Source organism: Pseudoalteromonas sp. 2CM28B, assembly GCF_023161935.1.
This window is the reverse complement of the sequence record NZ_JALNTH010000028.1, coordinates 57,672-99,502: the sequence shown is the minus strand read 5'-3', so window position 1 is coordinate 99,502 and position 41,831 is coordinate 57,672. Positions and strand designations below refer to the sequence as shown.

The following is a 41,831-nucleotide window of genomic DNA, read 5'->3' as shown; positions in this document are numbered from 1 at the left end:
CCCGAACCCCGAACCCCGAACCCCGAACCCCGAACCCCGAACCCCGAACCCCGAACCCCGAACCCCGAACCCCGAAAATTAAAATTAGCTGGTCTGACCATTTGTTTTTCATCTTATTAACCTTTCTTTATCCTCTGCATTCTGTGTATTATTTGAATTTTGTTTAAATTACCTTACGCTGGCCTTACGGCTTTAAAACTGCTGTAAATTGACAGTAATTACGGTTTTTGATAACGTATGGCAAAATTTGGTATGACCAATTTACCTTTTGGTTAGGTCATTCAGTTAAAAGCCTTATTTAATGGGCTGTTAGCATTTATACAACGCGGACGTTGATTGATGTCTTTAAAAATTAAAGCGGCAAAATTATCTGATGTTATTTTACAACAACTTGAGAACATGATTCTTGAGGGGTCGTTAGCACCAGGAGAAAAGTTACCACCGGAGCGTGAACTCGCTAAGCAATTTGAAGTGTCGCGTCCGTCGTTGCGTGAAGCCATTCAAAAGCTTGAGGCAAAAGGGCTCGTAACCCGTCGTCAAGGTGGTGGAACGTATGTAAAAAATCAATTGGAAGAGAGGCTGACTGATCCGTTGTTTGATTTGATCAGTAAACACCCCGAATCGCAATTTGATTTATTAGAATTTCGTCATGCGCTAGAGGGAATTGCGGCTTATTACGCAGCACTTCGCGGAACAAGCAACGATTTTGCAAAAGTAAAACAGAGCTTTGATCAGATTGCATTAGCTAAAGATGAATTAAAGCAAAAAGCCAAAGCGATTAATGACTTTCATTTTTGCATTGCTGAGGCATCTCATAACGTAGTGTTACTGCATTTAGTAAGAGGGATGCAAAGCTTACTTGAGCAGAATGTTTTACAAAACTTAACGGTGTTACTTAAAAAGTCAGATATAAGCAGCCAATTAGCCGAGCACAGGCGTTTATTAATGGATGCAGTGATTGACGGTAATCCTGAACAAGCTCGTTTAGCGAGTAATGCGCATTTAGCCTATATTGAAGAAGCATTGCTTGAAGCGGGTAAAGAGCATTCGCGAATTGAACGTAGTTTAAGACGCACCAAACAAAATTAAGCAAGTACATTCACTGTTAACTTGATTTAACAGTGAAGTATTCAATACATAAAATTAGTATTTTAAACATAAGGAAACCTCCATATGTCTGAAGTCAATAAAATTGACGTAGACGCGCTAGAAACACAAGAGTGGTTACAAGCTCTTGAATCGGTTGTGCGCGAAGAAGGTGTTGAACGAGCTCAGTTTTTACTTGAGCAAGTGTTAGAGCAAGCCCGTTTAGACGGTGTTGATATGCCAACAGGCATTAACACAAACTACGTTAATACGATTCCGGTTGATCAAGAACCTGCCTACCCTGGTGATGTAAATCTTGAGCGCCGTATTCGTTCAATTATTCGCTGGAACGCGATTATGATTGTATTGCGTGCATCGAAAAAAGATCTCGACTTAGGCGGCCATATGGCGTCTTACCAATCGTCTGCTGCATTTTACGAAGTGTGTTTTAACCATTTCTTTAAAGCGCCAAATGATGTTGATGGCGGCGATTTAGTTTATTACCAAGGTCATATTTCTCCGGGTATTTATGCGCGTGCATTTGTTGAAGGGCGTTTAAGTGCTGAACAGCTTGATAATTTCCGTCAGGAAGTAGATGGTAAAGGCCTACCTTCTTACCCTCATCCTAAATTAATGCCTGAGTTTTGGCAGTTCCCAACGGTATCTATGGGCTTAGGTCCAATTTCTTCAATTTACCAAGCACGATTCTTAAAATACTTAGATGGCCGTGGCTTAAAAGACACTAAAAACCAACGTGTATATGCGTTTTTAGGTGACGGTGAAATGGATGAGCCAGAATCACGTGGTGCTATTTCTTTTGCTGCCCGTGAAAAGCTAGACAACTTATGTTACTTAGTTAACTGTAATCTACAGCGCTTAGATGGCCCTGTAATGGGTAATGGTAAAATCATTCAAGAGCTAGAAGGGCTATTTAAAGGCGCTGGCTGGAATGTTATTAAACTTGTTTGGGGCAGCGGTTGGGATATTCTGCTTGCTAAAGACACCACAGGTAAATTACTACAGTTAATGAACGAAACTGTTGATGGTGATTACCAAACATATAAAGCAAAAGATGGCGCTTACGTACGTGAGCACTTCTTTGGTCGTTACCCTGAAACTGCAGCACTTGTTGCTGATATGACCGATGAAGAAATTTTCGCCCTTAAGCGCGGTGGTCATGAGCCTTCAAAGCTGTTTGCCGCCTTCAAAAAAGCAGAAGAAACGAAAGGTCGTCCAACCGTGATCCTTGCTAAAACTGTAAAAGGTTACGGCATGGGTGAAGCGGCTGAAGGTAAAAACATTGCGCACCAAGTTAAGAAAATGGATATGTCGCATGTGGCTCACTTACGCTCTCGTTTAGGCTTAGATGATTTAGTATCAGAAGAGCAATTAAAAGAGCTACCCTACTTAGAGCTTGAAAAAGATTCTCCAGAGTACAAGTATCTACATGCGCGTCGTGAGGCATTACAAGGTTACACGCCAACACGTATTGCTAAGTTCTCTGAAAAGTTACAGTTACCAGAAGTTGATGCGTTCAAGCCGTTACTTGAAGAGCAAAAGCGTGATATTTCAACCACTATGGGCTTTGTACGTGCACTTAATATTTTATTAAAAGATAAAGGTATTGGTAAAAATATTGTGCCAATTATTGCCGATGAAGCACGTACTTTTGGTATGGAAGGTTTATTCCGTCAAATCGGTATTTACAACCCACATGGCCAAAATTACACCCCTCAAGACCGTGATATTGTTTCTTACTACAAAGAAGCAACCTCAGGCCAAGTACTACAAGAAGGTATTAACGAGCTAGGTGCAATGTCGTCATGGGTTGCTGCTGCAACATCATACAGCACCAACGACTTACCGATGATCCCATTCTACATTTACTACTCTATGTTTGGTTTCCAACGTGTTGGTGACATGGCATGGATGGCTGGGGATCAACAAGCACGTGGTTTCTTATTAGGTGCTACAGCGGGTCGTACAACGCTAAATGGCGAAGGCTTACAACATGAAGATGGCCACAGCCACATTCTTGCAAACACAGTACCTAACTGTATTTCTTACGATCCTACTTATGCATTTGAAGTAGCGGTTATTGTGCAAGACGGTATTCGTCGTATGTACGGTGAAGATCAAGAAAATATTTACTACTACCTAACGCTAATGAACGAAAACTACCATCAGCCAGCAATGCCTGAAGGTGCTGAAGAAGGTATTCGTAAAGGTATTTACAAGCTTGAAAGCTACGAAGGTAAAAAAGCCAACGTACAGCTATTAAGCTCAGGTACTATCATGACTGAAGTGCGTAAAGCGGCGGCCATTTTAAGCGAAGATTACGGTATTGCGTCTGATGTTTACTCAGTAACATCATTCAATGAACTTACCCGTGATGGACAAGATGTTGAGCGTTTCAACATGCTTAACCCAGAAAGCGAGCAAAAAACGCCGTACATTACTAGCGTATTAAACGATTCAGTCACTGTTGCTGCAACGGATTACATGAAAAACTACGCAGAACAAGCGCGTTCATTTATCCCAAGCAATAACTACAAAGTATTGGGTACAGATGGTTACGGTCGTTCAGACAGCCGTGAAAACCTACGTCGTCACTTTGAAGTTAACGCAAGCTACGTGGTAGTTGCGACATTATCTGAACTTGCTAAACGTGGTGAAGTTGAAAAGTCAGTGGTTGTTGAAGCAATTAAAAAATTCAACATCGACACTAACAAACTTAATCCACTGTACGCATAAGAGGTTTGCAATGAGTATTGAAATTAAAGTACCCGATATCGGTGGCGATGAAGTAGAAGTAACCGAAATACTAGTGAGTGTTGGCGATAAAGTTGAAGTTGACCAATCACTATTAAGTGTTGAAGGCGATAAAGCTGCGATGGAAGTACCTGCTGCGCAAGCAGGTACAGTAAAAGAAATTAAAGTAAGCGAAGGCGACACGGTAACAACCGGTTCGTTAATTATGATTTTTGAAGGCGAAGAAACTGGTTCACAAAGTGAGCCCGAAGCGCCGGCTAAAGCTGAAGCTGCTGCACCTGCAGAAGCTTCAGGTTCTGACACTCAAGAAGTGACTGTGCCAGATATTGGTGACGACGAAGTTGAAGTAACTGAAATTATGGTTGCGGTTGGCGATAGCGTAGAAGAAGAGCAATCTATCTTAAACGTTGAAGGCGACAAAGCGGCAATGGAAGTACCAGCACCCTTTGCCGGTATAGTAAAAGAAATTAAAGTAAATACTGGTGACAAAGTGAAAACGGGTTCATTAGTATTTGTTTTTGAAGTGGCGGGTGGTGATAATCAAAGCGCTCCAGCAGCTGACTCAAAAGCACAAGAGAAGTCTGCTGAACAGGTATCGGCATCAAGCACTAAAGAAGTTAGCGTACCGGATATTGGTGACGACGAAGTTGAAGTAACCGAAGTTATGGTTGCGGTTGGCGATAGCGTAGAAGAAGAGCAATCTATCTTAAACGTTGAAGGCGACAAAGCTGCCATGGAAGTACCAGCACCGTTTGCAGGTACTGTAAAAGAAATTAAAGTAGCGACTGGCGATAAAGTTAAAACGGGCTCATTGATTTTTGTATTTGAAGTAGCAGGTAGCACGCCAAGTGACGCGCCTGCAAAACAAGACGAGGCAAAGGCTGAATCTAAGCCAGCAGCTCAAGCAGAGTCAAAACCAACTGCTGCGCCTGAAAAAGCAAGTGCTGAGAGCTTTGAAAACAACAGCGCTTATGCTCATGCATCGCCAGTTGTTCGTCGTTTAGCACGTGAGTTTGGTATTAACCTTGCCAACGTTAAAGGCACGGGCCGTAAAAACCGTGTTGTTAAAGAAGACGTACAAAACTATGTTAAGCAACTGGTTAAGCAAGTTGAGTCTGGTCAAGTGCCTGCAGCTAAAGGCAATGCCGGTGGCGGTGAGCTTGGATTAATTGCGTGGCCAAAAGTTGATTTTGCTAAGTTTGGTGAAATTGAAGAGAAAAAACTCTCTCGTATCCAAAAGCTGTCAGGTAAAAACTTACACCGTAATTGGGTACAAATTCCACATGTTACCCAGTTTGATGAAGCGGATATCACGAGCCTTGAGCAGTTCCGTAAAGAGCAAAACGCGCTTAATGAGAAGAAAAAGCTAGGTGTTAAAATTACGCCACTCGTATTTGTAATGAAAGCAGCAGCTAAAGCGCTTGCTGAGTTCCCGACATTCAACTCATCGCTTTCAGAGGATGGCGAAAGCTTAATCCTTAAAAAGTACATCAACATTGGTGTAGCGGTTGATACGCCAAATGGCTTAGTTGTGCCAGTATTTAAAGATGTTGATAAAAAAGGCATTATTGAACTCTCTCGCGAACTTATGGATATTTCTAAAAAGGCGCGTGATGGCAAGTTAAGTTCATCAGATATGCAAGGTGGTTGTTTTACTATTTCAAGCCTAGGTGGTATTGGTGGTACGGCATTTACGCCGATTGTGAATGCACCTGAGGTGGCTATTTTAGGTGTGTCTAAATCTGAAATGAAGCCTAAGTGGAATGGTAAAGAGTTTGAGCCTAAGCTAATGGTTCCACTTTCAATGTCTTACGACCATAGAGTAATTGACGGTGCACTTGCTGCACGCTTTACTGTTACTCTTGCAAGTTACATGAGTGATATACGCCAGTTAGTGATGTGATCACTACAGAGTGAGTAAAATCAAATCCCAGCCAGTTGTTTTTAGCTGGGATTTTTATCATTTGCAATGATACAATATTTGCACAAATGCCCTTTTCTGCCTTGCAGAAACATGGCAGTTAAATTTTGGGGCTGTGTCCCGTTCAAACAATAAAGGTAATAGCATGAGCAACGAATTAAAAACTCAAGTTGTTGTACTAGGCGGTGGTCCTGGTGGTTACTCTGCGGCTTTTCGCGCTGCTGACTTGGGCTTAGAAGTTACATTAGTAGAATCTCGCGAGACATTAGGCGGTGTATGTCTTAATGTTGGTTGTATTCCTTCTAAAGCACTTTTACACGTAGCTAAAGTGATTGATGATGCTGCAGAAATGTCATCTCACGGCGTTACTTTTGGCGCACCAAAAATTGACTTAGATGAAGTTCGTTCTTGGAAAGACTCTGTTGTTAGCCAGCTTACAGGTGGCTTAGACGGCATGGCTAAAATGCGTAAAGTAAAAGTTGTATCAGGTTACGGTAAATTTACTGGTAGCAATACTTTAGACGTTGAAGGCGCTGACGGTAAAACAACCATTACCTTTGATAACGCAATTATTGCTGCGGGTTCTAAACCTGTAAACTTACCTTTCATCCCAGAAGATGATCGTGTTATTGATTCAACGGGCGCGCTAGAGCTTAAAGATGTTCCTGAAAAACTACTTGTTTTAGGTGGTGGTATTATTGGTCTAGAAATGGGTACGGTTTACCGTGCACTAGGTTCTGCAATTGACGTTGTAGAATTTGCAGACCAGCTTGTTCCTGCTGCTGATAAAGACATCATTAAAATTTACCAAAAGCATGTTAAAGACAAGTTTAACGTGATGCTTTCAACTAAAGTAACTGGCGTTGAAGCAAAAGACGACGGATTATATGTTACTTTTGAAGGCAAAAATGCACCAGCAGAGCCAGTTCGTTACGACAAAGTACTTGTTGCTGTAGGTCGTACACCAAACGGTAACATGTTAGACGCTGATAAAGCGGGTGTGAATGTTGATGAGCGTGGTTTTATTAACGTTGATAAGCAATTACGTACTAACGTAGAACATATTTTTGCAATTGGTGACTTAGTGGGTCAGCCTATGCTTGCGCATAAAGCGGTTCATGAAGGTCATGTTGCTGCTGAAGTTATCTCTGGTCAAAAACATTACTTTGATCCTAAGTGTATTCCTTCAATTGCTTACACTGACCCTGAAATTGCATGGGCGGGTGTAACTGAAAAAGAAGCGAAAGAGCAAGGTTTAAGCATTGAAACAGCAGTATTCCCTTGGGCTGCATCGGGTCGTGCAATTGCCTCTTCACGTACTGAAGGTTCTACTAAGCTTATTTTTGATAAAGAAAGCGGCCGTATCATCGGTGGTGCTATGATTGGTATTAACGCAGGCGAAATGCTGGGCGAAATCGGTCTAGGTATTGAAATGGGTGCAGATGGTGAAGACCTAGCGCTAACAATTCATGCTCACCCAACATTGAACGAATCAATCGGCCTTGCTGCTGAAATTTTTGAAGGTTCAATCACTGATTTACCAAACAAAAAAGCAGTTAAAAAGAAGAAGTAATTTCTTCTAGTTAATCGTGATAAAAAACCCAAGCCTCGGCTTGGGTTTTTTGTTTTTATAGCCTCAGCGTTTAGCAAAAGATTGTTCTATCTAGCGCAGCGTCTCTATGGTGCAAAAACAAAGACTAAAGCATGTCGAGCTGCGAGTGCCGGGCAACAGGCAACGGGCTTAAAGCCTCAAAATTAAACCTGCGCGAGATAAATTCACGCCTGCAACATAAAAGTTATGCTTGCAAAAAGCTCGGTGTTTTATTTTACTAGCGCCCGCAGCCCGCAGCCCGCAGCCCGCAGCCCGCAGCCCGCAGCCCGCAGATATCTATTTCCTTTTATTTTAGCTACAATGCGCAGCCATCAATTTATAGGTAATAAACCACAGTGACTCAAGGTTTCAAAAATTCAGTTTTAGCATTACGTGCCCAGCAAATAAGTGAATCTCGACGCGAGTTTAATGCCCGGGGCGGTAAGATGGACCGCTGTGAGCAATGCTTAATTGCCAAGCATTACTGTATTTGTGAGGGCGCTGAGTATGCAAGTTGCGACGCTGCGGTTTGTTTACTGATGTATCATAATGAAAGTTTTAAACCGTCTAATACAGGGCGTTTAATTGCTGAAATAGTCCCTGACAATTATGCGTTTCGCTGGGATAGAACCTCCCCAGATCCTGCTTTATTAGCATTATTGAATAATGATAAATATCAGCCTTTTGTGATTTTTCCGGCAGAAGATGTTGAAACAGATAGAGTAGTAACGCAAGTAGAGCCTGTTGCAGGTAAAACGCCTTTATTTATATTCTTAGATGGTACATGGCGTGAAGCTAAAAAAATGATTCGTAAGAGTCCTTATTTAGATAACTTACCAGTGCTTTCTATTACCGCACAAAAGCTCTCAGATTACCGATTACGTGTAGCACCCCATGCTCACCAGTTAGGTACGGCAGAAGTGGCTATTATGGTATTGACATTGGCTGGTGAGGTTGATGCAAGTACTAAATTAGAACAGCATTTTATTAAGTTTCGCGACGCCTATTTACTCGGTAAGCGCAATAAAGGCAGGCCCGAATAAAAGGCAGGGCACGAACATTCAAAAAACTGAGTTTAATGCTTGTTCATAGTTTGAATGTATATAATCTTGGCTGACCGCTGATTTTTAGGCAAAAGAAAAGCGCGAACCATCTCTAGTCGCGCTTGCGGAATCTTCTAACTTTGTTGCATCCTGCAATTGAACCTAATCAACTCCAATTTTTACGTTCCGTGTTATTACAATATTACTTTCTAGTTCTATGTAACATAGGCTATCCGAGCCTGTCTCCCTAAATCCTTGAAACATCCTGTACGGTAAAATCTATTACCTATCCTTATTGCACATCCGAGTGCATTCCTTTTGCTACCATTCCGTTGTGTTGCCTTAATGGCCTGTCCGTCTTATTCCCTATCCTTTAGCAACAACTTTTCCGTGTTGTTATCCATTACGCATCATCCGGATGCTATCCCTTATGCAACAATCCATTGCGATACTCATCCTGAGCCTGTCCTTAAATCCCTGTTATCCTAAAAACCAAACCTTGGAATTCGAGTAGTTAGTCCGTTTCCATTTACTCGGTCAGCGTCGTTGCTTATTTATGGGTTAATTATAGAGAGTGATTTGCAGTAAATGTAGGATAAAACCGCTTATGGTTTGGGTTCTTACAAATGAAATATTTTTAAATTATATAAAATACAATGACTTGTTATGTTTTTGTGGTGTTATACAGAGTGTTTTTACTCATTAGCTGTCATAAGCGTAAGAGATGTCTTACAGGGGTTTTCTTTTTTGGGTGTATTTATCACGAAGTGATTATATAAAGTGTGCACTTTTTAGTACATCGCGGTAAAATTAATGATAATAATTATTAGTTAGGTAAGACAATATGAAAAAAACACTCGTGTTTGTTGTTGGATTAATTGCCTCAGCACCGGCTGTTGCAACTGATGTTGTGAATATTTACTCATTTCGACAACCTTTTTTAATTAAACCTATTTTAGACGATTTTACACAGCAAACGGGCATTAAAACCAATGTGGTGTTTGCTAAAAAAGGCTTAATAGAACGTGTTAAGCGTGAAGGTAAACACAGCAAAGCCGATTTAGTTTTAACCTCAAACTTTAGTGCTTTAATTCAATTAGAAGAGCTAAATCTTACGCAAACCATAGAAAGCGAGCTGGTTAATAATAATGTCCCAGCGGCATTTCGTGATGGCGATGGTCAGTGGGTAGCGCTCACTAAGCGCGTGCGTAATGTTTACTCTTCAAAAGAGCGTTTAGGCGCATTGCCTAACCTTACCTACGAAGCGCTTGCTGAGCCGCAATACAAAGGACAAATTTGTACTCGCTCTGGCAAACACCCATATAACTTAGGCCTTGTAGCTTCTATGATTGCTCATCATGGTGAAGCACAGACGAAAACATGGCTTGAGGGTGTAAAAGCTAATTTAGCGCGTAAACCTCAAGGTAACGATCGAGCGCAAGTTAAAGCGGTTAAAGAAGGTTTATGTAATTTAGCCTTAGGTAATAGTTATTACTTGGGCAAAATGCTGCAAGACGAAGCACAAAAACCATGGGCTGAAGCCGTTCATATTAACTTTCCAAATCAAACTGACCGAGGCTCACATATAAATGTATCGGGTGCAGTTATTACTAAGTATGCTAAAAACCCTGAAAATGCCTTGAAACTCATAGAGTATATGACCGACAATAAGGCGCAAAATATGTATGCCTCGCTCAATATGGAGTATCCGGTCAAGCCAGGTGTAAAACTTTCTAGTTTGGTTGCATCATGGGGAAGCTTTAAGGAAGACAGCTTACCGCTTGATGAAATTAGCAAATATCGTCCGTTAGCCCTTAAGCTAATTGATGAGGTGAAGTTCGATCTTTAATGACTTATAAATTTCAGCTGTCGAAATGGCAGCTTATTGCGTGGTCGACGGGGTTATTGCTGTCGACTCCGTTGTTTTTCCTACTATTAGAATCTTTACAAGGCGACTCAGAGGTATTTACCCACCTGTGGAATACCGTACTGTGGGACTATATAAGTAATACCGTATTACTGGTTTTAGGTGTAGGGCTGCTTAGTTGCGCCATTGCATTACCACTGGGTTGGCTCACCGCTTATTGTCGTTTTCCTGGCAAACAACAGTTTGAATGGGCATTGATGCTGCCTCTTGCCATGCCTACTTATATTATTGCTTATGTGTACACTGATTTACTCGACTATGCGGGGCCGGTACAAATAACTCTAAGAGAGTGGTTTGGTTGGCAGTCGCCAAGTGACTACTGGTTTTTTGATATACGCACCTTACCAGGGGCTATTGTTATGATTGCGCTGGTACTCTACCCGTATTTATATTTAATTTTTAAAACTGCACTGCGAGAACAATCTTTTAAGTTAGTCCAAGCCAGTCAGTTAATGGGGCTAAATGCATGGAAAAGCTTTTTTAAAGTCAGCCTTGTATTATCCCGTGGTGCCATTGTAGCGGCCCTTGCTTTGATCAGCATGGAAACCATGGCTGATTTTGCCACCGTAAGCTATTTTGCTGTCAGTACATTAACCACCGCCGTATACGATACCTGGTTTGGCTATTATTCATTAACTGCAGCAGCAAAAATTTCAGGGATGATGTTACTACTGCTGTTCTTAGCATTGATCACCGAGCGTTTTAGCCGTCGTAACCAAGCGGTGTTTGAGCGTCAATCGAGCGTGAACAGTGAAGCGCTTTATATCCTCAAAGGCAAGTCTGCGTGGCTAGCAACTGGGTTTTGTAGCTTTATTTTAATTATTTCGTTTATTATTCCGATGGTTGTATTGCTCAAATATGCAGTGATGTATTTTGATCAAGCGTGGAATAGTGAGTTTTTTAGCTATGCATGGCAAAGTTTAAAAGTGGCGGCTGTAGTCAGTGTGGTGACTATTATACTGAGTGTTTTAGTGGTGTTTTATCAGCGCATTGCAAAACAAAAAAATCCATTAATACCCGGGCGTTTGGCTAGTACGGGCTATGCGTTACCCGGCACAGTATTAGCGATAGCGGTATTGTTGCCACTCACCCTATTAGAAAATACTATTAACCGCACTTTAGCTCCTTATGATTTAGATATTGGCTTATTACTTACTGGTAGCTTACTCACTATTATTTTTGCTTATATAGTGCGGTTTTACGCCGTTGCACACGGAGCTATTGAGTCGAGCTTTTCACGCATTAGTCCCTCCCTTGATATGGCAAGCCAGTCAATGGGAAAAAGCCAAGGGCGCACATTATGCTTAGTGCACTTACCTTTATTACGCCGAGGCTTATTAACCGCCGGTTTATTGGTCTTTATCGAGTGTATGAAAGAGCTACCCGCAGCTTTGTTGTTAAGGCCTTTTGATTTTGAAAGCTTAGCAACTCATGTGTTTCAGTATGTAAGCGATGAACAATTAGAGCTGGCCTCTATATCGGCTTTGTTTATTGTGGTGGTGGGGTTTATTCCGTTATATTTTATTAACCGTTCAATGGAGCAGCGTAGCTAAATGAGTAGTTTGATTTTACAAGGCGTGAGCTATGCATATAACGGGACTAAGGTGATAGATAATTTAGATTTAACCTTAGGTAAAGACGAAATAGTGTGTTTACTCGGAGCCAGTGGCTGCGGTAAAACCACCACACTAAAAGCCATTGCAGGATTAATTGAAGCCAAACAAGGGCAAGTATTTATTGATGGTAAGCTAGTCAGTGATGCTAATACGTTTGTTTCACCTGAGCATCGTAATATTGGCATGATGTTTCAAGACTATGCGTTATTTCCGCATTTAACGGTGGCTAATAATATTGCGTTTGGGCTAAGCGGCATGAGCAAAGCAGATAAACACGCACGCGTGGATGAAATGTTAAAGCTTGTGCACCTAGTAGGCTGCGCCGATAGATTCCCTCATCAACTCTCTGGTGGGCAACAGCAGCGAGTAGCGATTGCACGCGCATTAGCATATAAACCTAGCTTACTGTTACTTGACGAGCCATTTTCTAATATTGATACCCAAGTACGATTTGAGTTAATTGCCGACATTAGACGCATTATTAAGGCGCAGCAAGTATCGGCTGTGTTTGTTACTCACTCAAAAGAAGAGGCGTTTGCTTTTTCAGATACGCTTGCGGTTATGCACCAAGGTAAAATTGCGCAGCAAGGTACGCCAGAACAGCTTTTTGCTAAACCACGTTCAAAGGAGGTTGCAGAGTTTCTGGGTCAGGGCATATACTTAAGCGCCACCGCATTAACCGCCACTGAATATGAAACGCAGTTTGGGGTGGTTGAATCAATACAGCCACAGCAGCATGGCGTGGCCGATAAGGGCGTTATTTATGTGCGTCCGCATCAACTTGAACTTGTTAGTAATAACGATACGCAACAGCAATGTGAGCGGGTTAGTATATTAAGTAGTCGCTTTATTGGCTCTGCTTATGTATACACTGTGGTTATTGATGAGCAAGAAATAGAAGTTGCAGCTCAGTATGGCCAGTCATTTGAAATTAATGAACAGGTTATAATAAAAATAAAACCGCACACGGTGAATTTTTTTGAATCGTAATTAATCGCTGTGTTTTGCTCTAAAAAGTAAGGAATAACAATGGCGCAAGCGCAATCAGGGATTTGTGCTGAAGCAAACTTACACGGTTTGCACTTATTTTTTAATGTACTTGATGGTCACGACGAACTACTTCGCGCTAAGCTTAAAAAAGTGAGCGATATTGAAGATGAGTTTAGTGATCAGTTCTCTGAATCTATGCTTTCTTGTATGGTCGCCATTGGCGCGCAATATTGGCCACACATTCTGCCTGATTATATGCCAAGTGAGCTGCGAGGCTTTCCTAATATTACCCATAGCGATTTTGTGATGAGTGCAAGGCCATGCGATTTATTTGTGCAAATCCGCTCAGACAGAGAAGATGTAAACCACCTGTTTGCATTGCAAATATTAAAACTTTTCAACCCTGATGTTGAGCTGGTGGAGCAAATTCGAAATTTTCGTTTTTTAGATGGCCGTGATTTTAATGGTTTTATTTATGCGGGCGATACTCCGCATGGTCGTCAAAAACGGGTAACGGCCCTCGTTAATAAGCCCGATAGCTTTGAAGATCAAGGCAGCTATATTCATGTTCAGCGCTATAAGCATGACTTAACGTTATGGCAGCACTTGTCGTTGCAAGAACAAGAACAAATAATGGGGCGTACTCGTCTCGACAATACCCTAATAAGCCCCGCACTTGAAAGCAGCCATGCAACCCGAAGTGAATTAAAAGATGAACAGGGGCAAGCATTATTACTAAATCAAAGTATGCCTTATGGCGACGTGTATGAGCAGGGAATGTTAATGATTATGTGCTCGGCTAAAGGGGATGCATTCGAGAAAGTGCTCAACAGCCGTTTAGGGCAGGGGGAGCATTACGATCATTGGCTTGATTTTACTCAAGCAGATATGGGCTCTGCGTTTTTTGCACCCTCAGTGCGATTTTTAAAGCAGTTATAAAACAAGCCAGTAACGGCTACGTATTAGCATAGCCGTAACAATGATAACCAAACGTGTTTAAACCGTATCAAACAAAATACGCACACGCTCTAATGTGAGGTCTATTTCTGATACTTTCGCTGGCGCAATAAAAATAGTGTCATCGCCGGCAATTGTTCCTAATACGCCATCTGCTTTACCTAATGAGTCAAGTAAACGGGCAATTAGCTGCGCAGCGCCTGGGCTGGTGCGAATAATAATCATCATTTCGTTATGCATAATGTCAATAACTAACTGGCGTAACGGGCTTTTAGCGGTTGGTACACCCATTTCGGCAGGTAAACAGTACACCATTTCTTGTTTTGCATTGCGGGTACGTACCGCGCCAAACTTACTTAACATCCGCGACACTTTACTTTGGCTAATATTATCAAAGCCTTGTTCTTTTAATGCGTCGACTATTTCGCCTTGTGAGCCAAAATTTTCTTCTTTCAAAAGTGCTTTAAAGGCTTTTACCAATGCTTCTTGTTTGTCTTGTGGTTGCATAGTGTCTAGTTAGTTATGTTGTCGATACTGCAAATTCTACACAAAAATGCATATTTATGCAGCAGTTGTTTAGGTTTTGCTGCGTTTAAACAGCAAAGTTTACAACTATGGTCGAAAATATAGTTAAAATAGGCAGGATAAATTTGTTTTTAGTCGCTAATTTCTTTATCTTATGAACCACAAATATTTCCTTCCTCAAATCACGGAGAATTCCAATGAAAGTTGCTGTATTAGGTGCTGCAGGTGGTATCGGTCAAGCGTTGTCTTTATTATTAAAAACAGGCTTACCAGCTGGTTCAGAATTATCACTATATGATGTTGCGCCAGTAGTTCCTGGTGTTGCTGTTGACCTTTCTCATATCCCAACAGATGTAAAAGTTGAAGGTTTTGGTGCAGATGCACTAGATAAAGCATTAACAGGTTGTGATATTGTTTTAATCCCAGCGGGTATGCCGCGTAAGCCAGGTATGGATCGTGCAGATTTATTTAATGTTAACGCAGGTATCATTAAAACATTAGCAGAAGGCATTGTTGCTAACTGTCCTAAAGCGCTTGTAGGTATTATCACTAATCCAGTTAACGGCACTGTACCGATTGTTGCTGAAGTATTCAAAAAAGCAGGTACTTACGATGCTAAGCGTGTATTTGGTATTACAACACTCGATGTGATCCGTTCTGAAGCGTTTATTGCTGAACTTAAAGGCGTAGACGTAGCAAGTGTTAAAGTACCAGTGATTGGTGGCCACTCAGGCACAACCATTCTACCGTTACTTTCTCAAGTTGAAGGTGTTACTTTCACTGATGAAGAAGTGGCTACACTAACTCCTCGTATCCAAAATGCAGGTACTGAAGTAGTTAATGCTAAAGCGGGCGGTGGTTCTGCAACATTATCTATGGGTGCTGCAGCAGCACGTTTTTGTATGTCTCTAGTTAAAGGCCTACAAGGTGAAGACGTTGTAGATTATGCATACGTTGCTGTTGAAAATGGCGATGCAGAGTACTTTGCACACCCAGTACGTTTAGGCAAAAATGGCGTAGAAGAAATTCTTTCTTACGGCACTTTAAGCGCATTTGAAGAGCAAGCTAAAAATGACATGCTTGAAACGCTGAAAAAAGATATCAAAGAAGGTGTTGATTTTATGGCGTAATAGCCAAAATTAACCAATAAAAAAGCCTGCGTTTGCAGGCTTTTTTATTGCTCGGAATTATCTACACAGTATTACTTAGTGGTCGCGGTCAACCGCTATTCTAGCTAAGCTAATTAGTGCTTGCTTGTAACTCGACTCCGCTAAGCAATCTAAACAGGCAATTGCTTTATTAGCTTCTTGCTCGGCTTTTTCCATGGTGAACTCAAGGGCATTGGTATGTTTGAGCGCAGCCAGTATCTCGTCAAGGTGCTCCATACCATTACAGTGCTCAATAGCGTCTCTTATTAACTGTGTTTGATGCTCACTACCGTGTTGCATTGCATATATAAGAGGTAACGTCGGCTTACCTTCAGCTAAATCATCGCCAATGTTTTTACCAAGTTGGTCGGCATCAGCGTTGTAATCTAAAACATCATCCACTAACTGAAAAGCAGTACCTAAATGCATACCATACAAATTAAGTGCCTCTAGTACAGTATCGTCTTGGTCAGTAATAATGGCCGCAAGGCCCGTCGCTGCTTCAAATAGCTTGGCGGTTTTAGAATAAATAACCTGCATATAACTGGCTTCAGTGGTATCAGGGTCGTTGCAGTTCATTAATTGCAGCACTTCACCTTCAGCAATAATGTTGGTTGCATCAGCCAGTACTTGCATTATTTGCATTTTACCAAGACCCACCATTAGCTGAAACGAGCGGGTGTAAATAAAATCACCCACCAGTACGCTAGCAGCATTACCAAACTCAGCATTTGCTGTAGGTGTGCCACGGCGCAAATTAGATTCATCTACAACATCATCATGTAAAAGCGTTGCGGTATGAATAAATTCAATGATAGTTGCTAGCGTAATGTGATCTTTGCCTTGGTAACCTAGCGCTTTAGCCGCCAAAATAGCCAACATAGGGCGAACACGTTTGCCACCGCTGTTAACAATATACAAACCAAGTTGATTAACTAACGCCACATCTGAGCGCATTTGCGCATGTATTAGTTGATTGACGTCATTCATATCGCTTTCGATTAACGCCTGGATAGCTTTTATATCCATTGATCTCCGAGCCAATTTTAATGTGTGAACGGCGCAGATTGTACAACAAAAAATGCATTAGCTCGATATTTTGTGATGATTCCTTAAAAAAACACCCTTAATTAGGTTAAATAACCTATTAACCTTGTGAATAATTGATTAAACACCCTGGTTTAATTTTGAATCACCCTTGGTGGTTAATTGAACTACATAGGCTCGCTTTGCTATTGCTAATTTATTTTCTGTAACCGTTAAAAAGCGCTTGGCAAAGGGGGATTTTAATATAAAATAGGGGAAATATTGAATTGCTCTCAATGCAGCTACTTTTTATTCATTTAATTACAAAAAGAGGCTTGCTAGTTTTTACGCATTAGCGTAAACTTCGCGCCCTATTGAAGAATATTTTAGTTGCGTCGATTTGAGGGCGCACAGACGGAGTTAATTATGTACGCGGTTTTCCAAAGTGGTGGTAAACAGCACCGTGTGACTGAAGGTCAAACAATTCGTCTAGAGAAATTAGACGTTGAAACTGGTGCAGCAGTTGAATTTGATTCAGTACTTTTAGTTGCTGATGGTGAGAAGATCGAGATTGGTGTACCGTTCGTAAACGGTGGTAAAGTAACAGCTGAGGTTGTTTCACACGGTCGCGGTGAGAAGATTAAGGTTGTTAAATTTAGACGCCGTAAGCATTCTCGTAAGCAAATGGGCCATCGTCAATGGTTCACAGAAGTTAAAATCACTGGCATTAGCGCTTAATTAGAGGTACTTAGAAATGGCACATAAAAAAGCAGCTGGTAGTACTCGTAATGGTCGCGATTCAGAAAGCAAACGCCTAGGTGTTAAGCGTTTTGGTGGCGAATCAGTTCTAGCGGGTAGCATCATTGTTCGTCAGCGTGGAACTCGTTTCCACCCAGGCGCAAACGTAGGTATCGGTAAAGACCACACTATCTTCGCAAAAGCAGATGGTAAAGTTCAGTTTGAACAAAAAGGTCCTTTAAACCGTAAATACGTAACTATCGTAGCTGAGTAATCAGTAAGGTAGTTAAAAAACCCCGCCTTTGCGGGGTTTTTTGTTTTAAGCATGTTTAAATATATACCCAAGTGTTTTTATGCTCAGTGTGCTCTATAGGCCACTTAGGTATATAATAGAGTTATTAACAAGCCAATCCCTAAAGTGAGTAATCATGAAGTTTGTAGATGAAGTAGAAATTCGCGCAGAAGCTGGTGACGGTGGCAGCGGCATCGTGTCTTTTCGTCGTGAGAAATATGTTCCAGATGGTGGACCTGATGGCGGTGACGGTGGAGACGGTGGTAGTGTTTATCTACAAGCTGATGAAAACTTAAATACCCTTATTGACTATCAATTTGAGCGTTTTCACAGAGCAGAACGCGGTACAAACGGTCAAAGCCGTAATTGTACGGGTAAGAAAGGTGAAGATCTGATCGTTAAAGTGCCTGTTGGTACACGTATTATTGATGTTGATACACAGGAATCATTAGGGGATTTAACCCAAGATGGTCAACGAATTGTGGTTGCAAAAGGCGGTTTCCATGGCTTGGGGAATGCGCGTTTTAAATCAAGTACTAATCGTGCTCCACGTCAAAAAACACTTGGCACACCGGGTGAAGTACGTAACCTTAAGTTAGAGCTAATGCTACTGGCTGATGTCGGCTTACTTGGGTTACCAAATGCAGGTAAATCAACCTTTATCCGCAGTGTGTCAGCTGCAAAACCTAAAGTAGCTGATTATCCATTTACTACGCTGATTCCTAACTTAGGGGTTGTTCGTCCTGAAGCAAACAAATCATTTGTAATTGCTGATATTCCAGGTTTGATTGAAGGCGCGTCAGAGGGAGCGGGATTAGGTATTCGCTTCTTAAAGCATTTAGAGCGTTGTCGTGTGCTTTTACACATTATAGATGTAATGCCAGTTGATGGCTCTAACCCTGTTGATAATGCATTTGCAATCATCAACGAGCTACACCAGTACAGCCCTAAGCTCGCTGAAAAGCCACGCTGGTTAGTATTTAATAAAATTGATTTATTGCCTGAAGATGAAGCCAAAGCCTTATGTGAGCAAATTGCAGAAGAGTTGGGTGAGTCTGAAAATATTTACAGTATTGCTGCAATTAATAAATTAAATACGCAGCCATTAATTCACGACATCATGACGCTACTTGATAACATGCCTAAAGAGAAGTTTGTAGAAGTGGCAGACGAAGAGGTTGAATTTAAGTGGGATACCTACCATCAAAAAGCCACTAAAGGCGATGATGATGACTGGGATGATTGGGATGAAGATGATTACGACGTAGAAGTTGTCTACGAGCGTTAATTATAATTGTATATATTTAAAAGGAGCTAACGCTCCTTTTTTATTTTTTTAATAATAAAGAATTAGGTGTTTAGTGTGATAATTTCAATGATTGCAGCAATGGCAAACAACCGTGTCATTGGCTTAGATAATAAAATGCCATGGCATTTACCTGGTGACCTTCAGCACTTTAAAAAAGTAACCTCTGGTAAACCCGTTATTATGGGGCGCAAAACATTTGAATCAATAGGCCGACCGTTACCTGGGCGACGTAATATTATTATTACTCGTAATAAAGACTATCACGCATCAGGAATTGAAACAGTAACCACACCAGAAGCTGCACTTGAGCTTGTTAATGATGTTGCAGAGGTGATGATAATTGGTGGCGGAAACATCTACCAGCAGTTTTTAGCGCAGGCGCAGCGCTTGTATTTAACCTTTATAGACTTAGATGTTGAAGGAGATACACAATTTCCTGATTATAAAAGTGTTGCAAACTGGCAAATTGAAGATGAAATGTTGATGACGCCCGATGATAAAAATAAATATAGTTATAAGTTCGTAACTTTGAATAAAATTTCTTAACATTATTGCCAAAATCTGAGCGTGTTGGTACAATATTAAACAGTCGAGTACGAAAAAAGTATTGATATAAGGTATCCAGTCAATGATTAAATTACCGAAGCTAGTTGTAATTGCTGCTATTGCAGCAGGTTCGTTCGCTTATACTGCGCCTGCAAGCGCTAATGATCAGTTAGCTGTTTCAATCTGTGAATACATTGCTGGTGATGATAAAAACCGTCTGCGTAGCAAATTAAAAAGTTCACGTGTGAAAGTTCGTAATATCTATGATGCAGTTTTCTGTAATGGTAATAACTTATTGCGTCACGCTGTTGCAAGTAATGCGGTTGATACGGGTGAGTACATTGTTAAAAACTTATCAAAGAGCTCACTTGAAGATGGTGCCGATATAGCCTGGGCTGAGGCAAATCATGCAGGATCACCTTTAATCCCTATTATTAAAGACCGCGCAGGCCTTTAATTAAAAGCTTAATTTAAAAAAACCGCGTTTATACGCGGTTTTTTATTAGTTACCTAAAACATCCTTCCATTGAGCTTTTATCTATCCTTCCCTCTGAGTTAGAAGTGCGCCTTTCAACACAGCTATTTTCACTAAATAAAGACATTAACGGTAAATACAGAGCTCTAGGAAAGCTCTCAGGTAACGATACTGCGCTTTTAGACAATGCACTGAGATAAATGACGGGCTCAGCGTCATCGCTTATAAATTATGTACAAAAAGCCTCAACTCTAAGTACCCATGCTCTAAGCTACAATAAGTTGGCGAGTGACTATTATAGTGAAGTGGTTAATTTATCTTTATCGACCTATCAACTGCTAAATGATTACCAGCCTGAAATTGAAAAAAGCCTGCAACAAAGTGTAAAAAATTTAAACTTACTCGCTGCAAAAATTGCACAGTTGCCTAATTTAGGAGTGATGAATGAGGTTGATGAATTTGCTTTATTTGTAGATGAAGAGCCAGAAGATCTGGATGCTGATATAAAAGCGGAGTTGGTGAGTTGGCCTAAACGTTATTTGCGCGATTTAAGCAGTACTTTATCGCAAGCAAAGCAGCGTAATTCTGGAACGAATGAGTTACGTGAACAAATTAGCGTGTTATCAAAAACAGTGATTGAAGCAGAGCAAACATTAAAAGCGCAGCAAGATACCGTTAAACAACGAGTATTTTGGGTGTTCGGAATCGCAATAGGTGGTTTAGTAATATTAGCTTTTGGTATTTATTGGGTGCAACGTAAACAGGTTTTACAGCCTTTGAGGCAACTACGAGATGGTTTGCATTTTTAATCGAAAGTAATGAGTTAAAAAAATATTACAGTGAATAATCCTAAAACAGTTGTTAAAAATGAAAGTTTACTAGTAAATATTCAACACATAGGTGAGCAGGTTAATCATATTAACGCTCAAGCTGCTGAAAATGCTCAAAATACTTATGAGGCAATGCAGCAAAGTGTTGGTTTTGCTAAAAATATGCTTAATGCGAGTTCTGATACACAGCAACATATTGAACAAGGTATGCACAGTGTGCAAGAGTTACTGAGCGGCGTACAAGGTCGAGGTTTTGCGGTGGTTGCTGATGAAGTAAGGCAATTAGTCATGCAAACCCAAGGTTCGTTAAAAGAGATTAACGATCAGCTGGCGTTATTAAGTGAGAACTCTCAAATGGTCTACTCACAAATTAATGCGTTAACTGAGGATGCCCAATTACAAACCGAAAATGCCCAAGAGCTTCAAGCAAACTCGGAAGGGGTCGCAAATAATGCTCAGCAGACAAACACAGTTGCAGTTGAAGCAATGGAGCTTGAAAAACAGCAAAGCAATTTCCTTAGTGACTTTACTCAATCAATGCATAATAAGAAAAGCCAAGTAAATGAGTTGAGTGAGTTGGTGTCTGATATTCGCTCGCAGCTAGCGCTGCAAATGGCAACAATTAAAAAGGGATTGGGTTTAGACAGTGATGCAGTTTAATCTCGGTATAAACTCGAAACCGTAAATATTAACCTGTATGCTAAAAGTCTACGTAGTTACCCAAAGGATTTAACATGATTGAACAAGGTCAAACAATACCCGCAGTTAGTCTATCTAAGCTAACCGATGACGGTATGCAAACACTGACAAGCAATGAATTATTTGCAGATAAAAAAGTCGTGTTATTTGCAGTGCCAGGCGCTTTTACACCAACGTGTTCGAATGCTCATTTACCTGGATATATTAGCTTGGCTGATAAAATTAAGGCCAAGGGAATTGACGCTATTTATTGTGTATCGGTAAACGATGCATTTGTGATGAAAGCGTGGGGTGAGTCACAAAATGCAGAACATATAGATATGCTTGCAGACGGTGATGCTAGTTTTACTTGTGCTTTAGGGCTTGAAAAAGATACCGCAGGCTTTGGTGGAATACGCTCAAAACGATACGCGATGGTTGTTGATAATGGTGTTGTTACTGGTCTATTTGTAGAACAAGGCAAAGAGTTTGTAATAAGCAGTGCTGAAGCTGTTTTAGCCAAGCTTTAACACTGACGACTTTAATCAGAGAATAAAAAGCCGATACAGTGTATTGGCTTTTTTTATCTAAAGAGGATGTTTTATGGCTGGTATTGACCGCTTAGCGTTAAACCAGAGAATGTTTGATACGCATTAACACTTAAGTGCCATGTTCCCGCTTGAGGATTACTAAAAGTACAAGTTTCGGCGTTACCATTTTTATATGGACGACAATCATAGCTTGAGCTTGTTGGCTGGCTACCAAATTTTACAAATAAATCTGCATCACCGGTGCCGCCTGACGTTGTAACAGTAAAGCTTGCCATACCCGCCGGTACATCTAGCGTGTAATGTTTCCACTGACCTGCATTTGCTGTGATATCAGACACTGTGCCACCACCTGCTTGAGGTGTGCCTGAACCACCACCTGTTGAACCACCCGTGATGTTACCGACTAAACTCACGCCACTGTAGGCTGAATAACCACGCAGCATTACATGGTAAGTGCCGGCTGTTGGATTATCAATAGAACATTCTTCACTGTTTCCACCTTTATATGGACGACAATCATAAGTGGTTGTGGTTGGTTTACTACCTGCACGTACATACAAGTCAGCATCCCCTGTGCCACCACTCATAGTGAAAGTAACATTGGTTGCACCACTTGGTACTGTCATAGTGTAAAAGTCTTGTGCACTTGCCGCACCGCTTAAACCGGTTTTGACTTCTCCATCAACAAGTTCGTTATCACCCGTTGTTGGCGGTGTACCATCTGATGCTGCAGCAACCGCAGCGGCCGCATCAACAATACCTGTACCACAGCTGGTACACGTAGAAGAAAATGGACGAGTGGTTGTTTTTAAAATACTTTCTATTTCATCAGGAGTCGCGTTTGGTTTTGCTTGTTTGATCAGTGCAGCAACACCCGCAACATGAGGAGCCGCCATTGAGGTGCCTTGCGAAAAGCCATAACTGTCGCTTGATGGAGTTGTTGAACCTGAATTGTAAGTTGATAAAACACCTTCAGAATCATTGGCAAAGCTTTGCGCGCCACCCGGTGCTGCCACATCAATATTACTTCCGTAATTTGAGTAATAAGCGCGGCCACCATTACGGCCAACTGATGCAACATTAACAACACCATTACAGTTACCTGGGTTGTAGTTTGCAGAATTATCGTTATCGTTACCTGCAGCAATAACAACAACTGTGCCGTTGTTACGTGCAGTATTTATGGCATTTTGCGTGGTTGAACTACATGCACCCGCACCACCTAAACTCATGTTAATTACATCAGCAGGATTAGCATTTGCTGATGTTCCCGATACATTACCACCTGAGGCCCAAATGATACCGTCAGCAATATCTGAGGTTAAACCGCCACATTTACCTAATACACGCACTGGTACTACTTTGGCGTCATAAGCAACACCAGCAACGCCTTCACCGTTATTTGTTACTGCAGCGACAGTGCCTGCAACGTGAGTACCATGCCAACTAGAGCCTTGTGCACCGTTATTACCACATTCACCAGCTGCAACTGCATCCCCTGGATCGCGAGCATCGTTGTCACGGCCATTGCCATCATTGGCGACTGATAGATTAGAGATCATATCGTAGCCTGGTAAAATATTAGCGTTTAAATCAACGTGAGGGCGGTAGCCCGTATCAAGCACAGCGACAACCACACCACTGCCTGTTGCCGTATCCCAAGCTGTTGGTAAGTTAAGTCCACCGGCTTGCTCATAGTAATGCCATTGATCATCAAAACGCGGGTCATTTGGTGTCGCAAATGGTTTTAGCATTTGATCGACTTCAATATATTCAACATTACCCGAATTAACCATTTCTTGCATGAACTGCTGGGCCTCTTCAGCGTTTAGTTTTTTATCGGCACGCATTACGTGATGGTTATTGAGTGCCATTGCGCGAACATACTTAGCTTTAACTTTGCCTTTTTTTGAGGTGAAGTTTTTTACAAAGCTTTGCGCTTTTTTATTCATCATTGCTGGTGATACATCAGCGGTTGAGGTGCTCATCATATCGTTGTTATTTTTATATTTAATGATGAATTGAGTCTCAAAGCCACCTTGATTTTGTAACTTGGCTGAGGTTTCTGCCATTGAAGGTGCGATTGCTTGCGCTAGGTTAGCCATGCTTGAGCTGGCAGCAAACAGTGTACTTATTGTTAGCGCAACAGCGCATTTTTTGAATGAATTATTAGAAGTCATAATTACCCTTAGTTTTATTATTATTTGTGAAAATCCACAAAGCGGGTACAAAGGTAAATGATCTGTTAACCACTTTGAAATATTAAATACGTATGTACCTATTTCATTTAGTTATAACCGCGTATTTAGTGCGCTTTCAGTTGTTTTGTATTTGTTTTTATATTGTTAATAATCCTAATGTATTATATTTTTTTTGGGTTTTTTATTATTAATTAACTTTTATTGATAAATTAAAAATAATACAAAAGGGGTGTTGACCTTTGCGGATTAAAATAAGTTCAATCTAGGAAGAGGTTAACCGCGGCGCGCGATTTGTAACCTTGTGGACTAAGTAAAAATCGAGCAAAGCTTACGCATCCTGTTTACGCTCAAGATAAACACGCTCTGGCTATCTGGTTATTATTGAAACTTTGTTATAATTCACAAAAGTTTTTAAGAGATAACTAAATGACTCACGTTGATGTGATAGTGATTGGTGCCGGAGCCGCTGGTTTAATGTGTGCGGCACAAGCAGGGTATCGCGGCCGAAGCGTCACAGTACTTGATATGGGTAAAAAGCCAGGACGTAAAATTTTAATTAGTGGCGGTGGGCGTTGTAATTTTACAAATGAAAATGCAAGCCCTAGCAACTATTTATGCGCTAACCCCCATTTTGTAAAATCGTGCTTAAGTCGCTACACGCAGCACGACTTTGTAGAGCTTGTAGACCGACATGGTTTGGCGTATCACCATAAGACACTCGGGCAATTATTTTGTGACAATAGCGCACAAGACATTGTTGATATTTTACTAACCGAGTGTGAGTGGGCGGGCGTTACTATTAAACTGCGCAGCGAAGTGTTAAATGTCGCTAAAACAGCCACCGGCTATAGTGTGACAACTGAACAAGAAACACTTACTTGTGAGTCGCTTGTGGTTGCATCGGGTGGGTTAACCATGCCTAAACTGGGTGCTACGCCAATCGGCTATAAAATTGCAGAGCAATTTGGCTTAAAGATATTGCCGACTATGGCTGCTCTAGTTCCCTTTACCTTACATCAGCACGATAAAGACCGTTTTGAAGGGCTTTCGGGTATTAGTATTCCTTGTGAAGTTGCAAGCGAAGATGGCACCGTATTTAAAGAGAATATTTTATTTACTCATCGTGGGCTATCTGGGCCTGCTATATTGCAAATAAGCTCATTTTGGCGAGCAGGTCAGGCGGTAACGATCAATTTACTGCCTGAACTAGATTTAAAGCAACAGCTAGCTAATTGGCGAGAAACACAAGCGCAAAAATCGTTGAAAAATAGCCTCGCGACTATCCTACCTAAGCGCTTTGTAGAAATACTCCACGCCAGTAACGCCATTCCCGATTGTAATATTAATCAACTAACGCATGGCCAAATAGACGCGCTTGCTGATTATATTCATGCGTGGCAAATTAAACCAAATGGTACCGAGGGTTACAGAACCGCAGAGGTTACTTTAGGCGGCGTAGATACCGACGAGTTGAGCTCAAAGACATTTGAGGCTAAAAAAGCTAAAGGCTTATACTTTATTGGCGAAGTGACCGATGTAACGGGTTGGCTAGGAGGCTATAATTTCCAATACGCGTGGAGCTGTGGATTTGCCGCCGGGCAGTACGCGTAGTCGTTTTTAATCAATTATAAAATTTCGCTGGAAACAGCGTATTAACACGCCACTTCATCTTTGAGGTGGCGTTTATTCCTGCTCTGTTTATAACTTAAGCTTTTAACTCGTCTGGGTAGGTTTATACTGCTGCATTTTGCTATTTGGTTTTTCGGGAATAGTCATTTCTATAATTCCAGCATCAATGGCTGGCTTTAAGTAGCGCTCTCTAAAATGTTTACGGTCTTTTAATCCAAGTAAATTTGCAGCTCTTGTCGGTTTAGTGACTTTTCGCTTTGGATAAATATATTTAACCTGAACTCTGGATAATAAATCTATCTCAAGCAGCTATTTACAGCGCTAACTACGTTGAATTTACTTGCAATAGGCGAGCTATTGACGCGTAATTTCGCCTTGTTTTCACTGGAAATCTCTGGCTAGAGAAAATAAATATAAATATAAATATCAATTTTGATTCAATACGTTAGTAAATCTCTTAACCAAAGTTAAGGTTACATAGTTAAAAACCCCGATATCACGCAGTGCAGTCGGGGTTTTTAACTTCTAGTGGTTACTCTTCGATAAACGCTTCACCTTTTTTCATCCACTTAGCGGCCGGTTTGCCTTTAAGGTAATGATCAAAGTACTGCATCATACGCACTGAAAAATCGACCTGATTTGGAAATTGTTTTAGGTGATGCGGTTCACCTTCATATTGTAAAAAGGTTGCGTCTTTACCTGCGCGACGAAGCGCTAAGTAATATTGCACGCCTTCATGCCATGGCACCGCATCATCTTTGTCGCCAAACATAATCAAAATAGGCGTGTTTACTTTATCGGCAAAAAAAACTGGCGAGTTTTCAATATAAAGCTCAGGTGCTTCAAATAAATTTTTACCAATACGGCTTTGCCCTGTTTCGTATTGAAATTGGCGTGCAAGTCCAGATTTTAAGCGAATGCCACTGTAAGCACTGGTCATGTTTGATACTGGCGCGCCCGATACCACTGCTTTAAACATATCAGTTTGGGTGATCATAAATGCACTTTGATAACCCGCCCAAGAGTGGCCTTGTAAGCCTATTTTATTAGCATCGGCAATACCTAAATCAATCAGCTTTTGTGTGGCGTTGATCATGGTTTGAGTTGAGGATTTACCAGGGTGACCTATTTCAAAGCGAATATCAGGTAAAAAGATGGCGTAGCCATTTGAGGTAAACATCGGGAAATTAGGGCGATGATTTAATTCCATTTTTGGAAAGTCATACATGCGCTGGCTCATGTAGCGGTAAAAGTACACCACAACAGGCACTTTATCGCCTTTTTTATAACCGGCAGGCTTGATTAATACCCCTTGTAAATCTTCACCATCAAAGCCTTTATAGCTAATGAGTTCAGGTGTTTGTCCCCAAGCAAAGTTGCTTATCTGAGGGTTAAGGTTAGTTACGCGTTGTGGTTGTTTAAAGTTAGAGTCTGTTTGGTAAATGTCTGGAAATTGCTGATAGGTTTGCTCAGTAAATAAGTATTTATCGGCATTTTTGGCTTTTTTAACTACATCAAAGCGCTTATTACCTGTAAGTAATTTAGTGACTTCAAGAGTTGCTAAATTAAGTTTTGCCACTTCACTTTGCTTGCTTTGTAAATTAATTGCAGAAAGCAGGAGCGTATCATTGTTGTTAAAGCCTACTTGGTTTTTATCAAGTTTGATCACTCTGTATTGCGTATTACTTTTTTTACCATTAGTTAAGCGTTTAGCTTGCTTGGTATTGACGTTAAATGACCAAATATCGTATTTGCTATAAACCAGTATTTCGCTGCTATCGTTAAGCCAGCCTGCAAAACCATAACCAGGCTGCTTGGATGGATAGTCGTGTTTGTCATCGGCAAACGTGGCGTTAATCGCCTTGCTGAGTACGCTCACTTTATTATTACCTAAGTTTTTAAGCTGTACTTGGTTATTATCAAAGTAAGCAGCAAACTGCCCATTGGGCGCAAGGCTCGGCCTAAATGGATAGTCGTTAATGATAGAAGTCTGTTTACCCGTGTTTATATCAACAGCAAAGTAGTCAGCAAAAAAACCGCCATACATTACTTTTTCAAGATGCGCTAAATTTGAGTAGCCTAACAATGACGTGGCACGCTCAGTATTAAGCGCCAGCTCAGGCATATTTGGCGTGCTTAACTGAACGACTTGCTGTGAATTTACATGGTATACCGCAATGTAATGACGGTTTTTATTATTTTCATTCCATTGCTGCTCTTCGCGAGGTTTAATTTGCGCGTCATTGTTGTGCCATACATTTAATCCTTTATGGTCGCGAATTACTTCAAAGTCATACAGTGATGACTCATTTGTGTATTCTTTTTGTTTAACTTTTGCAGCGAGTTTTGGGCGGTTTTCAAAGTATAAACGTGTACCATCTTCGGCCCAAGTTAATGTCGCGGTTTTGCCCATTAACCATTCTGGGTTAGGTGATTGCACAGTGGTTAGCGTGTCGTTTTGCCACAGCGTTAATTCGTACTGACGACGACGCTTATCATCGTTTACATAGTTGCCTAAGGTAAACGCAACGGTTTTTTCGATTGGGTGCCAGGCTATTTTGCTAGCAACCACACCGGGCTCATCAATTAACACGGTGCTGGTAAAATCATCGAGTGAGAATAAAGTAATTTGATTATTGCCGCCATCAACATAGCTTTGACTCACTAATAGCTGATCGCTGGTGGCACTAATGCCATAGGTAAAGGCACTTTCAAGAGTATGAGTGCGCTTATCACTTAAGTTGATGATAACCAGCGGATAGCTTTTATCTTTTTTGTCGGCAGTGATAGCGCTATCGTTGTCGAGTTTTTTATCGTCTTCTTCAGCGTTTTCATTTTTGCGATAGACCAGCCACTGGCCGTTATTAGCTAGCACGTAATCTTTTACATTATTAAAGCTTTGCTGCTCACCGGTTTGGGTGTTCACTAATACTAAGTTATTTTTTAAGTCACTTTTTTTCTTAGTGGTTTCTTTTTCAAGCAGAGTAGGCACCTGCGTAAATGCGACCCAGTTTGCCATTTTGCTAATGGTAGGACGGGTTCCTCGTTCCACCTCAGCAATAAGCTTATTGCTATTGAGTGAGTAGACTTTCCCTGTAGCATCCCCGCGATAAGGGGTTGCACTTAAAGATAGGATTTGACCATTTTCAGAAAGCTGCGTGCCTTTTGCAGATTTAAAATCAAATACATCTTTAAATTTTAATGGCTTATTAGCTAAAGCACTGGCGCTCGTTAAGCTGGTAATAAGTGCACAGCCTACAAGAGTGAGTTGTGTTTTCATTATAGATTCTCGTTTTTTAACATTATTTTATTGTAACGAGTTTTAATAACAATTCGAGTAGATACGATAAGTGGTAGCAGGGCAGAGATGAGAAGTTAAAAATAAAAGGTAAAAGGTAAAAGGTAAAAGGTGAAAGGTAAAAGGTGAAAGGTAAAAGGTTAGATTTTCGGGCCACGGGATGTGAGGTGTTTGGCATCGGTAAAAATAAGAGTGGAAGTGGTTAATTTAATACCTTGTTAGCATCACTAACAAGGTATTACTTCGAATCTTATAACCAAATTTTTTGAAGCTCTAGCCATTGTTTTTCAAATTGCTCGCTAGGTCGTGCACTAAAATTACTGCGCACAAATTGGTTCATTTTACCCTCAACGTAGGCAAGCAAAAAGTTAGCTAGCGTCAGTTCATCACTTTGAAAGTTTTTACCTTCACGTAATTTACGCTCTCTAAGAATCTGTTTGAATTGGGTTTCTAGCTTTTCAAACAAGCCTTGTACACGCTCACGAAGTCGCTCTTGTTCACCCTGTAGAGCGTCGCCTGTTAATATACGGGTTATGCCTGGGTTTTTTTCAGCAAACGTTAGCAGCAGTAATAGGGTGTTGTAAACACGCGCTTTGCTTTCTTTCTCGTTATCTAAAATAAGATTAATACGTGATAGCAGCGTGTCTTCAATAAATTCAATTAACCCTTCAAACATGCGCGCCTTGCTAGGAAAATGACGATAAAGAGCGGCTTCAGAAACGCCAACTTCTGCGGCAAGTTTGGCTGTTGTAATACGCTGGCCTAGGCTGGTTTCTAACATTTGTGCGAGTGCTTGCAGTATTTGCTCTTTGCGATTACTTTTTTTTGTCGCAGGCATGAACATTCCTTTTTTAATAGTTATTTTTTTCAACATAAATGTGCGATAACACAGCTTTGTGCCAAGTGTTACAGCGCGCAATACTCAATGGTGTGTTTTTGCACGTATTACAGCGATACATTAGTAATGCGCAAGCGTTAAGCTATTTTAGCGCAGTAAAATTACACTAAAAGGCCACAAGGCGTCATCATGTTAATGTTTTATTCAGTTTGTTTCCAGCCTTTTTATAATCGCTTGGCAAGCTGTTCGATCACTTTAACCGCTATTTCTATTTTACTGGTTTCAGGTAAGTCGAGTTGTTCATTTTGCCAATAAAGGGTGAGTGCGTTGCGCTCTGAATTAAAGCCTACATCACTGTGCGATACATCGTTGGCACAAATCATATCGAGGTTTTTATTGGTTAGTTTCCCCTTTGCGTAATTAGCAACGTTCTGCGTTTCTGCGGCGAAGCCGACGGTGTAAGGGCGGTTTTGTGTGAGGTTTGCGACCGCGGCTATTACATCTGGGTTTTTAACTAAGCTAAGAGTGAGTTCATCGCCTTGTTTTTTCATTTTTTGCGTGGCGATACTTGCTGCACGATAATCGGCCACAGCGGCACAACCAATGAAGGCATCTGAGTGAGGCGCATATTTGAGTGACTCATGCAGTAACTGTTCAGCACTTTCTATATTAATTAAATTAACGCCTTGCGGTGCTGTAATAGTTACCGGGCCTGAAATTAAGTTTACGTGTGCGCCGAATGATAACGCAGCTTGCGCCAGTGCATAGCCCATTTTTCCAGAGCTGTGGTTTGATATAAAACGAACAGGATCGAGAGGTTCACGAGTTGGACCTGCAGTAATTGTAATTATTTTACCTGCCAATAGCGCAGGTTTAGCAGGCTCAGTGCATAAGCTCACTAATTCATGCGGCTCAAGCATTCGCCCAGCACCGACATCACCACAAGCTTGCTCGCCTTTGCCTGGCCCCCATATAGCAACGTTACGTGCTTTTAAAGTGGCTAAATTAGCTTGCGTTGCAGGGTGTGCGTACATTTGCTGATTCATTGCCGGCGCTATGGCTACTTTTGCGGGGGTCGCCAGTAATAAAGTCGTGAGCAAGTCGTCAGCAATCCCTGCGGCCATTTTCGCAATAATATTGCTGGTGGCAGGGGCAACTAAAATTAAATCAGCCCATTTTGCAAATTCAATGTGCCCCATAGCGGCTTCGGCTGATGGGTCTAGCAACGAGTCAGACACCATTTCACCACTCACAGCTTGCATGGTTAGCGGGGTGATAAAATGTTTTGCTGATTCAGTCATTACAACTTTAACGTCACAACCATGGTCTTTTAAGCGTCTTACGAGTTCAGCACATTTATACGCTGCAATTCCACCGCTAATACCCAGCACTATTTTTTTATTTGTTAAATTAATCATGGTTGTTCATCAATTTTATAAAATATGGTGGCCAAAATAACAAATTTTGAGCGTGACAGCTAAAATAAAATGCGTTTTATCGCGCTAATTTTTGATTTTGCATTACAGTTATACAGTACAGTAATCTTTCAAGGATGAATCATGCAATTAACGTCATTACCTAATTCGCTCCGCCCGCGAGAAAAACTGCTAGAAAAGGGCGCAAAGGCACTCTCTGATGCTGAACTATTAGCTATATTTTTGCGCACGGGCCTACCCGGCATGAATGCCATAGAGTTGGCGCAGCATTTGATTAACGAAAATAAAACCCTGCATAATTTGTTTAATGCCAGTATGGATGAATTTTGTGCGCAAAAAGGCTTGGGAATGGCTAAATATGTTCAGCTACAAGCAGTACTTGAGCTAAGCCAGCGTTACATGCAAGAGGGCTTTGTGCGCGACGCCGTTTTTAACTCTCCACAAGCCGTTTATGACTATTTAACGCTGCAAATGCGTGGATTGCAGCAAGAGGTATTTATGGTGTTGTACCTTGATAGTCAAAATCGTTTATTAAAAGATGAAATATTATTTTACGGCACAATTAACGCAGCCAGTGTATATCCGCGTGAAGTGGTAAAGGCGGCACTGAAAAATAATGCGGCGGCGGTGATTTTTTCACATAATCACCCCAGTGGTATTGCAGAACCGAGTCAGGCCGATAAGCTCATTACTAATAAATTGTGCCAAGCACTGCAATTAGTCGACATAAATGTGTTGGATCATATTATTATTGGTGGTGAAAGTAGTGTTTCGTTTGCCGAACGGGGACTGATTTGAGTTTATCGTTTACAGATATGTGCTAAAAATGAGCGGTTTAGTGCGTTTTGGCAAATTAGTTTAATTTAAATGCAGTTTTTACTTTCCCTAAGGGCATTCGATCTTTATAATTAGCCGCTATCAAATTTACACATGAGCTGGTTGGATAAGATCAGTATTTGATCTTTGCCTGTAAAAGCTGTATAAAGAGCGCCCTTCGATTTATCTCTAGGGCACAAATACATGGCCTTAGGGAAAATTAAGCTCGAGCGAAGTTATTGGAGATATATAGACATGTCTAAAGTATGTCAAGTTACAGGTAAGCGTCCAGCGGTTGGTAACCACCGTTCACACGCGAGAAACGCGACTAAACGTCGTTTCCTACCTAACCTACAAACACACCGTTTTTGGGTTGAAAGTGAAAAACGTTTTGTAACATTACGCACTACTACTAAAGGTATGCGTATTATCGATAAAAAAGGCATTGACACGGTTCTTACAGAAATCCGTGCTCGTGGCGAAAAAGTTTAAGGAACTGAATTATGCGCGATAAGATCCGTTTAGTTTCAACTGCTGGTACTGGTTTTTTCTACACTACCGACAAGAACAAGCGTAACATGCCTGAAAAAATGGAAATCAAAAAATTCGATCCTAAGGCTCGTAAACATGTGATTTTCAAAGAAGCTAAAATCAAGTAATTTAGTTTTCTTTCAGAAATGTAAAAACCCAGCTTATGCTGGGTTTTTTGTTTTTAAAATCTGCTCTATCATCCACCGAAACCATATCACCGTAATGATACCCATTGAATTAAATCGCTAATTGGCTTTTGTTAAGCGCCACGAATTATTCCGTAGATAATGGCATCAGTTGTTTATAACTAAAAAACATAAAGAGTATGAGCATTAAATAATTTTACGGGCTAAGTCGTTGGGTATTGTGTATTTAGAGTGTGGTTATGAGCTATTTAAGTATGCCTGAAGAGGAAGAAAGAGGTTTTACGGTAACTGACTAGGGTATGAGCTGTAAGTAGCTCTAAGGCTACTTACAGCGCGATATTTATACTTTAAAGTTCTCTACTGATATTCTTAGCTCTTCGGCTAATTTAGCCACTTCTGAACTTGAAATATTCGTTTGTACAGCGCCTTCTGCTGTTTGCTCGGCAATAGCAACAATAGACTCTAAGCGCTCACTGATCTCTTGTGATACTTGTTGTTGCTCTTGTGCTGCTGTTGATATCTCTTCACTGACATTATGCGCTTGTGATACTGCAAGGGTAATTGAATCCAGTGCACTATTGGCTAAGTCACTTTGCTCAACACACGAAACCGCGCGTTCTTTACCTTTTTCCATAGCTTTAACCGCTTCTTCAGCGCCCGACTGTAGTGACTCAATCATAGATTGAATTTCTTGGGTCGACTCTTGTGTTTTACTTGCAAGTGATCTTACTTCATCAGCTACCACGGCGAAGCCTCTGCCTTGCTCGCCGGCACGCGCAGCCTCAATAGCCGCATTAAGTGCAAGTAAGTTAGTTTGCTCCGCAATACCGCGAATAACATCTAAAATACTACCAATTGATGCGCTATCTTTGTGTAGTTTATTGATAACACTTGATGCTTCGTCTACCTCGTAGGCGAGTTGCTCAATGGTTGCTTTATTTTGATTTGAAATACCTTTAACGCGCTCCGCTTCTTTATCGGCATTTTTAATTTCGCTCAGTGCTTGTTGTGCACTATTACTCACTGTTTGTGATGTGCTGCTCATTTCAGTGGTTGCGGTTGCTGCTTGCTCTACTTGCGCTTGCTGATTACTGATTGCTTTGCTTGATTCACCGGTAATTGTTGAGGTTTGCTCAGAAGCGGCTGCAAGTTGTGTTGAACGTGAAATAATACCGGTGATTAAGCTACGTAAACTATCAATTAAGGTATTACAACTTTTCGATAATTCACCAAATTCATCTTTTGCGCTGTCATCTAAGCGTTGAGTCATATCACCACTGGCAACAATATCTAGAATACGATTTACTTCCGCTAATGGCTTAATAATACGGCTAACCGTAATGATGGCTACAAGCACAGCGATAATAGTCGCAATGATCATACCTATCCATGTCCATAAATTAGCTGAGTTTACGTCACTACGTACGCCTTCTTGTAATGTAAATGCAACGCCACTGGCTTGTAATACTAATTCGTCAATTTGGCTAAGCGCTGTTTTAGTCGCTTTTTCAGACTCTGCTAATTCACGCTCGGTTGTGCTTATTGCGTCAATAAGGCGCTTTTTATTCGCTGAAAGGCTATCGTTACCTAAAATATTGCTCTCTAGGGTATCTATATAACCCTTTAAGTCATTAAACAAGCTGCTGTGACTTTGCTCTATCGCCGGCTTTATTAATGAAACGGTACGAACGACTTCTTCAAAGTAATACACTTGCTCGTTTTTGATAATATCGAGCGTGTTAAGCGTTTTAACGGTTAGCATGTCGGTGCTGCTGGTAACCACGGACATAAAGTTATTTTCTAGATTATTAGCTGCTTGATAAGCGCGTGGATGATTATCCTCTAAACCATCAATATCAATAATATCAAGCACTATAGAGTTGGCATCTTCTGCCGCGAGCTCAACGGTGTCTAGTTGCGCTTTGAGCTTTTTGTTAAGCACTAGCTGGGTGTTTTTATCTTTAAGCAGGCTGCTTATGATATTTGAAAAGCTCTGATAGGTTTTTTCAACTTCAAGGCTACTTTTGTTTAATTGTGGATCGTCTTTAACAACTTGTTGTAGTTCGCGGTGTAATTTATCAAATATTTGTTTTTGTTCTTCTATTTGAGCTTTTAATGAGGCGAGTTCTTGAGCCGATGTAATATGGAAACTAGCTTGGGCGGCTTTACTCATCAAAATAAATTCAGCTTGTAATTGTGCACTTTTGTTCAATGCAGGGAGCGATAGCTGATTAACTTTTTGAGTTGAACGATCTATATTTGCTATTTTTATTAAAGAGTTACCGCCAATAATTAAAAGTAATAAAGTGATAAATATAAAACCACCCCAAATACGTTGACTCACTGTTAGATTCATATGGTTTTCCATTCAAAAATACGTCTATTAAAACTTATCGGCGCTTTCAACAATAAGTTAAGTAATTAAAAATAATTAATTTTTACTGTTAATAGTTAGTTGCTAAATTTACCGCGAAACTTAATTACAAACCAAGCATGCATAATACAAGTCTTCGATTAGGGATAAAAAATAATGTAAGGCGTTAACACTTGTTTATTGCCTATGTTTAACTCAATTAAGAGTATTGCTATTTTTTTACACAATATTGTGAATGTTTTGTAATTATGCAATTTAACATCCACTTTTAAACTTAACAGATGTATTAACTTTTTTCAGTTTATTTAGACAAAAGTTGTGATTTTTCTGAAAATTTTTGCTTACTTTGTAGTTCTATTAGTGTCATTGAGCCACCCCATACGCAACCCGTGTCTAGAGCATAAAGGTGGTTGTAGGGCGTTTTGCCTTCAAGTGCTGCCCAGTGTCCAAAAATTAGGTCATGTTGAGCGTTCATAATGGCAGGATGAGAAAACCAAGGAATTAGTGATGATGAATTTGTTGTTGCTTCTTTTGCATTAAAATCGAGCAAATTATCAGGCGTAATAAAGCGCATGCGAGTGAAATAATTAACGATGTAACGAAATTTAGCAGCATCATCAAGTTGCTCAGTCCATTTTATCGGGTGAGGCTGATACATGTTTTTAAAATAGAACTCGGCATTGTTTTGACTGTAACACTGTTGAGCAAATTGAGCGTGTTCAATAGCATGTACGCATGACCAATCAGGGTTAAGTCCTGCATGAGAGATAAAACAATCATACTGCTCTAAATAAAGAGCTAAAGGCTGAGTTTGTAAAAACGCGATGTAGTGGGGCAGTTTACTGCTGTTGAACAGTGTCGTTAGTTTGTCTTTAGGGTTGGGTGCAACATTGTTTAAATAACAGGCAATCATGTGTAAGTCATGATTGCCTAATGTGACGCTAACGCTGTCTTGATGTTGATAAATATAATCAAGGCACGCTTTGGAGTCTGGGCCGCGAGCAACAATATCACCTACTAGGTAGAGGTGGTCTTTGCTAGGGTTAAAGTCGACTTGCTTTAACAATAAACTAAATTCGTTAAAGCAGCCTTGTAAATCACCTATTGCGTAATCAGCCATTAGTCGCTGTTTTAATCAATGTAAGATATTAGGGCAAGCTAAACGGAACACATTTATGGGTGCTTCAAACTCAGCACCAAACTCGTTTCGTAAAGTGTAATGCCCTTGCATGGTGCCTACGGGAGTGTCTAATATTGCACCACTGGTGTATTTGTAACTTTCACCAGGGGCTATATCTGGGGTTTCACCCACCACACCTTCGCCTTGCACTTCTACTTCTTTACCGTTGGCATCGGTAATTAACCAATAGCGGCTAAGTAGTTTTGCACTACATAAACTGTGGTTTTTTATAGTAACGGAATAAGCAAATACAAATTTATCAAGTTCAGGTTGCGATTGCTCTTCTACATAAAATGTTTCTACAGATACCTTTACAGGTGATCCCATATTACTGCTTGTTGTCATAAATCCAGTTAGCTATATCAATAAATTGTTGTAACGACAGGCTCTCAGCACGCAAGGTAATATCAATGCCAATGCTGGTTAACTCTTCAGCGGTTAAAAGGTTGCCTAGGCTGTTGCGCAGTGTTTTACGACGTTGATTAAACGCTTCTAAACAGACTGTATTTAGTATTTTAACGCTTTTAGCTGTGCGCTGTTCTGCCTTTTTAGGGATTAGACGAATAACCGCAGAATCGACTTTAGGTGCAGGTTTGAAGCACTCAGGCGGTACTTCTACTACAGGCATCGCATTACAGTAGTATTGAGTCATTACACTCAAGCGGCCAAAGGTTTTGCTACCTGGGCCTGCTACCATGCGCTTTACCACTTCTTTTTGCAGCATAAAGTGCATGTGCTCAATATGATCGGCAAATTCAAACAAGTGAAACAACAAAGGCGTTGAAATGTTGTACGGCAGGTTGCCGAATACTTTTAGCTTTTTGTCATCTTTAACCAGGCTTGCAAAATCAAACTTCATTGCATCGCCTTGGTTTACGGTTAATTTTGGCCCTAAAAAAGGGTGTTCAATTAAACGCTGGGCTAAATCTTTATCTAGCTCAACAACCGTTAAATGGCCGCTTAAATCGGCAACAGGTTCGGTAATAGCGCCTAGACCTGGGCCAATTTCTACTAAATTATCTTGCGGTTTAGGATCGATAGCGGTGACGATTTTGTCGATGATTGACTCATCGAATAAAAAGTTTTGGCCAAAACGTTTACGGGCGCGGTGTCCTAAGTGTACTTTATCGGTCATTGATTCTGTGCTTTTTCATGGGCGAGCTTAATTGCTTCGCGGATCGCTAATTCAAAACTGCCAACATCAGCATCGCCTGTACCGGCTAAATCAAGCGCAGTACCGTGGTCGACTGAGGTGCGAATAAATGGAAGGCCAAGAGTTATATTCACTGACTTACCAAATCCTTTATATTTTAGCACAGGTAATCCCTGATCGTGATACATAGCCAGCACTGCATCGGCTTCATTTAGGTATTTATCTTGAAATAGGGTATCGGCTGGTAAAGGACCGATTAAGTTCATCCCTTCAGCTCTTAGTAGGTTGAGCGTAGGCGTAATCGTGTCGATTTCTTCGCGGCCTAAATGGCCATCTTCACCAGCATGAGGGTTTAAGCCACAGACTAAAATGCGTGGTTGCTCAATACCAAATTTCGTTTTTAAGTCATGATTAAGAATATTAGCTACTTTAACTAGTCGCTCTTGCGTAATGGCACGAGAAACATAAGCAAGCGGAATATGTGTGGTTACTAGGGCAACACGCAAACCTTCAGTGGCTAATAACATAACCACATCGGCTGTACCTGATTGCTGAGCAAAGTACTCAGTATGGCCACTAAAAGAAATGCCGGCTTGGTTAATAATACCCTTGTGAACAGGCCCCGTAACAACGGCATCAAATGTGCCATCCATATTCTTCTCGCTGGCAATACGTAATGTATCTAACACGTATTGTCCATTGGCGTCATTAAGCACGCCAAGCTCAACGGGCTCTGCTAAATTAATTTGTTTAATATATAAGCTGCCAGCCGCTGTTGGCATTGCTTTGGCTTGTTCATCAAATTCAATTAATTCAATGTTTAAACCCAAATGCTTAGCGCGTTGTTTTAGTAGCGATGCATCTGCAATCGCTACTAGTTGCGCATCCCAGCTGTGCTGTGCCAGTTTTAATAGCAAGTCTGGGCCAATGCCTGCAGGCTCACCGGGGGTTACCGCAATTCTTAAGGTCATAATTATTCGTCTATTGGGAAAATTTCAACGTGGGCTTGTTCGCGCATTTCTTGCTGCCAGTTAAAGCTTTCTTCTTTAAATTTACGATTAAACAACATGCCATGTGCACGATTGCGTTTAGCTTGCTCTGTCTTATCTGCAACACGTTTATCTAGTAACTGCACAATGTGCCAGCCAAACTGACTTCTAAATGGTTCACTGATTTCGTTTTTATCAAGTGATAGTAACGTATCTCTAAACGCAGGCACGTAGGTGGTTGGATCAGTCCAATCGTATTGACCGCCTTTAAGTGCTGAACCTGGGTCTTGTGAATGCTCTTTAGCAAGTTCTGCAAAGTCAGCATCGCCGGCGCGTAAATCTTTAACAAAGCCTGCTAACATAGTGCGAGCTTTTTCTTCACTTAAAATAATTGAAGGCTTAATAAGAATATGGCGAGATTTAACTTCAGTGGTTTCTACTACTTGGCGACCACGTACGTCTTGCACTTTAATGATGTGGAAACCCGCACCGGAACGAAGTGGACCAATAATCGCATCTTTCTTTTTACCTTTTACAGCTTCTGCAAATAACGATGGCATTTCGTTAATGCCCATCCAGCCTAATTGTCCGCCTTCAAGCGCTTTTGAGCCGCTTGATGATGAAATGGCAATACGTTTAAATTCTTGGCCGTCTTGCAGCAGCTCAATAACTTTGTCTGCGCGTGTTTTTGCTGAGCTAACGTCGTCTGCAGCAGCACCACTTGGAATATCGATAAGTATGTGACCAATATCGTATTCTTCGGCATTTTGGCCTTGGCTATCCATAATTTTTAGTAAGTTATCAATTTCTTGGTCGCTTACATATATACGGCGGTCTACGTTTGCACGTGTAACTTGTTGCGTGGTTATCTCTTTACGAATTTCTTCGCGGTAAGCTTGAAAGCTCTCACCCGACGCTTCAATAGTACGACGCAAATCAGCAATTGTACCGCCTTGCTCTTTAGCCATGTTGGCAAGTGTTTGGTCAAGCTGGCTATCTGAAATTTCTAAGCCCATGCGCTCAGCCATCTGCATCATCAAGGTTTGATTTACTAAACGCTCAATTGCCTGAACACGTAGTGTTTCGTCTTTTGGCAGCTGTTGGTTTTGTTTTTCTGCTTGTTTTTTTACGCGATCAACAATAGTGTCTACTTCACTTTTTAAAATAACGCCTTGGTTTACAATACCAATTACTTTGTCTATTTCGACAGGGGCGGCAAATGCACTTTGGCACAAGCTGAACGTTAAAACTGCTGATGTTAATAATTTTTTTAAATTCATATTCTTTTTACTACTCTTACTAATAGTACTGTTGTAATGCTAAATACGGCTAAATTAATATAGTTATTTGTAAATTTTTACTATAAATAAAGCAGTTTAGTCATTAAGAAAATACGGCCTACGATAACCAAAAATACCTTGTTGTAATAATTTTTGAGCATCGTAACGGCTTTTACTACCAAGCCCTTTTAATACAAAATTCAAACGAATGCTCGAATCAAAAGTGGCTTGGGGTTGCCCAATTGACTGATTTAAATCAGTTTCAATTTGGCGATGGCCAGTAATTTGGAACGCCCAACAGCACGATTCATACTGTAATCCACTAAATACTTCAATACTGCGGTTATTATCAAGATCGCGATGGTAACTTGCAATAAATTGCCACTCGTCACTGATAGGGATGCTTGTAAATAAGCCCGCTTGCTCGATTGTATTTCCTGAGACATCATTTGCATAGCGATGGTTCAATTGAACCAGCTGATTATCGTCACCTTTATAGTCTAAGGTTAAATTTGACTGGATAATTTGCTTGCCATCCGTGTCGTACTGAATACCACCCGATAAATACCAGCGGCGGTGCCAATGTAACATGGTTTGCGCTGCAAACAAGGCATTGTAGTTACTATCGCTATTAAGTCCTTGCTCTGTAGGCTTGGCTGAATCACTTAAATAAAATATTTGGCCTGCGCTGAAGTTAAATACTTCTTCATTTTTCTTATCAAATAAACGCGTTGTAGCCCCTAATGTAAATTGATTAGCTGCGGCAATTCGGTCAACACTTGAAAAACGCGCATCCCTGAATAAACCAAAAAAGTCATCTTGTAACTTGGTGGTATCGTATAAGCCAATGTCAGACTGATCTTTATTAGGCGTATATAAATACTGAATTTGTGGCTCTAGAGTTTGAATACCATCGTCAATAAAAATTGAGGTGTCGCGCTCAAAGTTAAGCTGAGAATATAAGCGCACTTTAGGCAAAGTACGCGAAACATTATCGCTATACTGTGTACCCTGTAAATCACCGTCTTGTTTATAGTTAGTTTGCAATAAGCTCACTTCAGATAAAAATGACCAGGCATACTCTTTGTAATCAAAGCGTGCTTTAGGTTCGATGTGCACGCGAGTAGCTTGGTCAATTACCGCGGAGCTGTTAGTAAAATGGCTCAGCTCGCCTGAAACACTAAAATCGAAATAATCAATTTTCCAAGGGGTGGTTTGGGTAAAGCTAATTTGTGGTAACGCCGTGTATGATTCTAAGTGGTCACCGAGTACTTCAAAGTTTTGCATTTTTATATCAGTACGCCACATTTCGCCCATATGGGTTAGCGAGCCGGTACGATAAAGCTGCGTATCGGTTTTACTTGCATAGGTTGAGTTTAAATCAGTGAGGTAGTTATCATCACTAACATTGGTAATATCAATACTGGCTCGCCAGTCTTCACCAATATAACTTTTTTGTTGCCAATGAAACAAAAAACGCTCGTTAAGCTCAGGCTCTGAGTCATCTTTATTTAAATATTCTATAGCCACTAAACCTTGGTGCTCTGGGGTTAAATATCTAAATTCAGTTTGTAACTGTAGCCCCTTACGTGACATATAACGCGGGGTAATAGTGGCATCATAATTAGGGGCAATATTCCAATAATAAGGCGTAATCGTTTCTAACCCATAGCGATCTGAACTTGAAAAGCTGGGCGTTAATAAGCCTGACTTACGGCGCTCATCGAGTGGGAAAGTAAAATAAGGTAAATAGAGTACCGGCGTATCTAAAATACGTAGCACGGCATTGTAGGTTTCGCCCCAGCCTTCTTCACGTGATAAGTTTATTTCATCGGCTTCAATAGCCCACACAGGCGTATTACCTGGGCACGCAGTAAAGCTTGCATTCATCAGCATTAAGCCAGACTTATCGACGGTGAGCTTTTCCGCGCCGCCTTTG

General features: G+C 40.8%; 34 protein-coding genes and 1 pseudogene (1 of these 35 only partly in view). 21 read left to right on the top strand and 14 right to left on the bottom strand.

The genetic code is table 11. The features are described 5' to 3' along the window. Window positions 1-339: 339 nt before the first annotated feature. The 9 genes from pdhR (at window position 340) to MTN96_RS26770 (ending at window position 13,885) form a co-directional block, all read left to right on the top strand. Window positions 340-1,089 (top strand): pyruvate dehydrogenase complex transcriptional repressor PdhR, encoded by a 750-nt coding sequence (gene pdhR / locus MTN96_RS26810; RefSeq protein ID WP_248533292.1) that lies wholly within the window; start codon window positions 340-342, stop codon window positions 1,087-1,089. Window positions 1,090-1,173: 84 nt separating this feature from the next. After that, window positions 1,174-3,840, top strand: coding sequence for a pyruvate dehydrogenase (acetyl-transferring), homodimeric type (gene aceE, locus MTN96_RS26805; RefSeq protein WP_248533290.1), 2,667 nt, complete (start codon window positions 1,174-1,176; stop codon window positions 3,838-3,840). Window positions 3,841-3,850: 10 nt separating this feature from the next. After that, on the top strand, window positions 3,851-5,761 hold the full coding sequence (gene aceF / locus MTN96_RS26800) for a pyruvate dehydrogenase complex dihydrolipoyllysine-residue acetyltransferase (RefSeq protein WP_248533288.1): 1,911 nt from the start codon (window positions 3,851-3,853) through the stop codon (window positions 5,759-5,761). Window positions 5,762-5,924: 163 nt separating this feature from the next. After that, on the top strand, window positions 5,925-7,352 hold the full coding sequence (lpdA, locus tag MTN96_RS26795; protein ID WP_214553495.1) for a dihydrolipoyl dehydrogenase: 1,428 nt from the start codon (window positions 5,925-5,927) through the stop codon (window positions 7,350-7,352). Between the two features lie 374 nt (window positions 7,353-7,726). Next, window positions 7,727-8,413: a DTW domain-containing protein gene (locus tag MTN96_RS26790; protein ID WP_248533286.1), complete on the top strand. Its 687-nt coding sequence runs from the start codon at window positions 7,727-7,729 to the stop codon at window positions 8,411-8,413. An 844-nt stretch (window positions 8,414-9,257) separates the two neighbouring features. Then, window positions 9,258-10,262: a Fe(3+) ABC transporter substrate-binding protein gene (locus MTN96_RS26785; RefSeq protein WP_248533284.1), complete on the top strand. Its 1,005-nt coding sequence runs from the start codon at window positions 9,258-9,260 to the stop codon at window positions 10,260-10,262. Next, a complete protein-coding gene (locus tag MTN96_RS26780) occupies window positions 10,262-11,893 on the top strand; it encodes an iron ABC transporter permease (RefSeq protein WP_248533282.1) in 1,632 nt (543 codons plus the stop codon). Before MTN96_RS26785 ends, MTN96_RS26780 begins: the two co-directional genes overlap by 1 nt. After that, window positions 11,894-12,946 (top strand): ABC transporter ATP-binding protein, encoded by a 1,053-nt coding sequence (locus MTN96_RS26775; protein ID WP_248533280.1) that lies wholly within the window; start codon window positions 11,894-11,896, stop codon window positions 12,944-12,946. A gap of 39 nt (window positions 12,947-12,985) precedes the next feature. After that, a complete protein-coding gene (locus MTN96_RS26770) occupies window positions 12,986-13,885 on the top strand; it encodes a Dyp-type peroxidase (protein WP_036980231.1) in 900 nt (299 codons plus the stop codon). A gap of 57 nt (window positions 13,886-13,942) precedes the next feature. Here the strand turns inward: MTN96_RS26770 and argR are convergent, their stop codons facing one another. Beyond that, window positions 13,943-14,410: a transcriptional regulator ArgR gene (argR, locus tag MTN96_RS26765; RefSeq protein ID WP_008114955.1), complete on the bottom strand. Its 468-nt coding sequence runs from the start codon at window positions 14,408-14,410 to the stop codon at window positions 13,943-13,945. Window positions 14,411-14,625: 215 nt separating this feature from the next. Between argR and mdh the strand changes: the two genes are divergently transcribed. Further along, window positions 14,626-15,558 (top strand): malate dehydrogenase, encoded by a 933-nt coding sequence (mdh, locus tag MTN96_RS26760; protein WP_013465922.1) that lies wholly within the window; start codon window positions 14,626-14,628, stop codon window positions 15,556-15,558. A gap of 75 nt (window positions 15,559-15,633) precedes the next feature. On the opposite strand, the gene ispB is transcribed toward mdh, so the two are convergent. Next, window positions 15,634-16,605 carry an octaprenyl diphosphate synthase gene (gene ispB / locus MTN96_RS26755; protein WP_036980230.1) on the bottom strand — a complete coding sequence of 324 codons (972 nt, stop codon included), beginning with the start codon at window positions 16,603-16,605 and terminating at the stop codon, window positions 15,634-15,636. Window positions 16,606-17,028: 423 nt separating this feature from the next. Between ispB and rplU the strand changes: the two genes are divergently transcribed. From rplU to MTN96_RS26715, 7 genes and pseudogenes are all read left to right on the top strand, one after another. Continuing rightward, entirely contained in the window at window positions 17,029-17,340 is a 312-nt protein-coding gene (gene rplU, locus MTN96_RS26750; protein WP_004587921.1) for a 50S ribosomal protein L21, read from the top strand. 16 nt (window positions 17,341-17,356) lie between these two features. Continuing rightward, window positions 17,357-17,614 (top strand): 50S ribosomal protein L27, encoded by a 258-nt coding sequence (gene rpmA / locus MTN96_RS26745; protein WP_008114963.1) that lies wholly within the window; start codon window positions 17,357-17,359, stop codon window positions 17,612-17,614. Window positions 17,615-17,768: 154 nt separating this feature from the next. Continuing rightward, entirely contained in the window at window positions 17,769-18,920 is a 1,152-nt protein-coding gene (gene cgtA, locus MTN96_RS26740; protein ID WP_013465920.1) for an Obg family GTPase CgtA, read from the top strand. Window positions 18,921-18,995: 75 nt separating this feature from the next. Next, entirely contained in the window at window positions 18,996-19,487 is a 492-nt protein-coding gene (gene folA, locus MTN96_RS26735) for a type 3 dihydrofolate reductase (protein ID WP_171034710.1), read from the top strand. Window positions 19,488-19,569: 82 nt separating this feature from the next. Then, on the top strand, window positions 19,570-19,944 hold the full coding sequence (locus MTN96_RS26730; protein ID WP_054201942.1) for a DUF3718 domain-containing protein: 375 nt from the start codon (window positions 19,570-19,572) through the stop codon (window positions 19,942-19,944). Between the two features lie 53 nt (window positions 19,945-19,997). Continuing rightward, a pseudogene (locus tag MTN96_RS37185) lies at window positions 19,998-21,452 on the top strand (methyl-accepting chemotaxis protein); the annotation flags it as partial. A 74-nt stretch (window positions 21,453-21,526) separates the two neighbouring features. Next, window positions 21,527-22,000: a peroxiredoxin gene (locus tag MTN96_RS26715; protein ID WP_036980226.1), complete on the top strand. Its 474-nt coding sequence runs from the start codon at window positions 21,527-21,529 to the stop codon at window positions 21,998-22,000. Between the two features lie 71 nt (window positions 22,001-22,071). On the opposite strand, the gene MTN96_RS26710 is transcribed toward MTN96_RS26715, so the two are convergent. After that, window positions 22,072-24,201 carry a S8 family peptidase gene (locus MTN96_RS26710; protein WP_248533274.1) on the bottom strand — a complete coding sequence of 710 codons (2,130 nt, stop codon included), beginning with the start codon at window positions 24,199-24,201 and terminating at the stop codon, window positions 22,072-22,074. 447 nt (window positions 24,202-24,648) lie between these two features. On the opposite strand from MTN96_RS26710, the gene MTN96_RS26705 reads away from it, so the two are divergent. Further along, the gene (locus MTN96_RS26705) at window positions 24,649-25,833 is read left to right on the top strand and encodes an NAD(P)/FAD-dependent oxidoreductase (protein WP_036980224.1); all 1,185 of its coding nucleotides are present in this window, start codon (window positions 24,649-24,651) and stop codon (window positions 25,831-25,833) included. A gap of 102 nt (window positions 25,834-25,935) precedes the next feature. Here MTN96_RS26705 and MTN96_RS37345 read toward each other — a convergent pair whose 3' ends face one another. The 4 genes from MTN96_RS37345 to coaBC all read right to left on the bottom strand — a co-directional run bounded on the left by MTN96_RS37345 (window position 25,936) and on the right by coaBC (window position 31,405). Further along, window positions 25,936-26,019, bottom strand: coding sequence for a Fic family protein (locus MTN96_RS37345; RefSeq protein WP_374275999.1), 84 nt, complete (start codon window positions 26,017-26,019; stop codon window positions 25,936-25,938). 364 nt (window positions 26,020-26,383) lie between these two features. Continuing rightward, window positions 26,384-29,131, bottom strand: a complete 2,748-nt coding sequence (locus MTN96_RS26700) for a prolyl oligopeptidase family serine peptidase (RefSeq protein ID WP_248533272.1) — start codon at window positions 29,129-29,131, stop codon at window positions 26,384-26,386. Between the two features lie 268 nt (window positions 29,132-29,399). After that, entirely contained in the window at window positions 29,400-29,987 is a 588-nt protein-coding gene (gene slmA, locus MTN96_RS26695; protein WP_036980222.1) for a nucleoid occlusion factor SlmA, read from the bottom strand. A gap of 224 nt (window positions 29,988-30,211) precedes the next feature. After that, complete coding sequence (coaBC, locus tag MTN96_RS26690) at window positions 30,212-31,405, bottom strand: bifunctional phosphopantothenoylcysteine decarboxylase/phosphopantothenate--cysteine ligase CoaBC (protein WP_248533270.1); 1,194 nt, start codon at window positions 31,403-31,405, stop codon at window positions 30,212-30,214. Window positions 31,406-31,546: 141 nt separating this feature from the next. Here coaBC and radC point away from each other — a divergent pair, with 141 nt between their 5' ends. The 3 genes from radC (at window position 31,547) to rpmG (ending at window position 32,898) form a co-directional block, all read left to right on the top strand. Further along, window positions 31,547-32,221, top strand: a complete 675-nt coding sequence (gene radC / locus MTN96_RS26685) for a DNA repair protein RadC (protein ID WP_013465906.1) — start codon at window positions 31,547-31,549, stop codon at window positions 32,219-32,221. A gap of 273 nt (window positions 32,222-32,494) precedes the next feature. Beyond that, window positions 32,495-32,731 carry a 50S ribosomal protein L28 gene (gene rpmB / locus MTN96_RS26680; protein ID WP_008464111.1) on the top strand — a complete coding sequence of 79 codons (237 nt, stop codon included), beginning with the start codon at window positions 32,495-32,497 and terminating at the stop codon, window positions 32,729-32,731. Between the two features lie 11 nt (window positions 32,732-32,742). Beyond that, the gene (gene rpmG, locus MTN96_RS26675; RefSeq protein ID WP_004587947.1) at window positions 32,743-32,898 is read left to right on the top strand and encodes a 50S ribosomal protein L33; all 156 of its coding nucleotides are present in this window, start codon (window positions 32,743-32,745) and stop codon (window positions 32,896-32,898) included. 358 nt (window positions 32,899-33,256) lie between these two features. Here the strand turns inward: rpmG and MTN96_RS26670 are convergent, their stop codons facing one another. The 7 genes from MTN96_RS26670 to lptD form a co-directional block, all read right to left on the bottom strand. Then, the gene (locus tag MTN96_RS26670; RefSeq protein ID WP_069439838.1) at window positions 33,257-35,272 is read right to left on the bottom strand and encodes a methyl-accepting chemotaxis protein; all 2,016 of its coding nucleotides are present in this window, start codon (window positions 35,270-35,272) and stop codon (window positions 33,257-33,259) included. Window positions 35,273-35,591: 319 nt separating this feature from the next. Continuing rightward, window positions 35,592-36,410 carry a symmetrical bis(5'-nucleosyl)-tetraphosphatase gene (locus MTN96_RS26665; protein WP_069439839.1) on the bottom strand — a complete coding sequence of 273 codons (819 nt, stop codon included), beginning with the start codon at window positions 36,408-36,410 and terminating at the stop codon, window positions 35,592-35,594. Between the two features lie 15 nt (window positions 36,411-36,425). Further along, window positions 36,426-36,815, bottom strand: coding sequence for a Co2+/Mg2+ efflux protein ApaG (gene apaG / locus MTN96_RS26660; protein WP_041709470.1), 390 nt, complete (start codon window positions 36,813-36,815; stop codon window positions 36,426-36,428). After that, the gene (gene rsmA / locus MTN96_RS26655) at window positions 36,799-37,605 is read right to left on the bottom strand and encodes a 16S rRNA (adenine(1518)-N(6)/adenine(1519)-N(6))-dimethyltransferase RsmA (protein WP_010391631.1); all 807 of its coding nucleotides are present in this window, start codon (window positions 37,603-37,605) and stop codon (window positions 36,799-36,801) included. Before rsmA ends, apaG begins: the two co-directional genes overlap by 17 nt. Beyond that, complete coding sequence (gene pdxA / locus MTN96_RS26650) at window positions 37,602-38,594, bottom strand: 4-hydroxythreonine-4-phosphate dehydrogenase PdxA (protein ID WP_013465902.1); 993 nt, start codon at window positions 38,592-38,594, stop codon at window positions 37,602-37,604. The genes rsmA and pdxA overlap by 4 nt, the downstream gene beginning before the upstream one ends. A gap of 2 nt (window positions 38,595-38,596) precedes the next feature. Then, on the bottom strand, window positions 38,597-39,892 hold the full coding sequence (gene surA, locus MTN96_RS26645; RefSeq protein ID WP_069439840.1) for a peptidylprolyl isomerase SurA: 1,296 nt from the start codon (window positions 39,890-39,892) through the stop codon (window positions 38,597-38,599). Between the two features lie 96 nt (window positions 39,893-39,988). Beyond that, window positions 39,989-41,831, bottom strand: the 3' portion of a protein-coding gene (gene lptD, locus MTN96_RS26640) for an LPS assembly protein LptD (RefSeq protein WP_248533267.1). The gene runs 404 nt beyond the window's last position; the window shows 1,843 of its 2,247 coding nt (coding positions 405-2,247); the start codon falls outside the window, past its right edge; the stop codon is at window positions 39,989-39,991.

Bases quoted from the DNA above. Each gene is read 5' to 3' on its own strand.
- MTN96_RS26700 (WP_248533272.1), bottom strand. From the start codon at position 29,131: ATGAAAACACAACTCACTCTTGTAGGCTGTGCACTTATTACCAGCTTA.
- MTN96_RS26715 (WP_036980226.1), top strand. From the start codon at position 21,527: ATGATTGAACAAGGTCAAACAATACCCGCAGTTAGTCTATCTAAGCTA.
- rplU (WP_004587921.1), top strand. From the start codon at position 17,029: ATGTACGCGGTTTTCCAAAGTGGTGGTAAACAGCACCGTGTGACTGAA.
- slmA (WP_036980222.1), bottom strand. From the start codon at position 29,987: ATGCCTGCGACAAAAAAAAGTAATCGCAAAGAGCAAATACTGCAAGCA.
- coaBC (WP_248533270.1), bottom strand. From the start codon at position 31,405: ATGATTAATTTAACAAATAAAAAAATAGTGCTGGGTATTAGCGGTGGA.
- rsmA (WP_010391631.1), bottom strand. From the start codon at position 37,605: ATGACCGATAAAGTACACTTAGGACACCGCGCCCGTAAACGTTTTGGC.
- surA (WP_069439840.1), bottom strand. From the start codon at position 39,892: ATGAATTTAAAAAAATTATTAACATCAGCAGTTTTAACGTTCAGCTTG.
- aceF (WP_248533288.1), top strand. From the start codon at position 3,851: ATGAGTATTGAAATTAAAGTACCCGATATCGGTGGCGATGAAGTAGAA.
- MTN96_RS26730 (WP_054201942.1), top strand. From the start codon at position 19,570: ATGATTAAATTACCGAAGCTAGTTGTAATTGCTGCTATTGCAGCAGGT.
- MTN96_RS26665 (WP_069439839.1), bottom strand. From the start codon at position 36,410: ATGGCTGATTACGCAATAGGTGATTTACAAGGCTGCTTTAACGAATTT.
- MTN96_RS26710 (WP_248533274.1), bottom strand. From the start codon at position 24,201: ATGACTTCTAATAATTCATTCAAAAAATGCGCTGTTGCGCTAACAATA.
- radC (WP_013465906.1), top strand. From the start codon at position 31,547: ATGCAATTAACGTCATTACCTAATTCGCTCCGCCCGCGAGAAAAACTG.
- aceE (WP_248533290.1), top strand. From the start codon at position 1,174: ATGTCTGAAGTCAATAAAATTGACGTAGACGCGCTAGAAACACAAGAG.
- lpdA (WP_214553495.1), top strand. From the start codon at position 5,925: ATGAGCAACGAATTAAAAACTCAAGTTGTTGTACTAGGCGGTGGTCCT.
- MTN96_RS26670 (WP_069439838.1), bottom strand. From the start codon at position 35,272: ATGAATCTAACAGTGAGTCAACGTATTTGGGGTGGTTTTATATTTATC.
- ispB (WP_036980230.1), bottom strand. From the start codon at position 16,605: ATGGATATAAAAGCTATCCAGGCGTTAATCGAAAGCGATATGAATGAC.
- MTN96_RS26705 (WP_036980224.1), top strand. From the start codon at position 24,649: ATGACTCACGTTGATGTGATAGTGATTGGTGCCGGAGCCGCTGGTTTA.
- MTN96_RS26770 (WP_036980231.1), top strand. From the start codon at position 12,986: ATGGCGCAAGCGCAATCAGGGATTTGTGCTGAAGCAAACTTACACGGT.
- MTN96_RS26785 (WP_248533284.1), top strand. From the start codon at position 9,258: ATGAAAAAAACACTCGTGTTTGTTGTTGGATTAATTGCCTCAGCACCG.
- apaG (WP_041709470.1), bottom strand. From the start codon at position 36,815: ATGACAACAAGCAGTAATATGGGATCACCTGTAAAGGTATCTGTAGAA.
- argR (WP_008114955.1), bottom strand. From the start codon at position 14,410: ATGCAACCACAAGACAAACAAGAAGCATTGGTAAAAGCCTTTAAAGCA.
- MTN96_RS26780 (WP_248533282.1), top strand. From the start codon at position 10,262: ATGACTTATAAATTTCAGCTGTCGAAATGGCAGCTTATTGCGTGGTCG.
- mdh (WP_013465922.1), top strand. From the start codon at position 14,626: ATGAAAGTTGCTGTATTAGGTGCTGCAGGTGGTATCGGTCAAGCGTTG.
- rpmG (WP_004587947.1), top strand. From the start codon at position 32,743: ATGCGCGATAAGATCCGTTTAGTTTCAACTGCTGGTACTGGTTTTTTC.
- pdxA (WP_013465902.1), bottom strand. From the start codon at position 38,594: ATGACCTTAAGAATTGCGGTAACCCCCGGTGAGCCTGCAGGCATTGGC.
- cgtA (WP_013465920.1), top strand. From the start codon at position 17,769: ATGAAGTTTGTAGATGAAGTAGAAATTCGCGCAGAAGCTGGTGACGGT.
- rpmA (WP_008114963.1), top strand. From the start codon at position 17,357: ATGGCACATAAAAAAGCAGCTGGTAGTACTCGTAATGGTCGCGATTCA.
- pdhR (WP_248533292.1), top strand. From the start codon at position 340: ATGTCTTTAAAAATTAAAGCGGCAAAATTATCTGATGTTATTTTACAA.
- rpmB (WP_008464111.1), top strand. From the start codon at position 32,495: ATGTCTAAAGTATGTCAAGTTACAGGTAAGCGTCCAGCGGTTGGTAAC.
- MTN96_RS26775 (WP_248533280.1), top strand. From the start codon at position 11,894: ATGAGTAGTTTGATTTTACAAGGCGTGAGCTATGCATATAACGGGACT.